This window comes from Streptomyces sp. Je 1-79 (assembly GCF_025195125.1).
Classification (GTDB): domain Bacteria; phylum Actinomycetota; class Actinomycetes; order Streptomycetales; family Streptomycetaceae; genus Streptomyces.
In genome coordinates this window covers 343,482-400,195 of record NZ_JAMGSL010000004.1, presented here as the reverse complement: position 1 = coordinate 400,195, position 56,714 = coordinate 343,482, and the positions used below count along the sequence as shown (strand labels likewise).

Sequence of the window (56,714 nt, the reverse complement as noted above, 5' to 3'; positions counted from 1 at the left end):
GGCCAGCTGGTCGGTTCCAACAACGTCACCACCAACCAGCAGTACGACGGCTACTGGCACGTCGGCGCGGACAACCTCTCCAGCTGGCCGCTGCGGCCGACGAGCAACTTCTTCGCCGGTCAGATCGACGAGGTCGCCGTCTACCCGTCGGCGCTCACCGGGACGCAGGTCTCCCAGCACTACAACCTGGCGTCGGCCCCGGCCGACTCGGTCACCACCGTCACGGCGGCCGAGGACACCTACGCCAACGCGGGCGCGCCGGGCACCAACTACGGCGCGTCCAGCTCGCTGGCCGTGCGCGGCACCTCGCCGTACGCGTCCTACCTCCGGTTCCCGCTGCCGGCCGCTCCGGCCGGGACGGTCCTGAAGAGCGCCCGGCTCGCGGTGAAGACCACCACGATGACCGGCGCGGGCTCGGCCGACTCCCAGTCGGTCGTGCCGGTCACCGGGGCGTGGGCCGAGGACACGCTGACGTACAACAGCCGGCCGGCGCTGGGCACCGACCCGATCGGGACGCTCAGCGGCGCGGTGGACGGCTCGGCGGTCTACTCGGCCGCGCTCGACACCACGACGGTCGCGGCGGCTCTCGGCAGCTCGTACAGCCTGGCGCTGACCAGCACCGGGACGGACCCGCTGTGGCTCTGGTCGTCCGAGGCGTCGGCGGCGGAGGGCACTCCGCAGCTGGTGCTGACCTTCGGCGCTCCGTAACCGGTCGCCGTACCTCCATCACGGATGCGGGGCCCGGCACTCCGGGCCCCGCATCCGACGTACCACGGGAGTTCCCTCATGCGTCGATCTCTTCCCCGGCGCCCGGCAGCGACGGCGGCCGTGCTCGCCGCGCTGCTCGCCCTGTCGGCCTGTTCCTCGGAGAGCGAGGGCGCCGACGGGGCGTCGAAGGCCGCCGCACCCACCCGCTCCGCCGCCGTACCCGACCGGCAGGCCGAGGCGGAGCCGACCGGCCCCACCCCGTCCGCGACCACCAGGGGCCCGGTCGTGCCCGACTCCGCGCTCAAGCCGGTCACCGGCTCGTTCACGGAGAAGGAGAAGAAGTTCCTGAGCGGGCGGGTGCCGCAGAACACCGACCCGGCCGCGGTCCTGCAGACCGGCCAGGAGTCCTGCCAGCGTCTGGAGCGCACCGCCAAGCGGGACAAGGACGCGGCCGTCGGCGCGATCATCGCCGGCGACATCCGTGACGCCGAGGCCGTCGTGAACCATCTCTGCCCGGCGCAGAAGCCGCTGTTCGCCGCGGCGAAGACCGGCTTCCCCGACGGGACGGCGACGAACCCGAAGGCCGGAAGCTACCGCGCCCTCACCACGAACCCCGCCTGCACCTGGCGGGCGGTCGGCGCGGACGGCAAGATCCTCGGGTCGGGACCCACGACCGGCGCCGAAGGACCGGTCCGGGCCAAGATCCCGCCGGGGACACGGGAGTTCACCTCCAGCGCCTGCTACGCCTGGCTGCCCGCCTAGGCCCTGTCGTCGAATGGCCCCCTGCTCCCGACGCCTGGCACGGCACCTCGCCGCGTTGTCGGAGTCGCCCGAGTACGTCCAGTACGAGGGCGATCCTCCGCCTCGCGATGCACCGCGCCAGACGCCGCTCGCGGCCGGGGGCCATTTCGACGACAGGGCCTAGCACCCGCACGGTACGGGAGAGCCCGGTGCGGTCGTCACGACCGCACCGGGCTCTCCCGTGTCTCCCGCCGAACCGGTCAGACCGCGCCCGCCGCCCGCTCGTAGACCCCGAGCAGGGTGTCGAGGACCGCGTCCATCGAGAAGGCCTCCGCGGCGAGCTTCCGGGCCGCCACCGACGCGGCGTCGTTCGTACCGGGGTCCAGGAGCGCGCACACGGCCGGGGCCAGGCCGGCGGCGTCCGCGATCACCCGCCCCGCGCCGGCCTCCTCGACGTCCCGGGCGAGGCCGTTGGAGGTGGTGACGACGGCCGGGGTGCCGACCGAGAGCGACTCCAGGACGGACATCGGGAACGGCTCGTCGACCGACGGCAGGACGTAGACGTGCGCCCGCCGCAGTTCGTCGAGCATCCGCTCGGACGTCAGCGGCCCCGGGAGGCTCACCCGGTCACCGACGCCCAGCTCGGCGACGAGGGCGTCCACGGCGGCCCGTTCGCCCTCGTCCGGTCCGGCGAGGACGAATGTGGCGTCGGGGTGGTGGCGCAGGATCTCCGGGACGGCCGCGACGAAGTCCGTCGGCCGTTTACGGGACTGCAGCCGGGCCGCGTACAGGATGCGGGGCGGGCCGGACGGCGCCGGGCGCGGCTCCTGGGCCGGTACGCCGTTGACCAGGCGTACGGCCCCGGCGAGCGGGCCGCCGACGACCGCGTCCAGATCCCTGCGCTCGTGCTCCGTGAGGTGGAGTACGGCCGAGGCCCCCCGCAGCACGCGGCGGACGGCGACCGCGTCCAGGATCCTGGCGAGCACCTTGTCGCTGGGGTCGACCATGCCGTGCGTCTGGAGCACCAGGGGCCGGCCGGCCCGGAGGGCTGCCAGCGCGACGGGCAGGGTCACCAGATCGCGGGCGAGGTGCACATGGACCACGTCGGCGTCCTTGACGAGCCCACCGGCCCCGGCGAGCAGCGCCGGCGAGGTGATGCCGCTGAACCCGAGCGGAAGGATCGAGCGGGCCTGGTAGAGCCGCGCCGGCACCCCGTCCACCTCGGTCGGCAGCGGGCCCGGGAATCCGTCGCCGAGCGCGGTCAGCCGCACCTGATGGCCGCGTGAGGCGAGCCCCCGGCAGAGGTTGACCGCGACCCTCACCGGGCCGCCGAAGGCGTGGGTGGGGCTGTGCAGCGTCACCGCGTGGAGGATCCTGAGGCCGCTCACGCGGGCACCGGAACCGGCCTGCGGCCGTCGGCCGTGTGGAGCGTCAGCTCGGGCAGGTCCTTGTGGAGCGTCGTTCCGGCGGCGACGACCGCGTGCCGGCCGACGGTGACCCCGGCGAGGACGGTGGCGCGGGCCGCGACCCAGGCGCCGTCCTCCACGGTGATCCGGGCGTTGCGGTAGCGGAAGTCCGCGGCCCTGTGGTCATGGCTGCCGGTGCAGAGCAACGCCTCCTGGGAGACGCAGACATGGGCGCCGAGAGCGATCGGCTCCAGGTTGAGCAGCCAGGCTCCCTCACCGATCCAGGTGTGGTCGCCGACGGTCAGTTTCCACGGCCACAGGATCCTGACCCGGTGCCGTATGAGCACCCCGTCGCCTATGGTCGCGCCGAAGGCCCGCAGCAGCGCGACCCGCAGCCCGGCCGGGCAGAACCAGGCCATGAAGACCGTGTTCATCACCGCGAACCAGAGCGCCTGCACGAGCTTGCCGCGGCCCTTGTCGTATCCGGCCAGCGTGAAGGCCGGTAGATTCCGCATGAGTTCACCCCCACCGGCGCCTCCCCAGGCGCCCGGCGTTCAGACTAACGGTTGACACGAGGTGACAGGGGGGCGTCGGTAGACTGCCGCGAAGTGATGTTCCGGGGTGGGGACTTCGACCTCCAGGGGGCCGCGGCTCCGGGGAGTCCAGGGGGCGGGATGACGACCGATGTACGCGCTGCGGATACCGACGCGCGCCCGGGGCCGGCCGCGCCGGCGCCACTGCTGCTCGCCCCCGCGGTGAAGCCGCGCACGCTGCTCTCGCGGGCCCTGTCGATCCCGCTCGTGCTCGGCTTCACGGTCTTCCTGCCACTGCTCGTGGCGATCCAGCCCGGCGCGGGCGTGCACGACGCCGCGTACTACCTCCAGATCGCGCTGACCATGTACGCCGGGGCCCGGCTGTCGGCGATGATCCTCACCAGCCGGCGCAAGCTGCTCCAGGGCTCGTTCTGGCTCTTCGTCTACATGGCGATGGGGGTGGCGCCGCTCGCGCAGGCCGTCCTGGGCCGGGTGCCGACGCCGGTGGTGGGTCCGCGCTCCGATCTGACGACGGCGGTGGCCCTGGTCCTGGTCGGCTGCGCCGCCTTCGACGTGGGATCGCTGCTGGCCCGGGGACGGTCGGGCACCTCCCGGCGGGCGGAGACCCGGCCGGCGCTCGTGCACCGGCGGCGGCTGTATCTCCTGGTCCTGCTGGCCTTCCTGTGCAGCGGCCTGTTCGTGGTCAAGCTCGGCGGCCCGGCGGTGTTCTTCTCCAGCCGCCAGGAGATCATCGCGGGGATCGAGGAGGCGGGCGTCTCGCAGGCCGACTCTCAGGCCGGGCAGGCGTTCCTGCGCGGCTTCGGCACCGTCCCGGCGCTCTTCGCGCTGCTCGTGTACTGCCGCTGGCTGGTCACCTCGCGGCGGGCCAGGCGCCGGCCGATGGTGCTCGCCGTCTTCCTGGCCCTGGTGCTGCTCAACTGTGTGGTGAACAACCCGATATCGAACCCCCGGTACTGGTTCCTGACGGTGATGTTCTCCCTGCTGTTCACCGTCTTCCCGGTGAGCGCCGCGATGTACCGGTCGGCGCTGAGCCTGGGCGTGGTGATGGCGCTGATCGTCTTCCCGTTCTCCGACCGCTTCCGGTACGACGAGAAGAACTACCGCCCCGTCGAGACGACGTCCGTCCTGGAGCCCCTGGCGCTGAAGGACTACGACCAGGTGGGCATGTTCGCCAACACCATCACGCTGGTGAACTCGGGCAGCCGCCACCGGTACGGCCGTCAGCTGGCCGGGTCCGTGCTCTTCGCCGTGCCGCGCTCGGTGTGGGCGGGCAAGCCGCGGGACACGGGTGTGATGGTCGGCCAGTGGATGGGGACGGTGAACACCAATCTCTCCTCGCCCGTCTGGGCCGAGCTGTGGATCGACTTCGGGGCCGTGGGCATGGGCGCCGGGATGATGGGGCTCGGCTACGCGGCCGCCCGGGTCGACGGGCGCTTCGCCCGCCGGGGCACCCGCAGGGCGCCGCCGGGCAGCCTGATCTCCCTGGTGGTGCCGCTGGTGGCGGGGTACTCCTTCATCCTGCTGCGGGGTCCGCTGCTCCAGGCCTCGGGCCGGGTGGCGATCGCGCTGATCTGCGTCGCCCTGGTGATGACCTGGCGTCAGGACAAGGGCGCGGCGCTGCGCTGATCCTCCGGGCTCGGGACAGCGGCTTCGGGGCGAGTGCGCCGCACCCGGATCCACGCGGCCACGGCCTTGAGCGCGGAGCCGGCCGCAAGGCCCCAGGCCGCGCCGGCGGCGCCGCCGAGGGCGTATCCGCCGAGCATCAGGACGACGGCGAGCAGGGAGAAGACCACCTGCACGGAGAGCGTGGCGCGCGGGCTGAGGACGCGCAGGGTCACCAGGGCGCAGGTGCCCGCGGCCATCACCGCGTACTGGCTGCCGGTGGCGGGCAGCAGCTCGGCGGTGGACTCCCAGGTGGCGCCGAGGAGCCGGCGGCCGACGTGGTCCGGGAGCGCGTACAGGACGGCGGCCCAGCCGAGCGCGACGAGGGCGAGGACGGCGGCGAGCGCGGTGGCGGCCCGGACGGTCGCCCGGCGGCTGCCGGCCCGGCCGAGCAGCGGCGGGCCGAAGGCGTTGACCGAGGTGAACAGCGTGTTGAGCGGGCCGAAGAGGGTGGTGGCGCCGCGCAGCGCCCCGACGACGAGGGGGCTCGCCAGGAGCCCGAGTCCGAGCACGGCGAGCTGGCTGGAGGCGCTGCCGACGGCGAACTCGACGACGAAGCGCCGGCCGAGGTGGTCCTTGCGCAGCTGACGGCGGGCGCTCCCGGGCCTGTTCCGTACGAACGGGTACAGCAGGGCGATTCCGAGGAGGGCCGCGGGCAGCGCCGACAGGCCCCAGACGAGGACGAGGCGGGCCGGTGAGCTGCCGTGCGGCTGGAGCAGCAGCGCCGGTACGGCGCAGGCGAGCCGGAGCAGGTCGGCGGCGAGGGCACGGTGGGGCTGCCGCAGGGCGGAGAAGCCGTAGCGCAGGCCGTCCTGGACGAGGACGACCGGGAGGACCGCGCCGAGGGCGAGCAGGGCGAGGCCGGTGGCGCCTCCGACGGCGGCTCCGGCCGCCAGGAGCAGGGCCCCGGCGGCCGCGGAGGCGGCGGCGGTGAAGGTGACGGCGGACCGGACCGCCGCGCCGGTCTCGTGCTCCTCGCCCTTCTCCAGGACGACGCTCTGCCCGACGAAGGCCGCGCCCAGGCCGAGGAGCACGGTGAAGACGATGTACACCATGGAGAAGGCGGCGAAGCCGTCCGCGGTGGAGGCCCGTGCCGCGATCACCAGGACGGCGATGTTGGTGAGACTGGCCGCCGCCTGGTCGAGGACCGAGGCGGCGACGGTGACGGCACGTCTCAACGGTCGCCCGCGCGGATGTCGCCGGCCCGCAGGTCCTCCGCGCGGAGCGAACGCAGGGCGACGGTGTCGGAGCCGTCGCCCAGCAGGATCTGCTCGGGCTCGGCGGCGAACTCCTCGGCCTCGGGGGGCTCCGGTGCGGGGGCGGGCCGGCCGCCCCGCCCGACACCGGTGCCCCGGCGGCCCGTCTGCTGCTGCTTGGCGGCGCGTCGGCGCCGGCCCGGGGTGTGGACGACGGCGCCGAGGACGGTGCCGCCCGCGCCCGCTATCAGCTCCCGGATGCGCTGGAGGTCCGTACGGTGCACACCGCGCGGGTCGCAGACGATGAGGACGCCGTCGACGCGGTCGACGAGCGCGAGCGCGTCCGCGTAGTTGAGGACGGGCGGGGCGAGGACGACGACGGTGGAGTTGGGCGAGTCGGCCTCGGCGATCAGCCGGGAGACCCGGGGGGCTGTCAGGGCGCGCGCCACGTTCCGTACCCGCTCGCCCGGGACCAGGCCGAAGGAGCCGGACTCCCCCGCGTCGACGGAGAGCTGGCGCCGGCCGGGCCAGCCGCTCTCCTCGCCCTCCACCGGGCTGCTCCAGCGGGGCGCTGCCGCGGCGTGGGCGCGGAGCCGGCCGGCGAGGGTCGGGGCGCGCAGGTCGGCCTCGATGAGCAGGACGTCCTTGCCGGTCTCGGCGAAGGAGGCCGCGAGGTGGGAGGCGACGGCGACGGCGGCCTCGTTGTCGCCGCGCGGGGCGACGACGAGGAGCCGTCGGCGGTCGGCGAAGCGCTGGTCGTAGGCGAGCCGGAAGGCGACGGAGCGGTACTCCTCGGCGACCCGGGCGTCGATGTGGTCGTCGGCGAGGAGGACGTCGGTGGCTCCGCGGGGCAGGGTGCCGAGGACGGGGGCGCGCACCGCGCGGGCCACGTCGCCGGCGGAGCGCGGCGCGGGGTCGAAGACGAGCCGGACCCAGGCGGCGAGCAGGCCGAGCGCCACGCCGACGAGGGCGCCGAGGCCGAGGCTCATGGGGAGTCCGGGGCCGTCGGAGTAGCCGGGGGCGGTGGCGACGCGGATGACGGTGCCGGGCGACATGTCGAGCGACTTGAGCTGGCTGATCCGGGCGTCGAGTTCGTTGATGCGGTTGAGCAGGTTGGTCTTGACGCCGTACTCGGCGTCGCGGGCTGCCCCGTCGGGCATCCGGTCGAGTTCCTTGGTCTTCTGGTCGTGCTTCTTGGCGACCTCGTCGAGCTGTTTCTGCTGCCCTGCGAGCAGGGTGGCCCGCAGGTCGGTCCACTGCTTCTTGCGCAGGTCGAGGTAGGCCGAGGTGACCGCGTTGGCCCGGTCGGCGGCGGCCTGCGGCGTGTCGGCCGTGTAGGTGAACTGGAGGACCTGGCTCTGGGGCGGGTTGGTGACCTGGAGGTCCTTCTGGAGCTTGCCGATGGTGCCGGTCCAGCCGAGCTTCTTCGCGGCCTGCCCGGCGACGCTGCTGCTGAGCGCGGTCTGCCGCTCGGACCCCATGTTGAGCGTCTTGTCCTGCGAGATGCTGGGGTTGAAGGGGTCGTTGACGGGGGCCCGGAGCACGACCTGGCTGGTGGCCACGTAGGTGTCCGCGTTGGACATCCCGAACCAGACGCCGCCCAGCAGGCCGATCCCGATGCCGGCGCCGATGATCGCGCGGTAGCGCAGGAGCTGGCGGAACTGGTCGCGCAGCAGCTCTGGTTCGTCGTCCTCCACCGCGGTGACGTGCGAGTGTGTCACGTGCTCGGACCCCCCAGAGCCTCTTCGATCAGTGCGTCGATCCGGGCGAGCCCGGCCGCTCGGGTCAGGTGGGCCTCGACGTGGCGGGGCCCCTGTGCGCCGAGGGCGTCGGCGGCCGCAGGATCGTCGCCGAGTCTACGTATCTCGGCGAGCAGCGCGTCGGGATCCTCCGGAGGTACGAGCACTCCGGCGCCGGAGCGCAGTACTTCGTGGGCGGTGCCGCCCTCGGCGGCGACGGAGGCGACCACGGGGCGTCCGGCGGCGAAGTACGAGGTCAGCTTGGACGGCACGCTCATGTCGAGGACCGAGGCCCGCTGGGTGACGGCGAGGACGTCCGCCGCGGCGAGGGTGTCGGGGAACTCGTCGTCGCCGACGGGTGCCATGAACTCCAGGTTGGGGATGCCGCTGCCCAGCTCCTCAAGACGGGCCCGCTGGTTACCGTCGCCGAGGAGCACGATCCTGGTCTTCGGGTCGCGCCGGGCGGCTTCGACCAGGACTTCGAGCCCTTGCTTGAGGCCCATGTTGCCGGAGTGCAGGACGACGGTCTCGCCCTCGCCCCAGCCGAGCCGCCGCCGGGTCTCGGCGCGCGGCGTGGAAGGCCCGTTCACATGGGACCAGTTGGGAACGAGCCGGATGCGGCCGCGGTCGACGCCCATGGCGGCGACCTTGTCGACGAAGGTCTCGTGGATGACGCCGACGAGCGTGGCGCGGCGCAGGGCGTACGTCTCGGCCCGTGCGGCGAGCGCGGCGGCGCGGTCCCCGCCGGCGATGCCGCTCTGCGCGGCGGCGGCGCCCATCAGGTCCTGCACGACGGGGACGTACGGAACGCGCCAACGGGCCGCGAGGCGGGCGCCGATGACGCCGCCCGCGAGGCTGGGCATCTGGGCGAGCACGGCGTGGGGCCGGGCCATGGACGGCGGCGCGAGCAGTCCATGGAGGAGCACGCTCGCCTCGAACGCGGCGCGCTTCAGCGCGGTTTGGCGCGGAGGAACGGTGTGGCGTCTGCGGTGGACGACGACCCCGGCCCGCTCCTCGGTGCGGCGCCAGGCCTTGGCGTAGGCCGGGTCCAGGGACCAGGAGGGGTAGTGCGGCATGCCGGCGAGAACGTGGGTCTCGTGGCCGTCGGCCGCCCAGTGCTCGGCGATCTGGGTCGCGTAGGGGCCTATTCCGGCGTGCTCCGGGGCGTAGTTGGTCGACACCATCAGCAGACGCCTGCGCGCTGCGGGTACCCCGGGGCCGCTGTGCTCGCGACCGTCCTTCGTGCCCGATCCGCTGTCCCCCGCCGTCACTTCGCCCACGTGACCGCCCCTCTCCCCCGACGTGAACCGGTCATCACCCTAGTCGTTCACCCACTCTCAACGGAACGTGCACGCTATCGTCGGAAACTCCTTCGCGCTGGGGAGCGCGAACGCACCTGGGGGGATTCGCACATGACCGCAGGAAGGCCGTACCGCGTCGGTTACGCGCCGGGAGCATACGACCTCTTTCACATCGGGCACCTCAACATCCTCCGGCACGCGCGCAGTCAGTGCGACTACCTGGTGGCGGGCGTGGTCTCGGACGAGATGGCGGAGTTCGCCAAGGGACGGCGGCCGGTGATCCCGCTGGTCGAGCGGCTGGAGATCGTGCGCAACGTGAAGTACGTCGACGCGGCCTTCGTGGAGACGGTGCCGGACAAGCTGGAGACCTGGAAGCAGGTCCGGTTCGACGTGCTGTTCAAGGGCGACGACTGGCGCGGCACGCCCAAGGGGGACCGGCTGGAGCGGGACTTCGCTGGGGTGGGGGTGGAGATCGTCTACTTCCCGTACACGATGCACACGTCCAGCACGCAGCTCCGGCGGGCGCTCGACCTCCTGACGCAGGAGGTCGAGCCGGGCCCCGGTGTCGCCGGAATGGGCGGGATCGGGGGCGTCAGCGAGGGGCTGCGCTGAGCTCGCGGAACCACTTGGCGAGGAAGGCGACGAGGAACACCGCGCTCGCGGCGCCGAGCGCGGTGTAGGCCCAGAGGAACACGGATCCGCCGCCGAGGAGCAGGAAGACCAGGCAGAAGACGCCGTGGTCGACGGGGAGCAGGGCCACCGCGCGCAGCGTGGAGGGCTGCGGAGCGGGGGCGCCGGGCGCCGGTCGGGGCTTCAGCTTCTCGGTCAGCAGTCCGCCGAAGAAGGTGACCACGGCGGCGAGTTGGAATCCGAGCGGGACCAGCAGCCAGCCATCGGTCGTCGTGCCGAAGTGCTCGGGGTGGCGGTAGAAGGTGATCAGTACCGCGAGGTGCAGCGCGGTGATCTTCGCGCAGTCCACGACGTGGTCGAGCCACTCCCCCGCCGGGCTGCCGCCGCCGCGCAGCCGCGCGAGCTGCCCGTCCGCGGAGTCGAAGGCGAAACCGACGGCGAGACCGAGCCAGACGAGCAGACCGAGCGTCCAGGACGGGCCGCCGAGAGCCACTGCGGCGACGGCGGCGAAGCTGAACAGGGCGCTGACCAGGGTGACCTGGTTGGGCGTCAGCCCTGCGGCGTACGAGCCGGCCGCGAGGACGCGCCCCACCGGGCGGTTGACGAACCGGGAGTAGAGCGAGACCCCCTTCGCGGACTTCTGGGCCGACTTCAGCTCGGTCAGCGCGGTCCCGATCGTTCCCACGAACCCCCCCGGGTCATGTGACGTACGACTGTTCGCCGCACAACTGTGCGCGATGGCGCACATCATGACAGTTCCGGGGAGGTTTCGGGCGCCGGAAGGTGCGGGTCAGGCCTCCACGGCGTCGGCGAGGCGGTTCTCCTTGATGGTGATCCGGCCCTTGCGGATGGTGGCCAGGCGCGGGGCGCGACGGGCGATGGCGGAGTCGTGGGTGACCATCACGAACGTCAGCCCGTGCTCCTTCCAGAGACCTTCGAGGAGTTCGACGATCTCGTCGCGCATCGACTCGTCGAGGTTGCCGGTCGGCTCGTCGGCGAGGAGCACCTTGGGCCGTTTCACCAGGGCGCGGGCGATCGCGACGCGCTGCTGCTGTCCGCCGGAGAGCTCGGACGGCAGGTGCGCCCGGCGCTCGCCGAGACCGACGGCCTCCAGAGCCTCCGCCGCGAGTCCGCGCCGCTCGCCCGCCTTGAGGCCCATCGGGACGAGTGCGGTCTCCACGTTCTCCTGGGCGGTGAGGGTGGGGATGAGGTTGAAGGACTGGAAGACGAAGCCGATGTTCTGACTGCGTACGGCGGTCAGCCGGCTCTCCGGCAACTTGGCCAGATCGACACCGTCGAGCATCACGCTCCCCGCCGTGGGCCGGTCGAGACCGCCGAGCATCTGCAGCAGGGTGGACTTGCCGCCGCCGGTGGGGCCCTGGATGACGAGCCGGTCGCCCTCCCGGATGGTGAGGTCGATCCCGTCGAGCGCGTCGACTCTCTCCTGGCCCCTGCGGTACTGCTTGGTGACGCCTGTGAGTTCGTACATGGTGCAACTCCTGCGATACGTGAAAGGGGTTCGGGCTACCGGCTACTCGACGCGGCGCAGCGCGTCCGCCGGGCGCAGGCGCGAGGCGCGCCAGGCGCCGAAGCCGCCCGCGACGAGACCGCCGCCGAGGGCGAGGAGGACGGCGAGGCCGACGGTGGTCAGGCTCACGGGCGCGGTGAGGGCGATGTCGAGGGTGCTGCCCGCCCCGCTCCCGTCGCGGGCCGCGGTCATGCCGGGGCCGCCGAGCATCCGGCCGCCGCCGGGGCCGCCGCCCGTCAGCGCGCCCGTGCCGAGCTCGGCGGTGAGGGTCGGACTGACGGCGGTGACGAGGTAGGCGCCGCCGAGGCCCACGGCGATGCCGAGCGCGCCTCCGATCAGGCCGTTGACGAGCGCCTCGCCCATGACCTGCCGGGTGACCCGGCCGCTCTTCCAGCCGAGCGCCTTGAGGGTCCCGAACTCGCGGACCCGGCGGCTGACGGCGGAGGAGGTGAGCAGACCGGCGACGAGGACGGCGGCGACGAGGACGGCGTACGAGAGCCACCTGCCCACGTTGGTGGCGAGGTCGGCGGCGGTGTCGAGGGAGCCGGAGACGGTCTCGGCGAGGTCGGCGGAGGTGGTGACCGTGGTGCCGGAGACGTTCTGCTGGATGGCGGCCTTGACGGCCTCGATCTTCGTCGAGTCGGTCGCCTTCACATAGACGGTGGTGATCTGGTCCTTGGAGCCGGAGAGCGTCTGGGCCTTCTTGAGCGGCAGATAGACCTGGGCCGCGGCCTGGCCGCTGTCGGCGGTGGCAATGCCGACGACGTCGAACTTCACGCCCTTGACCGTGAGCGTCTTGCCGACGTCGAGGCCCTCCTGCTTGGCGTAGGCGCTGTCGAGCACGACGACGGCGGCGTCGGTCTCGGTGGTCTTGAAGGTACGGCCCTTGGTGAGGCTGGAGGTGGTGAGGGGGCCGAGGTCGGGGGCGGTGACGTCGGTGCCGTAGAGGGTGAAGGAGTTGACGTCGAAGGCGGCGCCTCCGCCTTCGACGCGTCCCCCGCCGCCCCCGCCGCCACTCGGGCCGCCGGGCTGGGCGGGCTGCGCCTGCCGGATCTCGCCGCGCTTGAACTCTCCGTCGATCTTGAGGTTGGTGAGGCTGAGCCCGCCGACGGCCTGGGCGACGCCGTCCTGCTTCCCGACGGTGGTGACGGTGGAGGCGGCGAGGGTCTGGAACCCCTGGACCATCAGCCGGTCGCTGCTCTGCTCCTCGCCGTCCTCGCTCGCGTCGAACTCGAACCGCGGCCGCCGCACCTGCCCACCGGCCTCGGGCTCCTCGCGGGCCTTGGTGACGGTCAGATCGGTACCGAGCCCGTAGAGGGACTCCAGGACCTGGGTCTGGGCCTGCTTCATCCCGGAGGCCACGGAGTTGACGACGATGACCAACGCGATACCGAGCGCGAGCCCGGAGGCGACGACGAGCGCCGCCTTTCTGCGACGGCGCAGCTCGCGCCGGAGGTAGGTGAAGAACATGGGCGCGAAGCTAGGCGCGCGCGGTGATGGCTGGATAAGGCCTGCGTGAGAGTGGGATGAGAGTGGCGGGGGGCGGGGCCGCGGTGGGCGCGTCGGCGGGGGTGGCGGGGGATGGGTGCGCTGGCGGGGGGCCGGTGGGGTGTCCGCTGGCGGGGGCCGGTCGTAGGTCGGGGTTGGTGCGGTGGGGGGGTGGGGAGCGGGGGCTCAGGTGGCGTACGGAGCGGGGCGGCCGGAGCGGGGTGGCGGGGGGTCAGGTGGTGTACGGGGCGGGGTGGCGGGGGCTCAGGTGGTGTAGGAGAGCGGGTCCGTCAGGACCTGGCGGATGACGAACGCGGCCGCGCCGCGGGACGCGGGGCTGGCGGCGGAGGCGGTGCGCAGGCGGCCCGCCGGGCTCGCCGCGGAGGCGGCGCGGAGGCGGCCCGCCGTCGGCTTCCAGAGGCCGGAGACGACCCGGCGGGCGAGTTCGGCGTCGACGGACGGGCCCAGCCGGGGCATCAGCCTCGGGTAGATCCCGCCGAGCACCACGGCCTCGGGGTCGAGCAGGTTCACCGCGCCGGAGAGCGCGAGCCCGAGCATCCGCCCCGCCTCCTCGACGGCGGCCACCGCCCGTGGCTCCCCGGCGTCGGCGCGGCGCGCCAGCTCCTCGACATCGGCCGCCCCCGCCGACCGCAGGAGCGCCGCCTGGCCCGCGTACTGCTCCAGGCAGCCCCGTGAGCCGCACCGGCACAGAGGGCCGTTCGCGTCCACGGGCAGGTGGCCGATCTCTCCCGCGAAGCCGTGCGCGCCGCGCAGCAGCTCGCCGCCCACGACGATCGCGCCGCCCACGCCGATCTCACCCGTGAGGTACAGGAAGCTCCGTACGTCGCCCAGCGCGCCGAACCACAGCTCGGCCGACGCCGCGGCGTTCGCCTCGTTGTCCGAGGCGACCGGCAGCTCCGGACGTCCGGGCCGCAGCGCGGCGAGCGCGGCGCCGAACAGCCGGTCGGCCGCCACACGGTTCCAGCCGAGGTTCGGGGCCTGGTGGACGGTGCCGGACGAGACGAGGCCCGGCAGGGCGAGCCGTACCCCCGCCGGACGGAGCTCCCGTTCCGCCGCGTGCCGCAGGGCGTCCGCCGCGATCCCGGCGGCGCGCGCGAGGACCGCGTCCGGCTCGGCGGCGCGGTTGTCGAGGGGTTCGGTGACCCTCACCCGGTCGGCGCCCGCGAGGTCGACGACGCAGACGGACACGTAGTCGACGTTGATCTCGACCCCGAGTCCGGCCGGACCGGTACCGGCGGCCTTCAGGACCGTGCCCGGCCGCCCTGCCTGTCCGCTGAAGGTCTTGCCCGACTCGACCAGGAAGCCCTGCTCCAGGAGCTGTTCGACCAGCGAGGAGACGGCCGCACGGGTGAGGCCCACGCGCGCCGCGACGGCCGCGCGGGTGGTCTCGCCGGCCTCGTGGACGGTCCGCAGGACGAGGCTGAGGTTGTGCCGCCGCACGCTCGCCTTGTCGGCCTTGGGCTCGGAGGGCCGCGGTTCCACGGGCGTCCGGCCGTCCTCCGGCGCCGCTTCCGCCCGCACGCCTTCCGCCTGCCCGCGTCGCACCGGCCGGTGTTCCACGGGGCGCTCATCCCCCGTCCGCGGAGTCCTGTTCATCGTGCGTCGAGCCTAATCCCACCACGCCGCCGACGACGCCCAGGTCACCGGGGACGGCCGCTGTACGGGCTGCGGGACCGCGGTCCCGGTCGGCGACCTCCTCGTGGCTCCCGGCCCCGGGGCCTGTGACGCTACCGGCCGAGCCAGCCTCGCAGGAGCCTGCTCACGGCCGGCATCGCCACGTACGTCATCAGGACGTTGAAGACCGCGGCGACGACCGCGCTGCTGAGGACGAGGGGCAGCGCGGTCAGGCGGGGTACGAGGAGGACGCTGCCGAGCAGGGAGATCGGATAGATCGCCAGGGTCGCGCTGATCGCCATCTTCCACCGCGGCGGCGCCGGCCGCGTCGAGCCCGGCTTGGCGAACCAGGTCTCCATGCCGGTCAGTTTCCGGCGGGCGACCTCGGTGTGGTGGTGCCCCTCGCAGTCGGCGAACCACGCCGCACGCTCCGGGGACTCCTGCCAGGCCCGGCAGGCCTCCGCGTCCCTGAACCGGTGGACGAGGAACCACGGGGCGTCGCCGCCGGACGAGCGGAAGAGGCCGTATCCGAGATGGCCGGGGAAGGCGGCCGCGCTGTCGAGGATGCCCTTCGCCCACTGTTCGAAGGCGGTTTCGTAGCCGGGCTCCACCCGGCGGGCTATCAGCAGGGTCACCTCGCCCGTATCGGCGGGGACGGTGGCGTGTTCGAGACTCACCGCGGTCACACAGACTCCTCGTGATCACACCGCGCCCGCGCCCACTCTACGCGGCGCCCGGCGGGGGCTGCGGGGCGGCCCGAGGGCCCACCTGCTCCCGATGCGCCGCCGGTATGATCACCGCACTGCCCGGACGTAGCGCAGAGGCAGGCGCACCGACTTGGCAAGTCGGGCACGTCGGTTCGACTCCGACCGTCCGGGCAGCCCGGTCCCGTAGCGCAGAGGCAGTCGCACCCTCCTGCTCGGAGGGAACACGCCGGTTCGAATCCGGCGGGGACCACGGGAACGACGACGGCGGGGCGGAACGGACATGGGGCGGATCGGCGAGGAACGGCGGGCCGACGGGGAGTCGACCGGCGGGGCAGAGTCGACCGGCGGAGACTCGAACGGCGGCGAGCAGCCGATCGGTGACGAGGAGCTGGCCGCCTTCCACCGTACGGTCGGCAGGCTGCGCGCCCTGCCCGTCGACGATCCGGTCCGGCTCCGCGCCGAGCAGGTCGCCGAGTCCTTCTCCCGTGACGGCCGCACCCGGCGCCGCAAGGCCCGCAACGACGCCCGTGGCGAGGCCGACGCCACGGTCGTGGCCGCCACGGCGACCGGCGCGGTCGCCCGGCGCGAGGACGCCCCGCTGGGCCGCGAGCACGCGGGCGGCGGCGGGGTCTTCCACCGGCCCCGGCGCTGCTACGTCTGCAAGTCGCGCTACCAACGGGTCGACGCGTTCTACCACGCGCTCTGTCCGGAGTGCGCCGCCGACAACTCCGCCCGTCGCGCCCTCTCGACCGACCTCACCGGCCGCCGTGCCCTGCTCACCGGCGGCCGGGTCAAGATCGGCTTCCAGCTGGCGCTGATGATGCTCAGGGACGGCGTCGAACTCCTCGTCACCTCCCGCTTCCCGCACGACACGCTCCGCCGGTTCCAGGCCGTCCCCGGGAGCGACGCGTGGCTCGACCGGCTGACCGTCGTCGCCGTCGACCTGCGCGACCCGCGCCAGGTCCTCGGGGTCTGCGAGCGGCTCCACGAGGCCGGCGAACCGCTCGACATCCTCGTCAACAACGCCGCCCAGACCGTCCGCCGCCCGCCCGAGTCGTACGCGCTGCTCGCCGCGGGCGAGTCCGCGGCGCTCCCCGGCGGTGCCTGGGCAGCCCCCGGTTACGCCCCGTTGAGGGCCCTGGAGGCGCCCTCCGCCGGGGGCGCGCTGGCGCTGGTCCTGGCGGAGGCCGACGAGGCGGGCCTGCTGCCCGACCACGCCCCGGTGAACTCCTGGTCGGCCAGGATCGGCGAGCTCGACCCGGCGGAGCTCCTGGAGACCCAGCTCGTCAACGCCCTCGCGCCCGCGCTGCTGGTGGACCGGCTCCTGCCGCTGCTGCTCGCCTCGCCGCGGCCGAACCGGTACGTCGTCAACGTGACCGCCGTGGAGGGCCGCTTCGCCGTACGGAACAAGACCGCCGGGCACCCGCACACGAACATGGCCAAGGCCGCGCTCAACATGCTGACCCGCACCAGCGGACCCGAACTCGCCGCCCAGGGTGTCCACATGTGCAGCGTCGACACCGGCTGGATCACCGACGAGAACCCGATGCCGAAGAAGAACCGTATCGCCGCCCAGGGGTTCCGTACGCCGCTGGACATCGTGGACGGGGCCGCCCGGGTCTACGACCCGATCGTGCGCGGAGAGGCCGGCGCGCCCGTGTCCGGCGTCTTCCTCAAGGACTACCAGGAGGCGGAGTGGTGACCGGGCCGCCGGAGAAGCCGGCGGGCGACGAGGGCGGCGGCCCCTTCGCGGGGGTGCCGCACGTCCTGCCCCGTTCGGTCGCCGACCTCGGTCCGCTGATCGCCTGGCTGCGCGGCGGCCGCGCCGCCGACGGCCGGATCGACTTCCCGGCCGGGACCGCGATGCCCGACGGCCGGCTCGACCTGTGCAAGCAGGCACTCGGCCCCGCGGGCGCCGCGCTGATCGCCGAGGCCCTCGGCGACGCCGCGGGCCCGGCGCGGGTCCGGCATCTGCTCCTGGGGACCGACGGGCTCGGCGACGACGGCGCGGCGGACGTCGCCGAGAAGACCGTCGGCGCCGGGGTCGAGACGCTCTATCTGGGCTGCAACGGCATCACCGCGGGGGGCGCCTGCCGGATCGCCGACGGCCTGCGCGCCTCCGAGCACGTCGTCAGCGGGGTCTGGCTCAAGCGCAACCCGCTGGGGACGGACGGCGGCCGGGCGGCCGCCGATCTCGTGGCCGCCGCCTCCGGCCTTCGTACCCTCGACCTGGTGCAGACCGGCCTCGACCCGGCGGGCCTCGCCGTCCTCGCCGAGACCCTGCTCGCGGCCGCCGCCTCCGGCCGCCGGATCGAACGGCTCTTCGTCGGCGGCAATCCGCTCGGCCGCTCCGGCGCCGCGCCGCTCGCCGCTCTGCTCGCCGCCGGAGCGGTCGACGAGCTGTACGCGTCGGCGGCCCGGCTGGGTGACGCCGGGGCGCTGCTGCTCGCGGACGCGCTGGAGCGCGCGCCGTACGGGCGTACCGCCCGGCTCTCCGTGGCCAGCAACGGCATCGGCCCCGAGGCCGCCGCCCGGCTCGTCGCCGCGGCGGCCGGTGCGGGCGTCGCACTGCTCGACCTCGGCCGGGTCCGGGCCGCGGGCACGCTCGGCGCGGCGGACAACCACGTCGACCTCGCGGCCGCGACCGCGATCGGCGAGACCCTGGCGGCGCGCGAGCACCGCCTGACGCATCTCGTCCTCGCCCACACGGGCCTGCGCAGCCGCGAAGCCCACCGGATCCTCGACGCCGCGCCCCGGGCGGTCACCCCGACGCGCTACGTCCTCGGCAAGGGCGTCGCGACCAGCGTCCGACGCCGGCTCGACGAGTTCAGCGCGCACCTGCCGAAACCCACGGTCTCCGCCGACATCAAGGCGGTCCGCAGCGTCCACCGCACACCCCCGGCGGGGCCGGGGAACCCTGCGGACCCGGGGACCGAGTGAACCCCGGGGCCCCGTGGACCCGGCGGGGCCGGAGGCCCTGAGGGTCTCGGGGGCCCGGCGGGTCTCGGGGGCCCGGCGGGGCCGGGGGGCCTGAGGGTCTCGGGGGCCCTGGCGGCCTCGGGGGGCCGAGTGGGCCCCGGCGGCCCCGGCGGACGACGGCTGAGTTCCGGCTCGACGGCGGACGGGCGGCCGCGGGTCCGTCACGGGGCGGCGCGTGAGCGACGGGCCGCGGGGCCCGTCATGGGCCGGCGCGGTGGGCGTCCCCCGCGGCGCGGGTCAGGAGCCCCGAGAGTTCGACGCGGGAGCGGACGCCGAGCCGGGCGAACACGTTCCGCAGGTGGTGGTCGATCGTGCGGGGGCTCAGCGACAGCCGGTCGGCGATCTCGCGGTTCGTCGCCCCCGCCGCCACCAGGCCCGCGATGCGCTGCTGCTGGGGTGTCAGCTCCCGGGCGGCCTCCTGTGAGGCCGCGGCGGAACCACCGACCGCGCCGCCGGTCGCCCGCAGTTCCGCCCTGGCCTGGTCCGCCCAGACACCGGCCGCCGCCCGTTCGAAGGTGACGAGCGCGTCGCTGAGGGGCCCCCGGGCCTCCACCGGGCGTCGGCGCCGGCGCAGCCACTTGCCGTACGCGAGCAGGGTCCGCGCCCGCTCGAAGTCGTTGCCGGTCTCCTCGTGATGCCGCACCGCCTCTCCGTACCAGTGCGCCGAGTCGTCCGCACCGGCCAGCAGCGCACGGCAGCGGGCCAGTTGGGCGGGCGCCTGGGGATCGGCCCCCAGACCGGCCCAGACGGCGAACTCCTCCGTCGCGACCCGCGCGTCCGCCGCACGGCCCGCCGCGCAGGCGGCCTCGACGAAGCAGGGCACGGCCAGCATCCTGAGGGCGAAGTGGCCGCTGCGGGGCCCCTGGCCGACGAGAGGAGCGAGGCGCGCCGCGGCCTGGGCGGCGAGCCCGTCGGCCAATTCGGCCCGGGCCAGGGACCACTCGGCGAGGGTCGTCGCCTGGACGAGCCCGTGCGGCCGGGCGGTCCCGAGCGCCCGCCCGGCGTGCTCCTCGACGGCACGCGTGTCGCCCGAGACGGAGGCCGCGAGTGCGAGCACGGCATGCTGGTGGGCGGCGGCGTTGCGCTGGCCGGTGAGTTCCGCCGTCCGCAGGCCCTCCCTCGCGTGGGCGGCGGCGCGTTCGTGACGTCCTGCCCTCAGTTCGGCGTATGCCAGGTGTTCGAGGACCCGCGGGAGCAGGGCGGTACGGCCCTCGGCCCGTACCTTGGCCAGTGCACGGGCGTGGATGCGTACGGCGGTGGGCGCGTCCCCGAGTACCAGGGCGGCGGCCCCCGCGCGCAGCAGGTGGCGCGGTTCCTCGGCCGCTCCGTCACGGGCCACGACACGGACCAGTGGCGCGTGGGCCTCGTGCAGCCGGACGGCCAGTGCCGCGCACATCCCGTCGCGGAAGTCCCGTTCGGCCGCGTCGGCGAAGTCGCCCGCCCCGCCCGGCCGGTCCCTCCCGAGCGAACGGTCCGGCCCGTCGGCCCCGTCGGCCCCGTCCGCCCCGTCCGCCCCGTCCGCCCCGACCGACAAGTCCGGCCCGTCCGCTCGTTCGCCACCGCCCCTGAGCGCGGTCGCGCAGGCTTCCGGGTCGCCGGCGGCCCAGGCCGCCTCCATGGCGAGGAAGCGCGCGTCGGCCGCCTCGTCGGGAGCGCCTTCCCGCAGCAGGGAGGCGGCGAGGAGGAGCACCTGATAAGCGTCCCCGACGGGGCCGTCGGCCAGTGCCGCGAGACCGCGCACCAGCTCGGCCCGCCCCCGCACCACGCCGGGCAGCGCCCGTACGTCCTCCGCGGCCCGGAGCCGGTCGGCCCGGTGACCGGCGCCCCGGGCCAGTGCGGAGTCCGTCGGGGCGGTCGGCGCCCCGGCTCCCGCCCCTGTGACGGTCCGGGTACCGGCCCGAGCACCCTCCCCGGCGGGCGGAGCGAAGAGGGCACGCAGGTCCCGGCGCCGTGACGGCGGTACGGTGCCCAGGACGGCACGCCGCAGGAACGGGTCCTCGAACCAGAGCGCCTCGCGGGTCCCCCGCAGCAGCCCGTCGGCGACCAGCCGGTCGAGCGCTTCGGGCGACGCCCGCACGGCGCGTGTCACCGCCAGGACCGCATCGGCGCCGACGGGGCGCGCCGCCGACGGCCCGGTCGCTGCCGGCTCCGGCTCGCCCGCGATCGCCACGAGCGTCAACACCCGTCCGGATTCCGCCGGCAGGGACTCCAGCAGTCCTCGGTACACCTCGGACAGCACCGCGTCGTCCGTCACGGCGTCCGGCGGCTCGCCGCCCCCGCCGTCCGGAGGGGCGGCGGGGTGGCCTGCGGCGGAGAGGCGTGCGGCCATCGCGGTCAGGACCCCAGGGTGCCCGGCGGCCTCGTCGAGCAGCCGGGCCCGTACGGAGGCCGTCAGCGGCGCCCGGCACACGTCGTCGAGGAGGGCGCCCGCACCCTGCCGGCCCAGCCGCCCCAGGCGCAGCACCCGGGCGCCCGGCACGTCGGGCGGCCGGTGATGGCCCGCGAACGAGACGACCCACGCCCAGGGGACGGGGCCCTCGCGCCACGCGGCGTCCAGTGCGGTGCGCGAGTGCGCGTCCCAGAGATGGTGGTCGTCCACGCAGAGCAGGAGGGGTTCACCGGGGCGCAGGGCGGTCAGCGCCCCCGCCACGCCCTCCGGTCCGCGGGCCGCCCGCACGGCGCGGCGCGCGGCAGAGGGCGTCGGGGCGAGAGCGGACACCAGGGCCCGCACCCCGCTCCAGGGCACCCGGTTGCCGCTCGGCGCGGCCACCCGGTGCGCCCGGATCGCGCAGTCCCGCACCGCCCGGTCGAGCAGTGCCGTCCGGCCCATCCCGGGGCCCGCGGTGACCAGCAGAACTCCGCCCGAACCGTCGGCGGCCCGCGCCGACAGCGCCGCCACCGCGGCGAGTTCGGGCGTACGGTCGTACAGCCGCGGAGCAGCGGCGGCCCTCGTCGCTCCACTCACGCCGCAACGGTACTGGCGGGTAAGGACGTGGGGAAAGAGCTGGGTGTTGGGCCTGGGCCCACACCTGCGGGACACCCGCTGTGCACGGGGACAAGCGTCGCCGCCGTCAGGAGCCGAGCGGGCAGCTTCCCCGGTACTCCTCGATCGTCAGGCTCGGCCGGGGCACCGGGCAGAGGAACTGGTCGTAGCGGGTGTCGTCGTCGATGAACCGCTTCAGCCAGGAGATGCTGTACTTCGCGATCGTCGTGTTCGAGCTGTTCGGCGTGAAGTGGGTGGCGCCGTTGAGCTCCAGGTACGCCTTGTCCAGGGACGCCGGCAGGCTCTCGTAGAACGGCTCCGAGTGGCTGCCGACGGGTGCGACGGTGTCGCCGTCGGCGCCCACGACCAGGGTCGGCGTGCTGATCTCCGGCCAGGTCTTGTCCGTGTTCCAGCCGGTGAGCGGGATGGCGGCCTTCAGCGAGGGCCGGCTCTTGGCCGCCTCAAGGGTGCCGCCGCCGCCCATCGAGTGGCCCATGACGCCCAGGCGCGAGGCGTCGACGCGGCCGCGCACCGAACTGCGCTGGGTCAGGTAGTCGAGGGCCGCCAGGAGTTGGCGGCCCCGGCTGTCCGGCTGGTCGAGCGTGGTGAGGGTGTCGATGGTGAAGACGACGAAGCCCTGCGAGGCCAGTCGCGGTCCCAGCCAGGCGATCGACGACTCGTACGCGGTGAAGCCGGGGGAGATCACCACCGCGCCGAACGTCCCGTCGCTCGTCGACGTCGGGTAGTACACGGTGCCGCCGCCGAAGCCGGTGACGGCGAGGGAGGAGACGCTGGTCTGGGAGACCGCGTAGGAGCCGCGCGCCGCCTCGATGGAGGCCACGGACGGTGCCGGCCCGCGCTGGTAGGGGTTGTCCGCGGCGGTGGCGGCGGGGGCGGGACCAGCCAGGAAGGCCAGGGATGACAGGGCTGCGGCGGCGGCGAGGTGTCGTTTCACGACGGAGTCGTCCTCTCGTGTCGTGTTGCGTCATGTCGGGGGTGTGCGGCGTCGGCCTGGGGATCGGCCGGCGCCCCGGTATCGACCGGCTCGGCCACTGTCGGGGCAGCGGCGGACGAAGGCATCGGTGAAACGACCGGTCACCCGGGTGCGGCCCCGACAGGGGCAGGACGCGCCACAGCGGAACGCCGCGTCACCGCCGCGCGCAGGGGCGGGTGACACGGCGCCGGGGCGGCCGAGGGAAGGTGCCGGGCGGCACGCACGGGAACAGCCACGGGGCGCGATTTCAGGGGCTCGGGCGCCGGGCGGGACTCACCCTGTGGGATCGGTGTCAGCGTGGCAGCGCCGCGAACACCTCGATCCAGAAGCGCTGGTGCTGTTCCGCGGCGCCGACCAGGTACGTCGAGCGCAGCTTCGGCGGCAGCAGAGCCACCAGGCGGGTCACCGCCTTGCGGTGCTTCTTCAGCTGTGACAGCTCGGCGTTGGCGATGATCTGGTGCACGACATCGCTGTCGTCACCGCCTTCCGAGGACCCGTCCGCCGCCCTCCGCAGCCGGGTCTCCCATGCGTCCACCTGCCGGGCCAGCTCCCGGAGTCCGGTCACCGGCCGGTTGTTCAGCCGGTCGACGAGGCTCGTGAGCTGTACCGGGGCGTACTCCCCGTCGCCCAGGTAGACCGTTCCCATCTCCAGGGGCAGCCCCCGCTGGTGGAGCTTGACCAGCCGCTCGATGGTCCGCTTCGTGATCCAGGCGCGGCCGTCGTCGTCGATGTCGTGCTTCCACCAGTCGAGCACGGTCTCGGCGACCGGCCCGTACTTCTCGATCAGCCACTCGTTGGCCGGGATGTCCCCGGGCTCCACGGTCAGTGAGGCCGTGAACCGCGTCGCCTGGGCGATGTTGTTCCGCGCCACGAGCAGTTTGCGGCCGAGATGGTACGGCGGGTTCTGGACGGCGATCTGTGCCCTCAGCCCCTCGATCGGGCGGCCGGCGAGGGACCACTCCTGGGTGATCTCCATCAGCTTGGCGAAGGCGGCCTTGTCCTTGGGGCGGTTGTACTCGTCCCAGACGATCGCCTTGGGCTCCGTGCCGGTGAACACGGCTGCCAGCAGATGGTCCAGCGACCCGTCGGGGGTGGGGATCGGGGCGCACAGGTCCTCGACGTTGGTGACCGGCAGCGAGAAGTACAGCGGCTCCCGTCCGCCGAGGCCTTCCCTGACCGTCTGCCGGACGAGCTCGGTCTTGCCGCACCCGGGCGGGCCCTGGAGCAGCACGGTCCACCGGTTGCGCAGGGCCGCCCGCACCACGCTGCGCACGGGGTCGGCGATCCGCGCCGGGTTCGGCACGCCGAGCTCCTGTGCGATCCGGTCCAGGATCTCCTGGGTCCGGTTGGGCCCGGGGCGGCCGTCGGGGCGCGGCTCGGCGAGCCGCAGCCGCTCCCCGTTGACCAGGGGGAGCCCCCAGCTCAGCGGAAAGCCCTCCTGGGCGTTGGCGAGGATGTGGTCCAGGGTGCGTGGCGAGAGCAGCTCGCGCAGACCGGGGCCCAGCGACGCCCACAGGGAGTACACCCCGCCGAGGTCCCAGCCGCGGTACTTCGCCGCCAGCTTGAACCGCCAGGCCGTGTCGTTGGCGGTGATCCGGATGGTGACCATCCGGTCCAGGATGGCGAGGTCGCTCCGGCGGGCGGCGGTCTCGGCGAGGGACTCGTTGTCGGTGAGGAAGACGCCGACGCAGCCGAGCGCCCTCAGGTCGTAGCCGCCGAGCGTCCAGTTGCAGGCGATCTGCATGAGCTGCGACTGGATCGACTCGCCCGCCTGCAGCGAGTCGTCGATGAGCAGGACGAACGGCCTGCCCGGCCTCAGCCGGCTCAGCACCAGCTGGCGCAGCACGAGCCGTCCGCTCTCCTCGTCCCGTACGGGAGCGTTGGCGAGCAGGTCGTCGGGGGTCAGGTTGGCGGCCGGGACGAAGACCAGCTCGGTGTCCGGGTAGGCCTCGGCGATGTGCGAGAAGAACGTCGCCGTCTTGCCCACGCCGTGCTCGCCGAAGATCTGGCCGGTCTGGCCCATGTCGATCATCGCGTCGACGAAGGCCTCCAGCCGCGACACCCCGGCCCAGCCCTCGGGCGGCTGCGGATAGGTGGCGTTGGGACGCCACGGAAGGGTGCGGGGCGTGGTCATCTCGATCCTGTCGTGACGCGATGGCAGGCCATCGGGGGTGTGTGGGAGTCGGGCCAGTCGTGGCCGCCCTCGGTGATCAGCCAGATCCATTTGTCGGGCTCGGCCGGGGTGATCGGGGGTGCGTACCCGTCGGTGAGCACCACCACGGCGTCCGGGATCTCGTCGAAGGGCCGGCCGTCGACGAGCGTCCGTCCCTCCACGTGGTCGGCGACGGCCTGGAAGCTCGTACCGCCGCCGCCGTAGACCCGCTCGCCCGGGCGGAAGGGCATCACCTCGGAGTCGAAGGAGAGCCAGTGGGCCTCCACCCCGTCGATTGCGCCGACCAGTTCGGTCAGCCAGTCGACGACGTGGTCCGGCATGGATCCGGAGGTGTCGTACGCGATGACGAGCACCTTGTCCCGCACGGGTCCGCGCCGCGAGAGCATCGGGTCGAGGCCGAGCGCCGCGAGGAGGGCGCCCCGCTTCTTCGGGTACACCAGCCGCTCCCCTTCGCGCAGTCTCGACGCGACGACGTCCACGAGCCAGCGCTGCCACCAGTCCACCTGCCCGGTCCGGGGCGTCTGCCCGCGCAGCAGTCCCGCGCCGAGCCGGCCCCACATCCGGGTGACCCGGTCCGAGGCACCGTCCGTGCGGTCCATCAGCTCGCCGATCTCCGCCTCGGCCGCCGCGTGGCCCCGGCGCGCCGCGAGCAGCGCGTTGAGCAGCACGGAGGAGGCGAGGGTGTCGACGGTCTCCTGGTCGGTGGGGGTCCCGGAGTGGGACAGCCGGACGCACAGCGCGGGCGCCGGCGCCGGGGGGTGCGCCATGCGCTTCAGCTCCCCGTACACCGACATGTCGGTGTCGATGAACTCCCGGTACTCCACCGGCTCCAGGCCGTGTGCCAGCAGGTCCGCGCGGTAGGCGGCGTGGATCTCGCGCGGGTCCACGCCCACCGGTGCGCCGTCGCGTGCCGGCAGTTCGCTCACACCGAGGCGCACCATCGCCACGTGGTTGATGGAGACCTCGGCGGCCAGGGTGAACACCGGGTCGCTCCGCAGCTCCTCCTCGACGAAGAGGTGCCGGTGGATCAGGTGCCGCGCCTCGTGGAAGAGGACGAACTTGACCCCGTCGAGACCGAGGGAGACGAAGAACTCCGGGTTGTAGACGAGCAGGCAGGTCCCGTCGCCGCTCGCCACGACCGCGGCCGTGTCCACCGCCGTGGTCGGTATCTGGTGACGGCACTTGGCGTACAGCCAGGAGGCCACTGCCGAACCGGAGAGCCCGAAGTCCAGCAGCGCGGCCTCCTTCAGCCGCAGCGCCTCGGCGATCACCGCGTCGTCGGCGGGCCGCCACCTCTCCAGTGCACGCCGGTCCGTCAGATCGACCACATGGCGCGGCCGTCCCCCGCGCTCCCCGTACGCCATCTCTCCCCCGTCACCCCCCTGGTGCCCACTCATTGCTATCAGGCGCCACCGACAACGGGCGAAGGTGTTTCCGCCAGGGCACGTCCTCTAGGATCGGCGGCAAGGCGGGGCCGTAGCGCAGAGGCAGACGCACCGGTCTCCAGAACCGGGACACGCTGGTTCGACTCCAGCCGCCCCGCCCCCTGTCCACCCCCCGCCCCTGCCCCTGGCGGGCGTCTCAGGCGATCGCGCCCGCCGTCACGATCAGCTCCGGAACGGTGCCGGTGAAGGTCGGCAGCAGCTGCGCCAGGACGGCCCAGGCCTCCAGGTCGGTCCCCAACGAGCCGCGCACCAGGGGCCGCAGTACGTCCTCGGCCTCCCGCGCCCGGGTGGGGAAGGCCCAGCGGCCGGTGTCCAGAGTGGTGAGGACCGTGCGGGCGGGGCGCCACTGGGCCACGAACGCGGCCGGGCCCTCGACGATGCCGGCGGTCCGCATCCGGTGGGCATGGCTCGGGTGGTCGGAGAACCGCTCCCGCAGGACCGAGGGGCAGTCGGGCCGCAGCGCGAGCGCCCACCGCGCGTACCCGGGCAGCGGCTCCTCGGCGTCCGCCTCCACGACGCGCGCCCAGTCCTCGCGGGCCACCGAGTTCGCGGCCCGGCGGCCTGCCCGCATGGTCGTCACCGCTCGGAACGCGGGGACCAGCTCCTCCGCCGGGAGACGGTTCACCCCTGTCCGGAGGGGTCGCTCACGCATCTGCCTGGTCAGCGGGACCGTGGCGTGCCGGTCGGGCCCGAAGGGCTCGCCGTTGACGACGGCCAGCTCCAGCGCACCGGGCAGACCGCCCGCGTAGAAGACGATGAGTTCGTTGATCTCCGGCCGGTCCTCCTCCAGCATCCAGAGCCGTGCGGAGGCCGGGGGGACGGCGGACGACAGCTGCGACACGGCGGTCCAGCGCGGAGGGATGACGCCGGTAGGACGCTCCGCGACCCCGATCCGCTCCCGTATCCGACCCGTGCCGTCCGGGTCCGCCAAGGAGACGAGCACGTCCAGCGCGCCGTCCGCCGTGCTGTCATGCTGCATGGCCCCGCCCCTCTCGTGTTCCTCGGGCCGCGTCCGCCCCGATCGTGCCAAGACCGGGAAAGAGTACGGGAATCGCCGCCCCCACCAGCCGGGATTCCCTGTGCGCCGGGGCGGCCCACGGCCGGGGAGGGCGCCGCCCACTCACAATTCACCGACGCTTCGTACACACTCCGGTCCGAGCCGGTCACGGTTCGCGGTGCGATCATCTAGTGTTCCCACGACCACACCGGTGGCTCGCGCGATCCGCTCACCGCCACCGTGGAGCAGCTATGGGGGGCGATGCGCACGTGGCTGAGAACGCGATGGCCGTGTTCGGGGTGTCGGCTCTGGAGGAGGAGCTCTACCGGCATTTCCTCCGCAATCCCGACACCCCCGCCGACGACGTCCATCTGTTGCTGCACACCGACCCCGACGAGACCCGCGTGGGCCTCGAACGGCTTCGGGCGCTGGAGCTGGTCCACCCGGAGCGGCCCGACGGCCGGGTCTCCCCCGCCGACCCCGAGACCGCCCTGACCCGGCTGACCGACCGCCGACTGGGCGAACTGCACCGGGAGTTGCAGCGGGTCACCCGATCCCGGCACGTCATCGACGGGTTACGCGCGGAGACCGCGGCCCGCACGGAGCCCGCGGTCGGCATCGAGCAGGTGGAGGGGCTCGCCAACATCCGCAACCGGATCGACGATCTCGCCTTCTTCGCCCGCGACGAGATCCTGGCCGTGGAGACGTACCCGCGGCTCTCCCCCGAGAACATCGCCCGGTCCCGGCCGCTCGACCTGCGCTGTCTGCGGCGGGGGGTGCGGATCCGCAACGTCGTCGTCCGTGCTGCCCTCGACGACCTGCCCACCGCCGACTACCTGCGCGAACTGGCCGCCCACGGCGCGGAGATCCGGGTCACCGGCGAGACCGCCGAGCGGATGATCGTGTACGACCGCAGCACCGCGCTCGTACCGCTGGATCCCCGCAACACCGCGCGGGGCGCGCTGCTCGCCCACCGGAGCGGACTGGTCAGCAACATCATCGCCCTGTTCGAGAAGATCTGGGAGTCCGCCGACGACCTCGCGTCGCCGGAGGGCCGGGACGGCTCCGTGCCGGGCCACGGGCTGACCGAGCGGGAGCGGCGCGTGCTGTCGTTCATGTGCACGGGCGGCAAGGACGAGGCGGGCGCCCGGGAGCTGGAGGTGTCGGTCCGCACGTACCGGCGCTACGTGGCCGAGCTGCTCCAGACGCTCGGCGCCAACAGCAGGGCCCAGGCGGCGCTGCTCGCGCGCGACCGGGGCTGGATCTGATCCAACCGCCCTCTCAGCACGGCACCGACCAGCCGCGCAGGGCGGCGTCCGCCAGCACGGTGGCCACGGTGCCGCGCACGGCAGGGGGGTCGGTCTCCCCGTCCAGGGCGATCCGCAGCAGGATGCGGTCGGCGGCCACGACGGGGGCACAGGCCCAGTGCGCCGGCAGCAGGCCCAGCAGACGGATCACGGTCGTCTGGCCCGCGGGGGCCGTGGCGTCGTGGCGTACGGCCACGACGTCGACGTACCGGGTCGCGCGGTCGGTCATGATCACGCCGCCTCTCCAGCCGTGAGGACGTGCAGGGCGGCGGCAACCAGGGCCGTGATGCCGGTCGGCAGGGCGGTCCGCACGTCGGGGGCGAACTCCGGTGCGTGGTTGGCCGGTACCGGTTCCCCCGCCTCCACCGCCCGGCGCCACCGCGCCGCTCCGGTGGTGCCGAGCAGCCAGTAGGCCAGGGGTACGCCGTCCGTGCCGAAGGCGGCGAAGTCCTCCGTGGCGGTGAGGGGTGGCGTGAGGGTCACACGGTGTGCGCCGAGCACCTTCTCGTGGACCTCGCGCAGGGCGGCGGTGGCCGCCGCGTCCGGTACGAGGACGGGTGAGCGGGCGGTGACGGTGAACTCCGGTTCGGCCGGGCACGCGGAGGCCGCGCACTCGGCGCGGACGATCCGCTCGACCGCCGCGTCGACCCGGGCCAGCGTCGCGGCGTCGAACGCCCTTGTGGACAGACTCAGTTGCGCCCGGTCGGGGATGACGTTCGCGCGGTCCCCGGCCCGCAGGGCACCGACGGTGAGGACCACCGGAACGGCGGGCGCGGTCTCCCGCGCGACCACCGACTGGAGCCGTACGACGGTGGAGGCGGCGGTCAGCACCGGGTCGACGGACAGGTGCGGGGCGCCGCCGTGGCCGCCCCGCCCGTGGATGACCACCTCCAGAGCCGTGCTCGCCGGCATCAGCGGCCCCGGTCCGCCGTGGGCGACCGTCCCGGCCGGCAGCGAGGAGGCGTGCTGGGCCAGGACCAGGTCGGGTCTGCCGAACCGTTCGTACAGTCCGTCCGCGACCATCGCCCGCGCCCCTTCCAGGGTCTCCTCGGCGGGCTGGCCGACGACCAGGAGCGTGCCCCGCCAGGCGGTCCGGGTACGGGCGAGCCGGGCGAGTGCCCCGGCCGCGGCGGCCAGGTGGAGATCGTGCCCGCAGGCGTGCATCACGCCGGGGACGGTGCTGGCGTACCGCAGTCCGGTCCGCTCGGTGACCGGCAGGGCGTCGAGTTCGGCGCGGAGCATCACGGTGGGTCCGGGGCCGTTGCGCAGGACCCCGACGACGCCCGCGCCGCCGCCCACGCCCCGGGTGACCGTGCAGCCGTGCTCCTCCAGCAGGGCGGCGAAGCGGCCGGCCGTACGTGTCTCGTGGCCGGACAGCTCGGGGTGGGTGTGGAGATCGAGGTAGAGCTCCAGCGCGGACCGCAGCTCCTCCATGGGGACGTCGGTGGCTGTCGTGTCCATGTGTGCCTCCTGCCGGGGGTTCGGACGGCCCGCCCCCGCTGACGGACGGCCGTCCCGCTTCTTCGCGAGGGTGGGCCACGGGCCGGTCAGCGCGGCCCTCGGGGCGCTGTCACCGGGTGACAGCGAACTGACAGGGGCACGACGGCCGATCTGACAGCGGGCCCGGCTGGAATGGGGCACCGCAAGGGAGAGCCGCCGGATCGGCCGGCGGACCCCGGTGACGCGAAGGAGAACACCATGGCGCCCAAGACCGAGCTCGCGACCCTCGCCGACGAGATCCTGGAGCTGGAGTCGGAGACCTTCGAGATCTCGGACTACTCGGACGCGGTCGAGGTCGTCCTCGCCGGGTGCACGTCCTCCTCCTCGACCTCCACCTGCTCCAGCACGACCAGCACCACCTCCTGCAGCGCCTGATCCCCGGGCGGTCGCGGTCGGCAGCCCCCTCCCGGCGGTACGTCCCGCCCGGGCGGGGGCTGCGCCGCTCACGGGAACGGGTGCGGCACGGCCTTGATCTCCTCCTCGCGCAGATCGGTCGTGCGTCTGCCCGACGCCCGCAGGGCGGTCCGCAGCCGGGGCATCAGCAGGGCGCGCTGGCGGGTCCAGCCGAAGTCCAGGGGCAGCAGCCCCGGCACGATCGTGGCCACCGTGTGCAGCCCCATCCGCCGCTGCTCGGGCGTGGTCTGGTCGACGGCGATCACGTCGTGCCCGTTGCGGGCCAGGCCGTCGCGGAGCAGCCGGAGGTCGTCCATCAGGTCGCCGGTGCGGGGGCGCAGCGGCTCCCAGTCGCGGAAGGCCTCGTCGAGGGAGCGGACCTCGGCCGGCTCCAGGTACTCGCGCGCGTGCCGGGTCATCCCGGGCAGCCCGTAGAGCTGGGCGTGGTCCTTGAGGTGCCGTACCCGGGTGAAGTCCCGCGCCATTTCCTCCAGTTCACCGAGCCGTTCGGCGACCTGGTAGGGCAGGTGCGGGATGTAGGTGAGGACCTCGGAGAGCGCCGCGTCGACGGTTCCCTCGGGGTCGAACCCGGCCGCGGCGCTGAAGGAGAGCGCGCCCGGACCGCCGTCGCGGCGGACGGCGAGGGCGGTGACGACGGGTACGGCGAGGTCCATGCGGGTGTCGTAGGCGTGCACGTCGTAGCCGTGCATCGCGGCCCGGTCGATCATGGAGCGGATGGCGGGGGCCCGGCAGGTGGCGAGGTCGATCCGGGTGAGCCGGGCTCGGCCGTACCAGGCGAGCAGGAAGGCGTCCCGCTCGATCAGTTCGAGGAGTCCGAAGAGGATCGCCTCCTCCAGACTGCCGCCGGTGGCACAGCCGTTGGAGCACTCGAAGACGAAGTTGTCGGCGTCGACCCCGGCGCTGTAGTGCGCCAGGCGGGCCGGTACGAGGACGGGGCGCTCGTCGCGCAGCGAGTGGCCCCACACCCACGGGATCGCGCGCTCGGGATCGAACGGGCTGACGAGGTGGTCCCGCGCGTACGTCTCCGGGGCGTAGAGGCCGCACTCGGCGGGGTCGAGGACGGGGGCGCCGGCGGCGACCAGCTCGCGGTGGGAGGCGGAGACGGCGGAGGTGCCGCGTCGCCGGTGGGTGCCCGCGTAGCGCTCCAGGCCCTCCAGATGGGCCAGCGTGCGGCTGGTGCCGTAGCTGTTGGCCTGGCCGCTCCAGGTGACGTCGTTGAGGCCCGCGTAACCGCGGACGAAGTGGGTGCCCGCCACCGGGGCGGTGGTGGTGGAGACCGGGTTGATCCAGACGTCCGAACCGAGGGCGCCGCAGACCGGGTTGGCCAGCGCCGTGGTCGGCAGCCGGTACGAGCCGAGGGAGCGCAGCCGGTAGCCGTCCGGGTCCGGTTTGGGGGCGGGACCGAGCGTCATCCGGGCCGACTCGGCGGTGTCCGGGCGCTCGCGCACACAGGACGGGCAGAGCGGTTCGGGGAGCAGCGGGAAGGTCGCGGTGGCGAGGGTGACGAGGTCGACCCGGGTGACCTGGGGCAGTTCCCCGTCGGGCGCGGACGCGGTGGAGGGGGTGGGGCGGTCACCGGTGAGGGTCGCCCGGTACGCCGCCCAGACGGCGTCGAGGGCGTAGTCGGTGAACACCGGCCAGGCGGCGGCGCCCTGGGAGACGTAACCGAGTTCCAGGGCCTCCCGCTCGGAGCGGCTGCGCAGCCGCTGCCAGCGCATGGCGAGGCACTGGCCGCAGGCCCGCGCGTCGGCCCGGCCGCCCCAGGGGCCGAGCAGCACCGCCCGCGAGGTGAGGTGGACGGTGGCGTCGGCGCGGACCGGGGCGTACGCGTCGGGGTGGCCGAACCCCAGGGTGTCGGCGGCGCCGAGGGGGACCACCAGCGGTCCGGGCAGCCGGTCAGCCCCGGGCTCCCGGGCCGTGACGGCGGCCCGGTGGCGGGCGGACAGTTCACGCTGGAGGCGCCCTCGGGCGGCCTCGAACGGCGCGCCCTCGGGTGCCCGGGCCGCCGCGGCGGGCGGTGCCTCGGTCGTCATGACTTGTCGCTCCAGCGGAAGGTCTTCAGCGCGACCGCGCCGAGGACGACGGCGACTCCGGCGAGGACTCCGCACGCCACGGCGATGTCGCCGCCCGATCCGTTGCCGGTGAGCGCGGCGGAGACGCCGTCGTTGAGGTAGTAGAGCGGCAGGGCGTGGGCGAGGCTCTGCATCCAGTCCGGCATCGCGTCCAGCGGGAAGAACGAGCCGGACAGGAAGGCCATCGGGATCATCAGGCAGTTCGCGACCGCCGCCACCGCCTCGGGCGTCTTCGCGAACGAGCCGACGATGACGCCGAGCGCGAGGAAGGCCGTGATGCCGAGGACGAGCACGGGCAGGACGAGCGGCCAGGAGCCGGCCGGGCTCAGCCCGAACCAGGGCAGGATCGCCACCCCGACGAAGAGCGCGGTCTGGACGACACCGATGGCGATGGCGAGCCCGTAGCGGGAGGCGAGCACGGAGGGCAGCCGGACGGGCGTCATCCGGATGAGCCGCAGGATGTCGTCGCGGCGCCACTGCATGAGGACGAAGCCCACGCCGAAGACGGCCGCGTTGGCGACGCCCCAGGAGAGCACGCCGGGGGCGATGTAGTTGATGTACGGCTCGCCGCTCTGCTCCACCTCCTTGCCGTGGAAGATCAGCCCGAAGACGACCAGGAAGAGCAGGGGGAAGGCGAAGGTGAAGAAGAGGGTGGTCTTGTCGCGGGTGTAGGCCCGGTAGCCCGCGCGGGTCAGTGCGGCGTATGCGCTCATGCGGTGTGTCTCCGTGTCCGTTCTCTGGTCTCTGTCCACGTCCGGTGGGCGCGGGGCTACGACTGCGGTGCGTCGCCGGTCAGTTGGAGGTAGACGTCCTCCAGGCTGGCGGTACGGGTACGGATGCCCTGGAGACCGGCGATCTCGCCGACCGCCGCGAGGACCGGGCCCGCGTCGACGGTCTCCAGGACGACCGTGTCCGCCTCCTCGGTGACGCCGAGGACGCCCGGGATGGCCCGCGCGGCCTCCGGCGAGAGCCTTCCCGCGGGGACCACCAGGCGGGTGGTGGGGCTGCCGGCGGAGACCAGCCGGGCCGGGGTGTCCAGGGCGCGCACCCGCCCGTCCACGATGATGGCGACCCGGTCGCAGAGCGCCTCGGCCTCGTCGAGGTGGTGGGTGGTGTAGACGATGGTGCGGCCCGCGCCCTTGAGGTCGCGGAGGACCTGCCACAGCGCCCGCCTGGCCTGCGGGTCGAGGGCCGCGGTCGGCTCGTCGAGGAAGATCAGCTCCGGCTCGTGGACCAGCGCCGAGGCGATGGCGAGCCGCTGGCGCTGGCCGCCGGACAGGTCCTCGACCCGGACCGCGCCCTGCTCGGTCAGGCCGACGGAGGCGAGGGCCCGCTCGACGGCGTCCCGCCCGGCGCCGTAGAGCGCGGCGACGGTCTCCAGGTGCTCGCGGGCGGTGAGCCGGACGAAGAACGCGGAGGTCTGCGTCTGCACGCCGATCCGGGGCAGCAGCCCGACGTTGCGGGGCCAGGGGCTCTCCCCGAACACGGTGACCGTTCCGGAGTCGGCCTGCCGCTGCCCCTCCACGATCTCGATCAGGGTGGTCTTGCCGGCGCCGTTGGGGCCGAGCAGACCGAAGAACTCGCCGCGTGCCACGGTCAGCGAGATGCCGTCCACGGCCGCCTTGGTGCCGTACCGCTTGTGTACGGAGTCGAGCACGATCGCCGCGTCCCGGCGCTCGTCCCCCCGGCCCTGCTCGGTGGTCTCTCGGGTCGCCGCGCTCTCCCGCGCGGAGGACGGGGTGGTGGGGGGCATGGTGCGCTCCTTGTTCACGCGGCTCGGGCCGCCGTCAGCAGGTGGTGGATCAGTGCCGCTGCCGAGGCGGCGAGAACACCGAGGACGAGCAGGCTGCCCAGTCCGTAGACGGTGTAGACGGTTCGGGCCCGGCGCGGATAGCCGGCGGCCGCCGGGTCGCGCCGGAGGGCGAGCCGGAGGAAGTCGCGGCTGGAGGCGGCGAGTTCGGTGGCTCCGGCCCACTGGCTGACGATCTTGTAGCCGTCGAGCGGGGGCAGGGGCACCAGCATGGCGTACGCCTGCGCGCTGCCGAGCAGCAGCAGGCCGGTCAGGGCGTCGTGCGTGGCCGTGTCCAGCGGCGCCCACAGCCACAGGGCGCAGAAGGGCAGCAGAAAGAGGAGGTTCATCACGGCGCCCGCGACGGCGGTCGCGATGCGGTGCCAACGGGTCCGGAGATAGAGGTAGTTGTCCACGGTGCAATACATGATCACCACTGGGAGCCGCCAGCGCAGCCCGATCTCGCCGACTCGGCCACCGAAATGGCGCGCGACCACCCCGTGCGCCAGTTCGTGCAGGGCGGTGCTGAGCCACAGGAGCACGGCAGTGGCGGTCAGCAGGACGGGGTTGAGGAAGAGGTCCCGGGCGGCCAGCAGCGCCTCACCCGCGCGCAGGGCGAGGACGGTCTGCATGGCGAGGACCGCGCCCAGCAGCGGCACCAGACAGACGGGGCGCAGCAGGAAGCCCACGGCGCGGTGCAGGCGGGCTGCGGTCGCGTCGGCGTCCGCGACGAGCCGGAGACTGCCGCTCATGAGGCGCCGCGCGGGCTTCGCCGCGGGGTGGGCGGGCTTCGCTTCGGGTACGGCTCCGGGCCCGGCGGGCTTCGCTTCGGGTACGGCCCCGGACACGGCAGGCTTGGCTGCCCGTACGGCCCCGGGCCCGGCGGCCGGCGCTTCGGGGACGGGGCCGGGCGGGGGCGTGCGGGGGCCCGCCAGGAGGCCGCGCGTGCCCAGCATGCCCAGCAGCTGGAGCCAGTTGGCGTCGCCCAGACGGCGCCCGTACTCGCTCGCGTACGCCTCCCCGAGCTGCGCGAGCGTACGGCTGCCGTCCATCCGGGAGATCAGGAAGGACTCCTTGACGCCGACCTGGAAGGACTGGCCGCCGGCGGTGTCCTTGATCAGGTGCACCGTCCTCGGCCCGTGCAGGAACGCGTCGCTCACGAGCACGCCCTCGCGGAGCGCCGGCCGGTGGTCGGCGAGGGCCCCGGCGGAGGCGGCCGCCGGCCCGGCCGTCACGCGGACTCCCGTAGGCAGCGGCCGAGGACGTGGGAGAGGTAGGCCTCGTCGCGGATGGTCACGTGCAGCCGGTTGTTGGTCATGTGCATGTACGGGGAGAGGAGGAGCGGCAGGGCGACGGCCGGGTCGGTGACCCGCTCGTCGCGCTCGCCGTCCCAGGAGCGGAAGACGAGCTCCCCGGCGCGTGCCAACCGCTCCGCGCGCTCGCGCAGTTCGAGACAGTGCTCGGCCCAGCCGCCCAGGAACGCGGGCAGCCTGACCGGCCCGCCGCCGTCCGCCACGGCGGACCGGACGGCGGCGAAGCGGGCGGCCAGGTCCGGGGCCATGGCCGCGTAGTTGCGGTCGTACTCCTCGCTCCCGATGAAGCCGGTGCCGGGGAACGCCTTGTGCCAGAACGCGTAGTAGCTGTCCAGGTAGTCGGCCAGCTCCTGCTCGCCCGGCAGGAAGGCCGCCGACATGACCATCATCAGCTGGGCCGAGGTGCCGAGCAGGACCGTCCGCAGATGCAGGTTCTTGGTGCGGAAGGCGTCCACGACCAGCTCGCTTGAGTACCGGAAGTGCCACTCGGCGAGCTCGACCCCGGCCGGGCCGCCGTACTTGCCGTACTCGGGTTCGTAGGGTTCGGCGCTGCGCGAGTTGTTCGGGCGCAGTCGCATCCGGCCGTCGTCGTCGACGAAGGGCGCGCGCTCGGCACCGGGGAACTCGATCTCGAACAGGGTGTTGTAGAAGTCGTGCAGGAAGCCGGAGTCCACCTCGTACAGGGCGGGCCGCTCGGCGAGGAAGGCGTCGATCGCCCGCTCGGTGCGGCGGCGCACCTCGGGTTCGGCCTCGGGCGTGGACGGCCGGATCCGCAGCCGGACGTGCGGGCCCTCCAGCCAGTAGTTGATGAAGAACCAGTCGGCAAGCAGGCCTTCCTCGGCCAGTTCCGCCACGAGCGGGCGGACGCACTGGAGGAGGAAGGGGCGCGGGTTGGCCGCGTAGAAGACGTGGGTGGCCTGCCAGGCGCCCCGGGCCGCCGCCGTCACGGAAGGCGAGGCCGTCACGGAGGGCGAGGCCGTCACGGAGGGCGAGGCCGCCGAGGGCGAGGTCGCGGGTGGGACGGCGGTCATCGGGGGTTCCCCTTCCGGGTCTGCGGGCTCTGGGCGCTCCGCGGGGTCGCGGCGGCGGGCGCGAGGGTCTCCACGGCCAGTTCGGCCACATGGCGCCCGCGCCCGGTGGTGACGTGCAGCGCGTCCTCGTCCGGCAGCGCCTCACGGAACACCACGCGGGCCTCCGCGCTCTTCAGCAGCGCCTCGAACGCGGCCAGCGACAGGGCGCTGTCGAAGTCCAGGTACTGCGGCTTGGCGCCGGTCGCCCCGCGAGCGCCGCTGTCCGAGACGGTGGCGAAGACCCGGTCGGGCAGTCCGTGCGCGCGCCGGAAGCGGTGCCAGCCGAGGAACCACTCCGCGTCCGCGGCGGAGCCGTCGCGGCCGTCCCCACCGCCCGCCGCGCGCAGCGGGAGCACGGAGGCAGGGGCACTCCAGCTGCGGCGGGCGAGCACCAGAGCGCCGTGGCGGACCCGGGGCCGTGAGGTCACGCCGGCCACCGGCTCGCCCTCCGGCACCCCGCCCCAGACGTTCAGCGGCGCCATCGAGGTCGGCGAGAGCAGCAGCAGCGTGCGGGCCAGCTCGGGCAGGGCGAGCGGTACGAGGTAGCCGAGGTAGACGGGCACCACGTCGCGGCCGAGCCGGGCCGAGCGCAGCACCAGCCGGTCCGTACGCTCGTCGTGCACGACGGACAGGTCGTCCAGACCGATGCGGTACTCCGGTTCCAGGGTGCCCGTCTCGCCGGGGCAGACGATCTCGTACGGAGTGAGCCGGCCGTGCAGGTTGAGGTTGCTGGTCACCGGGCCGCCGGTCACCTCGGCGAGGACCGCGCCCGGCGGAACCACGGAGTCGGATCCTTCGAGCAGGCGCTCGGCGAGCCCCTCGAAGCAGTGCGTGAAGCGGCTGAACGGGAAGGACAGCCCGCCGTAGGAGCGGTTGAGGACGAGGAGCGGCGGTCCGCCGGTCCGGTCGGCGAGCTGGATGTGGTGGCTCATCGGCGCGAAGTGCGGTGCGAGGCCGTCCAGTTCGTTCGCGACCTCGGCCATGAAGGCGTCGTCCAGGACGATCTCGTCCGTCCCGCCGGACGTCGACTCCCGCCACAGGGAGCGCATCCGCTCCACGAAGGACATCCGGGCCGTGTCGAGGGCCTTCAGCTCCGGTTGCCCGAGCCAGTTCTCCTCGGGCACGTAGCGGCCGTCCGTGTCGAAGGTGGTGCGCTTCGCCGTGAACGACATGTACTGCTCGAAGAAGTCCTCGTGGAAGTCGTGGACCAGCTTGAGCAGGTCGTCGCAGCGCCCGCCCCGACCGTGGCGCGCGAGGAAGAAGCCCTTCAGGATCAGCCGCTGAGGGAGCGTCAGGTCGAAGGCGGGCAGCACGCGTTCCACCCTCGCCAGCGGACCGGCGGCCAGCCGCGCCCACGCGTCGGCGTCGAGACCGGTCGCCGTGCCCGCCGCCGCGTCCTCGTACAGCACGGTCTGCGGGACACGCCCCTCGTCGGCCCCGAGCGACAGCTGGATCTCCCGCAGCCCGTCGCGCAGCGCGGCGAGCAGGGCCGGCCGGTCGGCCGGGGCGGCGTGGGCGAACCGGTCCACGAGGGAGACCGGTCCGTCCAGCGCGGCGACCAGTTCGTCGGCCCAGGGCCGCTCGACGGCCCTCAGGGACGCCTGGAAGGCCCGCAGCGGATCGGTGTCGTGGACCTCCGTGCGCAGTCCCGGCACCTGGAGCATGCCGACGTCCAGGAGCGCGCCGAGGTACCGCTCGACGTCGTCGGAGTCCGTGCCGTGCTCGGCGGCCAGCCAGTCGGCGACCTCGCCGTGGCGCAGCGTGCCCCGCTCCTCGAAGAGGCCGAGCAGCCGTTCCAGTGTGCCGCTGCGCCGCAGGAAGAAGAGCCGGTCCCGTACGGCGTCGAAGGTGACGGCCGTGTCGTCGTCGCCCGCGGTGACCCAGCGGCGGACGTACCGGACCCGGTCGTCGTCCCTGCCCCAGCCGCTGGCGAGCGAGACGGGCAGGTCGGCGCGGCGGACGGGGTCGGCGGCGATGGTCTCGGCGATCCGGCCGAGGGCGACGACGTTCAGCCGCGCGTGGCCGGTCCACTCGTCGTCGACCCGGACGGCGAGGCCGCCGGATTCCGCGCCCTCGGCGAACTCACCCAGAGCGACACCGGTGAACGTGGAGAACGGGCTGGTCTTGCACACGGTCCGGTACAGATACGACAGCAGCGAGCGCTCGATCTTGCGCTGCTTCTTGCCCGAGACGGCAGCGGCGGCTTCGGCGACCGTCGGCGCGGCCTCCACCGCTCGTACGTATGTGTCGAGTTGGGCGTGCAGAGCTGGCGAGGCGAGCAGCAGAGCCCTGCGCAGCCGCTCCTCTCCGGCGCGTCGGCCGAGGGCGGTACGGGCGCGTCCGGTCTCCTCTGCGAGCAGGGCCGCGCCCACCGCGCGCCGCTCGGTGAGCGCGCGGTGATCGGCCAGCCAGGCGGCGAGGGCCCGGCCGGCCTCCGCGTCCAGACCGGCGACCAACTCCCGTGCCCCGTCCGGGTCCTGGGGTGGCCGGCCGTTGAACACGGCGCGGCGCAGGGCGAGCAGTCGGCGCCGGACGCCCTCGTCACCCTCTCCGGTGCGGCCGATCAGGTCGTGCAGGAGGTCACCGACGGCCTCGCCCGCACGCCCGAGCGCGTCGGCCGCTTCGGCGACCTCGTCGGCCCAGCGGCGGCTGTCGGGACAGCGGAGCTCCCGTACGGTCTCCACGGGCAGCCCGGCCACCCGGAGCACGAACGGCGTCATGGTTCTCCCTCTGTCGTCGCCCATGAGCGCGGCTCAGGCGATCTCGTGGCGGAAGTCGGCCGGACCGGGCCGTTCGTGGCCGACGAGCATGATCAGCAGCGGGGCCTCACCGGTCCCGTCGAGGCCGAGTTCCTCGATGTACGAGATGTTGTCGAAGCCCAGCGCCACACCGCACCCCAGCTCCATCGCGGCGGAGGCGGTGTACACGGCCTGGGACACGGCGCCGATCGTCGCACCGACCAGCCGGTAGCCCCGGTCGCCCACGGCGTCCAGGACCGCCGAGGTCCGCATGGCGGGCACCAGGACGGCCCCGGCCTGCTCCAGGTTGTAGTTCGCCAGGAAGTAGTTCTTCTGCAGGAAGGCGCCGGGGCGCCCCTCCTTGATGAGCCGCAGGGCGCCCGCGTCGGGGTCGTAGGCGTAGCTGCCCGTGGCGAGACCCTCGACGTGGTTGACGAAGACGTACAGCCGCGCGGGCCATGCGTCGCCGGCGCCACCCGCGTCGCCCATGGCCCCGGTGCCGCCCCCGGTGCCGCCCGAGCCCCCTGCGCCCCCTGTGTCGCCGCCCAGCCTGGACGCGGCCGTGGCGGCGGCGAGGCAGGCGGCCAACTGGTCGGCGCCGATCGGGCGTTGGGCGTCGAACCGGCCGAAGCTGCTGCGTCGGCGGCGCAGCGCGGTGCGGACGTCCGCCTCCAGGGAACGGGGGACGGGCAGCGGGACCTCGGGCCGGTCCGTGTGCGGAGGTGCCACGGCGGCCGGGGCGAGCGCACCGGCGGTGGGCCTGTCGGCGGCGCCCCGGGAGGTGGCGGCCTGCATCCCGGTCACCGCCTCGAACGTGAGGACCGTACGGGACCGCTCGACGTCCGTACGGCGCACCGAGGCGCGGGCGGCGGGCGCGCCGGCCTTGGAGGCGCCCGCCCAGCGCAGCGGGACCACCGCGAAGACGCCCTCCTCGTCGGACCGCACCCCGAGGAGCCGGGCGAGCCGTTCCTCGTCGAACCAGAGGGCCGGCTCGATCTCCAGGCCCCGGGCCCGTGCCCACATCCGCCAGGTCTGGAGCACGGTCCCGATGTCCATGCTCACGGCATGGAAGGAGAAGCTGTTGTACTTGAAGGCGTTCTGCCAGTACTTGACGCCCAGGACCAGGTACTGGTCGGTCGGGGCGGGACCCGGCGCCCCCTCCCCCAGCGCCTCGCGCACCTCGCCGGTCACCTCACCGGTGAGCAGGCGCTGCATGGCGTGGTGGCGGGTCGCGTAGTAGTGCACGCCGGGCGGGACGGGGCCGCTCGCGCCGGACACCCAGTAGACGCTCACCGGGTAGAGACCGCCTCCCGATGCGGTGCCGCGGGACCAGTTGGCGAGCGGGTACGAGGGCAGGGCGCTCAGGTCGGTGTTGGCCTGGACGCCGAGCCGGCGGCCGGTGAGCCCGTAGGAGTCGCGCAGCATCCCGGAGAGCAGGGCGAGGTCGAACCCGGCTCCCCCGCCCGGGTGTCCGGCGAGCCCGCGGTCGAGGCTCGCGTCGGCCGGGTAGGCGCAGTCGGGCAGCGGGAGGCTGTCCACGCCGGGGTAGTACTTGGTCTTGCGCGGGGCGTCGGCCCAGTTCGGGACGTGGTCGGCCGGGGGCATCGGGACCCGGCCGCGCCGCATGATGGCGGCGGCGTAGTCGTGGGCGTACCCCATGGGGAACTCCTTGGTCGCAGTCTCGGACGCGGACGGTCGGGGAAGCGGCGATGACCGGCGCCCGCTCATGGGAAGGGGTGGGGAGCGGGGTTGAACTCGGTGGGATCCAGGTCGTGGGCGCGCAGGCCCGCCTCCCGGAGGGCGGTGCGCATCCGGGGCATCCCGAGCGCGCGCTGGCGCGTGTGGCCGAAGTCGATGGGCAGCAGGCCCGGGACGAGGACGCTGACGGTGGTGAGGCCGAGGCGCCGCTGCTCGGGCATGGTCTGGTCGACGACGATCGTGTCGAACCCGGCACGCGCGACCGCGTCCACGCACGCCTCCAGGTCGTCGCGCAGGTCGTCGGAGACGGGCAGCACACGGCCGTCCCCGTACACCTCGGCGAAGGACCGTTTCGGCGGGCGGGGCGCGCCGGGCTCCCCGAGCAGGAAGTGGGCGTGGTCGCCCATCTCGGGTATGCCGTACGCCAGCGGGTGGTCGTGCAGGGCCGCCACCTTGTCGAAGTCGCCGGCCATCGCCCGCAGCCGTTCCTCGTCACGTTCGGTGCGGCTCTGGAGGTTGACGGAGTCGGTGGCGATCTCGCAGAGGGCTCCCGCGAGCGCGGCCTCCGGGTCGAGGCCGGCGCCGGCGCCGAAGCACATCCGGCCGAGGCCGCCGTCGGGACGGACGGCGACGCCGGTGACGACCGGGACCGGGAAGGTGATCCGGGTGTCGAAGAACCGGGCCTCGTAGCCGTACATCGCCAGCCGGTCGACCATGTGCCGGGTCGCGCGACGGGTGCTGGTGCGCGGATCGATCTCGGGGAGCGCGACCCGTCCGTACCAGGCGAGGAGGAAGGCGTCCCGTTCGACGACCTCCATCAGGCCGAAGTAGGCGGCCTCCTCCAGACTCCCGCCGGAGGCACAGCCGTTGGAGGACTCCTGCACGAAGCGGTTCTCCAGACCGGGCGAGTGATAGTACGTCAGGACCTCGGGGACGAGAACGGGTTCGCGGTCACGGAGCGAGTAGCCCCACACCCAGGGAAGTTCGCGGTCGGGGGTGAAGGGCCGCACACGCGGGTTGGCCCGGTGGAACGCCTCCGAGTACAGGCCGCAGCGGCGCGGGTCGAGGGCCGGCAGGCCCTGCGCCGTGAGCCCGTCGAGGGAGTCGCGCACCCCGGCGTGCTTGGACCGGGCGCGCATGCCGGCGTACCGCTCGAGGCCCTCCAGGACGCCGATGCGGACGCTCCCGGCGAAGGTGTCGGCGTGACCGCCCCAGAAGGTCTCCCGGAGGTACTCCCCGGAGCGCATGGAGAAGCAGCCGATGGTGGCGGAGGTGGAGAGCGAGGCGACGTCCTGGACCACGGAGGGGCCGAGCGACCCGCAGACGGGGTTGGCGTACGGCTCGACGGGCAGCTCGTAGTCGCCGATGTCCCGGACCCGGAAACCGCCGGGGCGGTGCTTGGGGGCGGGGCGCAGATCGAGGACGGCGGCGCGCGCGGTGTCCTCCTCGGCGGTGCCGCAGTCGGGGCACTCGGGGTCCGGCACGAGGGGGTAGTGGCGGATCCGCAGGGTCGTCAGGTCGACCAGGTGGACGGTGGGGAAGACCCGTTCGGCGGGGCCGCCGCCCGCGAGCCGGGTGGCGATCAGCCCGGCGAGCGCGTCGGCGGCGAAGGGGGTGGTGTACGGGGATCCGCCGGCCGCGCGGGTGCCGGAGCCGAGCTCCAGCGCCTCGCGCAGCGCGACGGAGCGGACGGCCTGCCAGCGGCGCTCCAGGCAGGTGACGCAGACCGGCTGCCCGCTCGCGCCGCCGGGGAAGGGCCCGACGACGGCCTGCCGTCCGTAGAAGCGCACGGGCACGCGGTCGCCCGGGGCGCCTTCCGCTCTCGCGCCGTCGGCCGCCCCGCCCCCCGGCGTAGCCTCCGCACGCCGTTCGGTCCGGAACGCGTCCCGTACGCCGATCGGCGCGACGTCCACGGCCGCGTCCGGGGCGCCGTGGGCGCGGAGCGTGCGACGGACGAGCCGCGACAGCGCACGGGCGGACGGCGCCCACACCTCCTCGGGTCCGGCGCCGGAGGCCGCGGGGGTCGGGGGTGCGGTCGTGTCAGCGGTGGGCATCGGAGGCGTCCCCGTTGGGCAGGGTGAGCAGGACGCGGGCCGTGCTCACGCCGCAGGCGGCGAGGTCGGCGGGGGTGGTCGCGACGTACAGCACGTCCCGGCCGGTCGCCCGCAGCCGCTCCAGTACGGCGTCGAAGGTGGCGGTCTCGCCCGTCACGGGCCGCTCCGTTCCGTCGCCGACGGCGATCGTCCCGGCGGCGAGGTCGGTGACGAGCGGCAGGCCGAGGTCGACCTCCTCGGACGGTTCCTCCGCCGCGAGCTGCACCTGGCCGAGGAGGTCGCGCAGCGCGTCGCAGGCCGCGTCCCGGCGGGAGAGCCCCGCGCCCACCGACCAGCGGCCGCCGCCGTGGTCCGTCGTCTCGCGGGCCAGGACGGCGTACGCCGACGAGCGCTCCTCCTCGCCGAGGTCGAGCAGCTCCACGGCGACGCCGAGGTTGGCGGCGGACCGGATCAGGAACACCAGTTCCGGGTCGCCGTCCGCGTCGACGGAGGCCCCGTCCACGACCGGGACCGCCACCGGCGCCACCCGGGTCTCCCCGCGCAGGGCGCGCAGCAGGGCCTCGTGTGCCAGCGCCGACAGCAGCCCCCGGCCCGCGGCCTCCTGTGCCGTGGCGCCCGCGCCCGCCCCCGCGCCGGTCGCCAGGACCGACCGGTCGCGGTTGGCGGGCCCGAGGGTGCGCACGGCGGCCTCGGGGACGGCCACGGACTCCTTGGTGAGCAGCGAGGTCGCGGTCGTCCACGCCGTGACGGCGTCGGAGCCGGTGCCCGTGCCGCCGCCGGTGGTCAGGGCGTCGGGCAGGACGTGGACGCTCGGTGCGCCGCCGTCCGACCCGGCGGGGGCGGGGAGGGTGACGTGCTCCACGTAGGCCTCCGCCGCCGCGTACAGGGCCCGGGTCCGAGCGCCCGCCAGGTGGTGCACGTCGAAGGCGGCGATACGGCGGCGCTCCCCGTGCCCGAGCGCGAGTTCGAGACGGCTGATCTTCAGCGGCGTCTGGGTGAGGTCCTCGTCCTCGTAGCGGCTGAAGATCCCGGTGTGGGGCCGGACGAGCGCGGCGCTCAGCGTGTTCAGCCGGTCGACCGCGTCCTCGGCCTCGCGCGCGGTCCGCACGCTCGGGGTCTCGGGCAGCGCCAGGGTGGCAGGCGCGGCCCTCCGCTCCTCGGCGGCGAGGTCGACGAGGGCGGCGCAGCGGCGGCAGCGCGGGTGGGGGTGGACGGGTTCGGCGACGACGTCCAGCGACGCCAGGTCCTGGAGCAGCGCCTGGCCCGCGGTCTCGGCGGGCAGCGCGCCGGTCGTGAGGCGGAACACCTCGTACCCGAGCAGGTTGCCCGTCATCGCCGCGACCGGTCCGGTGAGCGGCGCGCCGTGGCCGGCGGTGGAGGAGCCGGGGGACGGGACCGAGCCACCCGCCACCTCCGCCCAGAGCTCGGCGGCGGCCGCGGCGTCGGTGTTCGTGCCGAGCCGGAGCACGGCGCAGGACCAGCAGCCGGTGGCTGAGTCGGTGGAGAGCGGACCGACGACGGACCGTTCGCCGAACGTCCAGGCGGGGATCAGGGTCCGGCCCTTGGGCACTCCCGAGGTCAGCAGCCGGTGGACACGGACCGCCGCCCCCGGCCCGGTGACGACCACGATGTCGTAGCCCGCGAGGTCCGCCCAGCCGGCGTCGGCCTCGATCGGCTCGATCCGCACGGGGCAGCCTCGCGCCCCGACCTCGGCCGCCTCCTCGCCCGCCTCCGGGAGGACGGCGGTGACGCCGATGTGGGCGCAGCCGTTCCGTATCAGGCTCAGCGCGCACCAGCGGGCGGTCTCGTCCGCGCCGAGGACGGCGACGCGGGTGCGGCGGAACCGGTCGAAACGGGCGGGCGCGCCTTCGGCGTAGTGGTCGACGTAGGCGATCTGCGCGGCGAACTCCCGCTGGACCGCTTCGTGTTCCGGGTCGTGGTGCGCGTCCTTCGGGTCGGCGGGCAACGCGTCGGCCTCGGGTACGTCGCGGGCGAAGGAGCGTGCGTAGAGGGTGCCCACCAGCGCGGCGGCCATGGCCCGTTGGGCGGGGCCGAAGCCGGCACAGAGCTCGGAGAGCGTGTGACCCCCCGTCAGATGCGGGACCACGAGCGAGGCGAAGCGGTACGCCGTGCGTCCGGTGAGGTGGAAGCCGCCGTCGGCGTTGTGGAAGAGGACCCCGCCGGGCGTCTCGGTGAAGAGCACGTCGCGGCGGATGCGGGGACGGGTTCCGGCGAGCGCGTCGAACGCCGCCTCGGGGTCCGGTGCGGCGCCCGGAGCGGACGCCGTGCCAGCCATGTCAGCCTCAGCCATGTGCGTCATACCTTCTCTGTCGGTCGCGTACGTTCGGCGTTGCGCCGCGCGTATCTGCGCAGCAGGTCGTGCATCCGGTACGGGCCGGGCGGCCCCGCCTCCAGGAAGCCGGAGTCCGCGAGCCGCTCCAACGTCCCCTCGGCCTCCTCGACGCCTCCGCAGTCCTCGGCGTGGAACTCCCGGGGCAGCGAGCCCAGCCGCCCGAAGACCTCGACGAGGCGCGGGTCGAGCCGGTCGAGCGCGGTGGCCAGCACCCGGTCCACGGACATGCCCGGGGAGTCCGGCAGCGCCAGCCGGGCGACGGGGTCGCCCGCGAGCCACTCCGCGCCCTCGCCGAGCTTCAGCTCGGGCCTGGTGAGCAGGCGGGCCGCGGCGATCCGCAGCGCCAGGGGGAAGTGCCCGCACAGCTCGGCCAGTCGGCGTACGGCCTCCGGTTCGGCCTCGGCGCGCTCGGCGCCCAGGACCGCGTGGAGCAGCCCGTGGGACTCCTCGGGGTCGAACACGGACAGCCGGTGCACCCAGCCGCCGTGGGTGGCGACCAGTCCGGCGAGCCCCATGCGGCTGGTGACGACGGCCGCCCCGCCGGGGCCGACGGGGAGGAGCGGGCGGACCTGTTCGGCGTCGGCCACGTCGTCGAGGACGAGCAGCGCGCGTTCCTCCGGCCGCCGGTCGCGCAGGACCTCCGCCACCTCGGCCGCAACCTCGCCCGGTGGGCGGGACGCTCCGTGCGGGTCGGTCATGCGCACCAGGAGCCGGCCCCCGGGAAAGGCGTCCCGGACCAGGTGGGCGACGTGGGCGGCGAGCGCGGTCTTGCCGATGCCGGGGGCTCCGGTGACGAGTACGGTCACCGCCTCCTCGCGTGGTGCGGCGAGCCGGGCGGTCATGGCGGCGACCTCGCCGGCGCGGCCGGTGAAGGAGGGCACGACCGGCACGGGCGCGACGAGCGGCGGCCCCGTCGCGGTCGCGGCTGCCGGGGCGGGGAGCGCGGCCCGTACGGGCACGGCCGTGCCGGAGCGCGCGGGGCCCAGGTCCTCGCCGCGCAGGATGGCCAGTTCCAGCCGGCGCAGGGCCGGCGACGGGTCCACGCCCAGTTCGTCGAGGAGGTACTCCTTGATCCGCCGGTACTCGGCCAGCGCCTCCGCCTGCCGTCCCGTCCGGTAGAGCGCCTCGATCAGCTGCTCGTGGAACCGCTCGTATCCCGGGTGGGCGCGGGTGACGTCCCAGAGGTCCACGAGCGCGTCGCCGCAGCGGTCGAGGGAGAGGAGCAGGTCGCAGACACGTTCCACCGTGCGCAGCCGTTCCTCGACCAGCCGGGGCACCGCGTCCCGGTGGAGGACGTCGGAGCGCACGTTGGTGAGGGGGGCGCCCTGCCAGAGCGACAACGCGTCCTTGAGGAGGTGCAGTTCGGCGAGGGGGTCGTGGTCGGCGGTGGCCCGCCGGACCTGGTCGCGGAAGCCGATGAGGTCGAGGGTGCGCGGACCGGCGCTGATGCGGTAGCCCCCGGGGACCGCCTCGATGGGGGCCTCGGTCACCCCGTGTTTGACGAAGAGCCGGCGCAGGCGCATGACGCAGGTCTGAAGGGCCGCCTTGGCGGTGGCCGGCTGGTCCTCGCCCCAGATGGCCTGCTGGAGGTAGTCGGCCGAGACCACGCCGTTCGCATGGAGCAGCAGCGTGGCCAGCAGGTTGGTGGGCCGGGACGGAGCGAGGACGACGGTCTCGGGCCCGTCCGCGAGGCTCAGCGGCCCGAGCAGCTGGAACCGCATCGGAGCTGCCTAGTCCCAGCCGTTGACCAGCTTGCACACCGGCGGGGGTTCGACAGGGAACGGCAGCCCGGCGGAGAAGGCCTCCCACTCGGCGCAGAGGGCGGCCAGGGCCTCGCGCGGGGTGTGCGGCGACGGGTCCCACGGCGCGTCGGCGGTCCCCGCGGACAGCCCCGTCACGGCGGTCGACGCGTCGGCGGTCGTGGCCTCGGCCTGCCCCGCGGCGGCGGTCCCGGCCGACAGGGTGAGCGCGATGAGCGTCAGGGCGAGCGCGGCAGCGGCACGCGCCGCCCAAGCGCCGGGCTTCTTCGAACACGGATGTGCGTCCATGCGTCCCCCTGTGCCTGTGGGTGGATTCCTCCGCCTCGCCGGAACCGGCCCGGCCGCATCGAACGATGCCAGCGGACGCGGCTCGTCGGTGCTCCCCCTCGTGACAACAACCTGACGTGCCCTGTCAGGTTGGTGCCACGATGTCGTCGAACCGCACCCACCCCGGCCCAGGTCCGTACCTTTCCCCCTCCGGCGAGCGCGGTCCGAGGGTTCAGCGCAGGTCCGCCGCCGGGGTGTCCGCGGGGGTGTCGTCGAGGAAGCCGCCCGACTGGTGCCGCCAGAGCTTCGCGTAGGCACCGTCCACGGTGAGCAGCTCCTGGTGCGTGCCCTGTTCGACGATCCGTCCGCGGTCGAGGACGACGAGCCGGTCCATGGTGGCGACCGTGCTCAGCCGGTGCGCCACCACGAGCGCCGTCCGCCCGGCCATGAGCTTCCACAGCGCGTCCTGGACCAGGATCTCGCTCTCGGAGTCCAGGGCGCTGGTCGCCTCGTCGAGCAGCAGGATCGGCGCGTCGCGCAGGATCGCCCGGGCGAGGGCGACCCGCTGACGCTGGCCGCCGGACAGCTTCACCCCGCGCTCGCCCACCATGGTGTCGAAGCCGTCGGGGAGCGCGTCGGCGAACTCCGTGACGTGCGCGGCCTCGGCGGCGCGACGGATCTCCGCTTCGGTGGCGTCCGGCCGGGCGAAGGCGATGTTGTCGCGCAGCGTGCGGTGGAACATGGCCGGGTCCTGCGGAACGTACGCGATCAGACTGCGCAGTTCGGCCTGTCGCAGGCGGCTGATGTCCTGGCCCCCGATCAGGATCCGGCCGCCGTCGATGTCCGACATCCGCAGCAGCAGCCGGGTGAGTGTGGTCTTGCCTCCGCCGGACCGGCCCACGAAGCCGATCTTCGCCCCGTCCCGCACGGCCAGGTCGAGGCCCTCGAAGAGCGGCTGGGCGCCCGCGTGGGCGAAGGTCACCCGCTCGAAGCGCACGTCGGCGCCCTGGGTGAGGAGCGGTTCGGGCGAGGCGGGGTCGCGGACGGTCGGGGGTGCGAGGAGCAGTTCGGTGAACTGCGCGGCCTCCGTCATCGAGCTTTCCAGACGGCGGTAGATCTGGTTGAACTCGAACATGATCCGCGTGGCGTTGGCGTAGTACGTGAAGACGACGACGACCGCCTCCACGCCGAGCTCTCCCGCGCCCAGCCCGAGCGCGAGCACCAGGCCCAGCACGTTGGTCAGCACGGACATCGGCGCGACCAGCGTGTCGATGCGCAGGTTGCCGTAGTCCCAGGAACGCAGGGTGAGCCGGCGCGACTCGGCGACGCGGGCCCGGTGTTCGGCGGCCTCGCGCTCCTCGGCGGCGAAGGACCGGACCGTGTCCATGTTCATCAGGCTGTCGGCGACATGGCCCGCCACCCGGGCGATCGCCTGTTCGCGCCGGGCGACGAGCAGCTGGCGGCGCCGGATCAGGGGTGTCACGCACACCGCCGTGAACGTGATCAGGGCCAGGAGACCGACGACGAGCATCGGGTCGTACTGCCACAGCACCACCGACGCGAACAGCAGGGGCACGAAGCTGCCCATGACGGAGAAGGTGAGCGTGTCGACGAACTCCTCGAAGCGGGAGGCGAAGCTCAGGACCCGCTTGGTCAGCGACCCGGCGAAGTTGTCGTGGAAGAACGCGGCGTCCTTGGCGTACAGCTCGTCCATGCCGGTGACGTACAGGTGCTCGATGCCGCGGGCGTCGAGGCGGTTCAGGCAGTGCAGTCCGACGCGCCACAGCCCCTCGGCGAGCAGGAGGACGCCGGCGAAGCCGAGGACGTACGGCAGCGCCGAGCCGAGGCTGTCCGCGGTACCGCTCTCGCCGGCGATCCCGCCGACGAGCTTGGCGACGACCAGCGGCGCGACGTAGAAGATGCCGATGTTGCCGAGGGCCGGCAGCAGCATGGCCGGCACGGTCAGCCGTCTGAGCCGGGACAGTTCCCTTCCGTAGTAGCGGAGTGCGAGGAGTACGGAGCCCTTGCTCGGTAACCCTTCGGACGATTCAGGTGATCCCATGGCGAACCCTGTGCTCTCGGATCGTCGGGTGACAAAACGGAGTCTCCCGTGAGAGCGGCCGCACGGTCCACGTGTTTTCGCGGTGACGGATTGGTTCAGGCCCTGACGTCCCGTACGGGATGCCTGCTCAGGATCGAGACGCGGTTGAACGCGTTGATGGTGATCGCCACCCAGAGGACCGCGGATATCTCGTCGTCGTTCAGGACCTCGCGGGCCTGGCCGTAGGCCCGCTCCTGCGCGAGGGCGTCCGCGGGGTCGGTAGTGGTCTCCGCGAGGGCGAGGGCCGCACGCTCCCGGGCGGTGAAGAGCTCGGTGTCCCGCCAGGCGGCGAGCACGCCGAGACGCCGGGTCGTCTCCCCTGCCCTCAGCGCGGCCCTCGTGTGGACGTCCAGGCAGGAGGCGCAGCCGTTGATCTGCGACACGCGGAGGTTGACCAGCTCCACCAGGACGCGGTCGAGGCCCGCCTCGGCGGCCGTCGTGCGGACGGCATCGGCCGTCCGCACGAGCGCCTGATAGGCCGTGGGGCTCTGCTTGTCGAGGTAGACCCGCCCGCCCGTGCGGACCTGTGCCATGTCGCTCACCGCTCGCTCCTTCGTCGGCCCGTATCCGTGCGTGTCACGGGCGCGGGCGCTATCATCACCATGATTGTTGAAAACGAAACTACACGAGAGGGGTCGGGCATGGGTGACACGGAGGTCGAGGTCCTCTCCGCCCGGGACGTCCCGCTGGGCGGTCCGCGCGCCATGACCGTACGGCGCACACTCCCGCAGCGGGCCAGGACGCTGATCGGAGCGTGGTGCTTCGCCGACCACTACGGCCCCGACGAGGTCGCCGTGTCCGGCGGAATGGACGTCGCTCCCCACCCGCACACCGGTCTGCAGACGGTGAGTTGGCTCTTCAGCGGGGAGATAGAGCACCGCGACAGCCTGGGCAGCCACGCGCTCGTACGGCCCGGGGAGCTGAACCTCATGACCGGCGGCCACGGCATCAGCCACACCGAGGTCTCCACACCCGGCACCACCGTCCTGCACGGAGTGCAGCTGTGGGTGGCGCTGCCCGACGAACACCGCCACGCCGACCGCGACTTCCGGCACCACGCCCCGAAGCCGGTACGGCTGGAGGGCGCAGAACTCCGGGTGTTCCTGGGCACACTCGCCGGCGAGACCTCTCCGGTCCCCACCTTCACCCCGCTCCTCGGCGCCGAACTCCTCCTCGACGCCGGCGCCACGGTCACCCTCACCGTCGATCCGGCCTTCGAGCACGGCCTGCTCGTCGACGAAGGAGCCGTCCGCCTCGCCGGGACGCTCCTGGGCCCGGCCGAACTCGGGTACGCCGGCCCCGGACACGCCACGCTGACCCTGACGAACGAGTCCGGCGGCCGCGCGCGGACGGTCCTCCTCGGCGGTACGCCCTTCGACGAGGAGATCGTCATGTGGTGGAACTTCATAGGCCGCAGCCACCAGGACATCGTCGAGGCCAGGGAGGAGTGGGAGCGGGCGTCCGAGCGCTTCGGTCACGTGGACGGCTACCCCGGCGACCGCCTCCCCGCCCCTGCCCTGCCGAACGCCGCGCTCTCCCCGCGCGGGAACCCGCCCCGCGCCTGACGCCCGCCCCCTGACCTCTTCACCACCCCTTGCACGTCCCACCGCCCCTTGCACGTCGACTCGAAAGGCACACCATGAGCGAGCAGGAAGCCGCCCCCGTCGTCCGGCACGTGGAGCCCCGGCACCGTTACGAGATCCTCGTCGACGACCGGCACGCCGGCCTCACCGCGTACCGCGACCGCGACGGCCGGCGGGTCTTCTTCCACACCGAGATCGACGACGCCTACGCCGGCCGGGGGCTCGCCTCGATCCTCGTCGAGCAGGCCCTGACCGATGTGCGCGCCTCCGGGCTGCGGATCGTGCCGGTCTGCCCGTACGTGGCGAAGTTCCTGAAGAAGCATGAGGAGTTCGCCGACCTCGCCGACCCGGTGACACCGGAGATCCTCCAGTGGCTGGACGGCGAACTGGCCCGCTGACCCGGCCGGCCGCCGGGGCGGCGGAGCCCGGCACGGGCCCGGGGGCGGGCCGGAGCTGACGTGCACGGGAGTGTGTGGGGTGCTGAAATGGGGGTGTCGGCCGGAATCGCGGAACTGTGCGGTCCCGGGTCTTCCGCGGCCCCCGCACCACGCACCGCACCAGGTCAGGAGCGATCATGAGCGCACCCGAAGACCTCGAGTTGGGCCCTGTCGACTACGTGGTCATCGAGTTCCCAGGCAACCGGATGACGGGCGAGGGCCTGGCTCTCCTGCTCGACCTGGTCGAGCGCCGGATCATCCGGGTCCTCGACCTGAGATTCGTCAGGAAGGATCGCGACGGCTCGGTCACCGCCGTGGAGATCGCGGACTTCGACGGCGACGGACAGCTCGACCTCGCGCTCTTCGAGGGCGCCACGTCGGGGCTGCTCGACGACGAGGACCTGCGCGACGCGGCCGAGGTTCTCGCGCCGGACTCGTCCGCCGGGGTCATCGTCTACGAGAACACCTGGGCCGGGCCCCTCGCCGCCGCCCTGCGGCGCGGCGGTGCCCAGATCGTGGCCGGTGGCCGGATTCCCGTACCGGCGCTCCTGGCGTCGATCGAGGCCTCCGAGGAAACCTGAGTCCGGCTCCGACCAGTCGTAGCGGCTGCTCGGCGAGGCAAGGAAGAAGCACATGCCTGGTCTACTGCGTGGAATCGCCCGTACCGCCGCGATCGCCGGGACGGCGACCGCCGTCTCCAACCGCGTGTCGCGCCGGCAGGCGGGCCGCTGGGCCCAGCAGGAAGAGTCGCAGGCCGCCCCGGCCCAGGGTGCCTACGCGGCGCCCGCGCCCCCGGCCGCCGCTGCCCCGCCGCCGCCCGCCGCGTCCTCGATGGACGACAAGATCTCCCAGCTGAAGGAGCTCGGCGAGCTGAAGGCGCAGGGCGTCCTGACCGAGTCCGAGTTCGAGGCCCAGAAGACCCGGATCCTGAACTCCTGAGCGCCCGCCTTCAGAGGTCCCACCGCGAGGGCGGGCTCCCGAGGCGATGGGCCAGGCCGGTCTCCTGGGCCAGCACGGCGCCCACGGTGATGGCGACGGCGACCACCGCGCAGACCACGATGAGCCAGGAGAGCATGGTGAAGACCGGGCCCAGCGACCCGTACTCGGCGAGGGTGCGGTTGAGCGCCATCGGCATGTAGAAGTGCGCGCCGAGCGACAGGGCGGTCACCGCGGCGCCGGTGAGCACCGCGCCGGGGAGCAGCGGCAGCCAGCCGATGCGACCGCCCAGCAGCAGGTGCTGGCTCCACCACCACAGGGCCGTCTGGCACACCACCGTGACGGGGATGCCGAGCCACAGTCCGGCGCCGAACCCGTTGCGCAGCGGAGCCTGGACGACCAGCACGACCAGCCAGACGACGATCCAGACGAGCCAGCGCCAGGGGGCGACCTTCGTACCGCCCTTGGGGATCGCCCACGCACGCATGCACAACCGCTGCATCGCCCGGCTCACCGCCGTGGCGGAGAGCAGCACCATCAGCGTTCCGACGAAGCCGGTGACCTGCTCCAGGGACTCCGTGTGGCTCGTGTAGAGCTTCTGCAGCTGGTCGTCCGCGGCGCCGGTGAGTCCGAAGACGGCGCGTACGGACTCGATGAGCTGGTTCTTCACCCCCTCCGGCGCGAACGAGGCGACGACGAAGAGCAGCGGGATCGCGGTCAGGAAGCACTGGGCCGCCAACCGGGTGGCGGCGTCCAGGATGTTCACCGCCAGCATGCGGGCGGTCAGGTGCGAGACGACGGGGAAGCGGATCTCGGCGGCGCTCCGCAGCCGAAGCGCGGTGACCTTCACGTGCTGGGCCTTCGCGCGCCACCACGACGGTCGGAAGACACCCCTCCGGTGGTTCGCGGCCCCCTTGTCAGCCATGAGGGGTGCTCCTTCCCTGCGTACAGGGTGCGGGACGGCGCCCGGCACGGCACCTCGGCGGCCGCGACCGTACACCCGGTGGGCGCACGGTCCGTCACGGACCGCCCCACCCGGCCCGGGGGCCCCTCACGCGTCGCCGAAGGTGATCTCCCGCTTGCCGAGGGTGGCGTGGAGCAGGCCGATCACCGCGGCCTCGGCGACGTCGGGGTGTTCGCGACCACGGCGTCCAGCACCGCGCGGGTGACCCGCTCCTCCCGGGGCCGCCCAGGACCGCGCCCGCTCCCCCGCCCCACCTGCTCGTCGACCATGCCCCGGCGCTACGCGGGGACGACGATGATCATCCACTCCGGCCAGGCCTCGCGACCGCCCCGCCTCTGGCGCCAAGGTCTGAACGGTGATTCACTGCTTCCATGGCATACCGCAAGACCCCGGCCGAGCTGGCTCGGCTCAGCAGCGCACGGGACCACCTCGTCCAGCAGGCCACCGACGTCGTGGCCGAGGTGGGCTGGGCGCAGGCCTCGGTGAACGCCGTCGCCGCGGCGGCAGGCATCGCGGCGGGCTCGGTCTACCAGCACTTCCCGTCCAAGGCGGCGCTGGCCGTCGAGGTCTTCCGGCGCGCCTCCGGCCGCGAGGTCGAGGTCCTGGGCGAGGTCCTGCGCAGCCCTGGCGACCCGGTGGAACGGCTCGCCCACGGCGTCGAGGTGTTCGCCCGGCGGTCCCTCGAACGCCGGGGCCTGGCCTACGCCCTGCTGGCGGCGCCCGCCGAGCCCGCGGTGGGCGCCGAGCGCCTGGAGTTCAGGCGCCGGTACCGGGCGCTGTTCGCGGAGGTCGTGAGCGAGGGCGTCGCCGCGGGCGTGCTGCCGCCGCAGAACGCCGAGGTCACCGCCGCGGCCTTGACCGGAGCCATCGGCGAGGTGCTGGTGGACCCGCTCGGCGCGCCCGACGGGGACTCCGCCGAACAGCTCGTCACCGAACTCACCACGCTGTCCCTGCGCTGCCTGGGCGCCGGGCCGGGCCCGGCGGGCTGACCGGGCGTACCGACGCGTACGGATCACGACCGCACCATGCTCCCGACGACCGCGCCACTCCTTCCCCACGACTCCGAAGGACACGACCATGACCACGACCCCGGTCACCCGGCCCGTCAGCGACCCCACGGCCCGCACCCATGACGTGACCAACCAGACGCCCCCGCTGGTCGGCCACGACGTCGCCGAGGACCCGGTCCTGCTGGAGGGCGTACGCCGTGAGGGCGCCGAGTGGTACCTGGACGACCTGCACCGGATCGGCCGTCGCGCCGGCAGCGAGGAGGTCCAGCGCTGGGCCGAGGAGGCCAATCGGTACGAGCCCGAACTGCGCACCCACGACCGCTACGGCAACCGGATCGACGAGGTGGACTTCCACCCCTCGTACCACTCCCTGATGGACGTCGCGATCAGCGAGGGTCTGGCCGGGGCGCCCTGGGCCGACGAGCGGCCCGGTGTCCATGTGGCGCGCGCGGCGGGCTTCATGGTGTGGAGCTCGGCCGAGGCGGGACACGGCTGTCCGGTGTCCATGACGTACGCCGCGGTGCCGGCGCTGCGCCGCTCCCCGGAGCTGGCCAAGGGGTACGAGCCGCTGCTGACCAGCCGGGTGTACGACCCGGGGCTGCGGGCGCCGGGCGTCAAGCGCGGTCTGCTGGCCGGGATGGGCATGACGGAGAAGCAGGGCGGCACCGACGTCCGCGCCAACACCACGACGGCGGTACGCACGGCCGACGGGAGCTGGCGGCTGCGCGGTCACAAGTGGTTCACCAGTGCCCCGATGAACGACGTCTTCCTCGTCCTCGCCCAGGCCCCGAGCGGTCTGTCGTGCTTCCTCGTCCCGCGAGTGCTGCCCGACGGCAGCCGCAACACCTTCCGTATCCAGCGGCTGAAGGACAAGCTCGGCAACCGCTCCAACGCCAGCAGCGAGCCCGAGTTCGACGACACCGTGGCCTGGCTGGTCGGCGACGAGGGCAAGGGCGTGCGGACCATCATCGACATGGTCACCATGACCCGCCTGGACTGCGTCCTCGGCTCCGCGTCCGGCACCCGCGCCGCTCTCGCGCAGGCCGCCCACCACGCCCGCCACCGCTCGGTGTTCGGCGCCAGGCTCATCGAACAGCCGCTGATGCGCAACGTCCTGGCCGACCTGGCCCTGGAGTCCGAGGCCGCCACCACCCTGGCGCTGCGGATCGCGGGCGCGACGGATCGCGCCCAGCGCGGCGACGCCGGCGAGCGGGCGTTCCTCCGACTGGCCACGGCGGTCGGCAAGTACTGGGTGTGCAAGCGCCAGCCGGCGGCCGTGGCCGAGGCCCTGGAGTGCCTGGGCGGCAACGGGTACGACGAGGCGTCGGGCATGCCCCGGCTGTACCGGGAGGCACCCCTCAACGGCATCTGGGAGGGCTCCGGCAACGTCAACGCCCTCGACGTACTGCGCGCCCTGTCCCGCGAACCGGAGTCCCTGGAGGCCTTCCGCGCCGAGGTGGAGGCCGCGGCGGGCGCGGACGCCCGGCTGGACTCCGCGTGGCGGGAGGTTCTGGGCGAGCTGGCGCGCCCGGAGGACGCCGAGCTGCGCGCCCGACGCCTGGTGGAACGCCTGGCGCTCGTCCTGCAGGGCTCCCTGCTCGTACGGCACGCCCCGGCCGCGGTGGCGGACGCCTTCTGCGCCTCGCGGCTGGCCGGCGACCGGGGCCTGGCCTTCGGCACGCTGCCGACGGGCATGGACCTCACGGCGATCCTCGAACGGCTCCCTGCCGGACTCGGGTGAGCGGCCGGCCGTGACGGCGCGGGGCCCGGCCGAGGGCCCGACCAGCCCCTTTGCGACGATCAGGACAGTCGGGGGTGGACGGGGAATACTTGAGGTTGCAGGGAGGTGAGACCCTCGCCTCCCGCCGGGTCTCGAGGCGGTCGTCATGAGCCAACCCACGGATGACCAGCGCATTCTTGCCGAGATCGAACGTGGCCTCAGCCACGACGATCCCGCGCTCGCCGCACGGGTGGACGCTCTGCACCAGCAGTTCCCCGACCGGCCGGCGGGTCTCGGCGAGGTCCGGGCCACGCGACGCAGCCCCCGGGTCGTGGCAGCGGTCGTGCTGACCGTCATCGCGGTGCTGGGCCTGATCCTCACGGCCGTCCTGAGCGCCCCGGCCACGCCGCCCGAAGTGAACGACGGCACCCCCCGGGGCGTCTCCATCGGCGTGACCTCGGACCGCGCTAGGTGACCGCGGGCGTCGAACACGTGTGAAGAATGCCGTCGTCGGGCAGTGAAACCGCGGTGTGGTCCGGTGGACGATGCGCCGGACGGCACCACCACCGCCATGGCGAGGTTCCGGGTCAGCGTCCCAGGCTGGAGAGAACCGCCTTTGCCGCGTTCTCGCCCGACATCGCCGCGTCGGCGAGCGACGGCATGTCGAGCTGGTAGTCGCCGGCCAGGTGGATCGGTCCGAGGGGGTCCCGCAGCGTCGGCAACGACGCGCGTCCGCCGGGCGCCCAGAACGGCACCACGCGA

At 73.9% G+C, this 56,714-nt stretch carries 47 protein-coding genes and 3 tRNA genes (2 of these 50 cut by a window edge); 18 read left to right on the top strand and 32 right to left on the bottom strand.

Annotated elements, in window-relative coordinates; genetic code table 11:
* Nucleotides 1–708 carry the final stretch of a LamG-like jellyroll fold domain-containing protein gene (locus M5362_RS09725; RefSeq protein WP_260226974.1) on the top strand. The gene continues 2,016 nt to the left of window position 1, outside the view, so 708 of the gene's 2,724 nt are visible here — the last part of the coding sequence; its start codon lies off the left edge, out of view; the stop codon is at nt 706–708.
* 78 nt (nt 709–786) lie between these two features.
* Complete coding sequence (locus M5362_RS09720; protein WP_260226973.1) at nt 787–1,470, top strand: hypothetical protein; 684 nt, start codon at nt 787–789, stop codon at nt 1,468–1,470.
* A gap of 239 nt (nt 1,471–1,709) precedes the next feature.
* On the opposite strand, the gene M5362_RS09715 is transcribed toward M5362_RS09720, so the two are convergent.
* Complete coding sequence (locus M5362_RS09715; RefSeq protein ID WP_260226972.1) at nt 1,710–2,837, bottom strand: glycosyltransferase; 1,128 nt, start codon at nt 2,835–2,837, stop codon at nt 1,710–1,712.
* Entirely contained in the window at nt 2,834–3,370 is a 537-nt protein-coding gene (locus M5362_RS09710; RefSeq protein WP_260226971.1) for a WcaF family extracellular polysaccharide biosynthesis acetyltransferase, read from the bottom strand. Before M5362_RS09710 ends, M5362_RS09715 begins: the two co-directional genes overlap by 4 nt.
* A 159-nt stretch (nt 3,371–3,529) precedes the next feature.
* Between M5362_RS09710 and M5362_RS09705 the strand changes: the two genes are divergently transcribed.
* The gene (locus tag M5362_RS09705) at nt 3,530–5,035 is read left to right on the top strand and encodes a hypothetical protein (RefSeq protein ID WP_260226970.1); all 1,506 of its coding nucleotides are present in this window, start codon (nt 3,530–3,532) and stop codon (nt 5,033–5,035) included.
* On the opposite strand, the gene M5362_RS09700 is transcribed toward M5362_RS09705, so the two are convergent.
* From M5362_RS09700 to M5362_RS09690, 3 genes are read right to left on the bottom strand one after another with little or no spacing between them, the layout of a single operon-like run.
* Nucleotides 5,008–6,249: a hypothetical protein gene (locus M5362_RS09700; RefSeq protein WP_260226969.1), complete on the bottom strand. Its 1,242-nt coding sequence runs from the start codon at nt 6,247–6,249 to the stop codon at nt 5,008–5,010. The genes M5362_RS09705 and M5362_RS09700 overlap by 28 nt on opposite strands.
* The gene (locus tag M5362_RS09695) at nt 6,246–7,988 is read right to left on the bottom strand and encodes a polysaccharide biosynthesis tyrosine autokinase (protein WP_260226968.1); all 1,743 of its coding nucleotides are present in this window, start codon (nt 7,986–7,988) and stop codon (nt 6,246–6,248) included. Before M5362_RS09695 ends, M5362_RS09700 begins: the two co-directional genes overlap by 4 nt.
* Nucleotides 7,985–9,190 carry a glycosyltransferase family 4 protein gene (locus tag M5362_RS09690; RefSeq protein ID WP_260227167.1) on the bottom strand — a complete coding sequence of 402 codons (1,206 nt, stop codon included), beginning with the start codon at nt 9,188–9,190 and terminating at the stop codon, nt 7,985–7,987. The genes M5362_RS09695 and M5362_RS09690 overlap by 4 nt, the downstream gene beginning before the upstream one ends.
* A 228-nt stretch (nt 9,191–9,418) precedes the next feature.
* On the opposite strand from M5362_RS09690, the gene M5362_RS09685 reads away from it, so the two are divergent.
* Nucleotides 9,419–9,919 (top strand): adenylyltransferase/cytidyltransferase family protein, encoded by a 501-nt coding sequence (locus M5362_RS09685; RefSeq protein ID WP_260226967.1) that lies wholly within the window; start codon nt 9,419–9,421, stop codon nt 9,917–9,919.
* Here the strand turns inward: M5362_RS09685 and M5362_RS09680 are convergent.
* From M5362_RS09680 to M5362_RS09660, 5 genes are all read right to left on the bottom strand, one after another.
* Nucleotides 9,900–10,622 (bottom strand): CDP-alcohol phosphatidyltransferase family protein, encoded by a 723-nt coding sequence (locus M5362_RS09680; protein WP_260226966.1) that lies wholly within the window; start codon nt 10,620–10,622, stop codon nt 9,900–9,902. The genes M5362_RS09685 and M5362_RS09680 overlap by 20 nt on opposite strands.
* 105 nt (nt 10,623–10,727) lie before the next feature.
* The gene (locus tag M5362_RS09675) at nt 10,728–11,426 is read right to left on the bottom strand and encodes an ABC transporter ATP-binding protein (protein ID WP_260226965.1); all 699 of its coding nucleotides are present in this window, start codon (nt 11,424–11,426) and stop codon (nt 10,728–10,730) included.
* 42 nt (nt 11,427–11,468) lie between these two features.
* Nucleotides 11,469–12,935: an ABC transporter permease gene (locus M5362_RS09670; RefSeq protein ID WP_260226964.1), complete on the bottom strand. Its 1,467-nt coding sequence runs from the start codon at nt 12,933–12,935 to the stop codon at nt 11,469–11,471.
* A 282-nt stretch (nt 12,936–13,217) separates the two neighbouring features.
* Nucleotides 13,218–14,456, bottom strand: a complete 1,239-nt coding sequence (locus tag M5362_RS09665) for an ROK family protein (RefSeq protein ID WP_260226963.1) — start codon at nt 14,454–14,456, stop codon at nt 13,218–13,220.
* A gap of 245 nt (nt 14,457–14,701) precedes the next feature.
* Complete coding sequence (locus M5362_RS09660; protein WP_260226962.1) at nt 14,702–15,274, bottom strand: antibiotic biosynthesis monooxygenase; 573 nt, start codon at nt 15,272–15,274, stop codon at nt 14,702–14,704.
* 120 nt (nt 15,275–15,394) lie between these two features.
* Between M5362_RS09660 and M5362_RS09655 the strand changes: the two genes are divergently transcribed.
* The 4 genes from M5362_RS09655 (at nt 15,395) to M5362_RS09640 (ending at nt 18,235) form a co-directional block, all read left to right on the top strand.
* Nucleotides 15,395–15,466 (top strand) — tRNA-Ala (locus tag M5362_RS09655).
* A 6-nt stretch (nt 15,467–15,472) separates the two neighbouring features.
* A tRNA-Ser gene (locus M5362_RS09650) sits at nt 15,473–15,545 on the top strand.
* Nucleotides 15,546–15,575: 30 nt separating this feature from the next.
* Nucleotides 15,576–16,997 carry an SDR family NAD(P)-dependent oxidoreductase gene (locus M5362_RS09645; RefSeq protein ID WP_260226961.1) on the top strand — a complete coding sequence of 474 codons (1,422 nt, stop codon included), beginning with the start codon at nt 15,576–15,578 and terminating at the stop codon, nt 16,995–16,997.
* Nucleotides 16,994–18,235 carry a ribonuclease inhibitor gene (locus tag M5362_RS09640; RefSeq protein WP_260226960.1) on the top strand — a complete coding sequence of 414 codons (1,242 nt, stop codon included), beginning with the start codon at nt 16,994–16,996 and terminating at the stop codon, nt 18,233–18,235. Before M5362_RS09645 ends, M5362_RS09640 begins: the two co-directional genes overlap by 4 nt.
* A gap of 238 nt (nt 18,236–18,473) precedes the next feature.
* Here the strand turns inward: M5362_RS09640 and M5362_RS09635 are convergent, their stop codons facing one another.
* The 4 genes from M5362_RS09635 to M5362_RS09620 form a co-directional block, all read right to left on the bottom strand.
* The gene (locus M5362_RS09635; RefSeq protein ID WP_260226959.1) at nt 18,474–21,239 is read right to left on the bottom strand and encodes a helix-turn-helix transcriptional regulator; all 2,766 of its coding nucleotides are present in this window, start codon (nt 21,237–21,239) and stop codon (nt 18,474–18,476) included.
* 106 nt (nt 21,240–21,345) lie between these two features.
* On the bottom strand, nt 21,346–22,212 hold the full coding sequence (locus tag M5362_RS09630) for an alpha/beta hydrolase family protein (RefSeq protein WP_374214435.1): 867 nt from the start codon (nt 22,210–22,212) through the stop codon (nt 21,346–21,348).
* Between the two features lie 331 nt (nt 22,213–22,543).
* The gene (locus M5362_RS09625) at nt 22,544–24,385 is read right to left on the bottom strand and encodes an AAA family ATPase (RefSeq protein WP_260226958.1); all 1,842 of its coding nucleotides are present in this window, start codon (nt 24,383–24,385) and stop codon (nt 22,544–22,546) included.
* Nucleotides 24,382–25,788 (bottom strand): hypothetical protein, encoded by a 1,407-nt coding sequence (locus M5362_RS09620; protein ID WP_260227165.1) that lies wholly within the window; start codon nt 25,786–25,788, stop codon nt 24,382–24,384. Before M5362_RS09620 ends, M5362_RS09625 begins: the two co-directional genes overlap by 4 nt.
* Nucleotides 25,789–25,892: 104 nt before the next feature.
* Here M5362_RS09620 and M5362_RS09615 point away from each other — a divergent pair.
* Nucleotides 25,893–25,968: transfer RNA gene (locus M5362_RS09615), tRNA-Trp, on the top strand.
* Between the two features lie 37 nt (nt 25,969–26,005).
* Here M5362_RS09615 and M5362_RS09610 read toward each other — a convergent pair.
* A complete protein-coding gene (locus M5362_RS09610) occupies nt 26,006–26,848 on the bottom strand; it encodes a hypothetical protein (protein ID WP_260226957.1) in 843 nt (280 codons plus the stop codon).
* Between the two features lie 287 nt (nt 26,849–27,135).
* On the opposite strand from M5362_RS09610, the gene M5362_RS09605 reads away from it, so the two are divergent.
* The gene (locus M5362_RS09605; protein WP_260226956.1) at nt 27,136–28,134 is read left to right on the top strand and encodes a helix-turn-helix transcriptional regulator; all 999 of its coding nucleotides are present in this window, start codon (nt 27,136–27,138) and stop codon (nt 28,132–28,134) included.
* 13 nt (nt 28,135–28,147) lie between these two features.
* On the opposite strand, the gene M5362_RS09600 is transcribed toward M5362_RS09605, so the two are convergent.
* Nucleotides 28,148–28,402, bottom strand: a complete 255-nt coding sequence (locus M5362_RS09600; protein ID WP_260226955.1) for a hypothetical protein — start codon at nt 28,400–28,402, stop codon at nt 28,148–28,150.
* A 2-nt stretch (nt 28,403–28,404) separates the two neighbouring features.
* The gene (locus M5362_RS09595) at nt 28,405–29,634 is read right to left on the bottom strand and encodes an amidohydrolase (protein WP_260226954.1); all 1,230 of its coding nucleotides are present in this window, start codon (nt 29,632–29,634) and stop codon (nt 28,405–28,407) included.
* Nucleotides 29,635–29,871: 237 nt separating this feature from the next.
* On the opposite strand from M5362_RS09595, the gene M5362_RS09590 reads away from it, so the two are divergent.
* Entirely contained in the window at nt 29,872–30,048 is a 177-nt protein-coding gene (locus M5362_RS09590; protein ID WP_015609023.1) for a thiazolylpeptide-type bacteriocin, read from the top strand.
* A 68-nt stretch (nt 30,049–30,116) separates the two neighbouring features.
* On the opposite strand, the gene M5362_RS09585 is transcribed toward M5362_RS09590, so the two are convergent.
* From M5362_RS09585 to M5362_RS09525, 13 genes are all read right to left on the bottom strand, one after another.
* The gene (locus M5362_RS09585; RefSeq protein ID WP_260226953.1) at nt 30,117–32,120 is read right to left on the bottom strand and encodes a TOMM precursor leader peptide-binding protein; all 2,004 of its coding nucleotides are present in this window, start codon (nt 32,118–32,120) and stop codon (nt 30,117–30,119) included.
* Complete coding sequence (locus M5362_RS09580; RefSeq protein ID WP_260226952.1) at nt 32,117–32,872, bottom strand: ABC transporter permease; 756 nt, start codon at nt 32,870–32,872, stop codon at nt 32,117–32,119. The genes M5362_RS09585 and M5362_RS09580 overlap by 4 nt, the downstream gene beginning before the upstream one ends.
* Before the next feature lie 56 nt (nt 32,873–32,928).
* Nucleotides 32,929–33,912, bottom strand: a complete 984-nt coding sequence (locus tag M5362_RS09575) for an ABC transporter ATP-binding protein (RefSeq protein ID WP_260226951.1) — start codon at nt 33,910–33,912, stop codon at nt 32,929–32,931.
* A 14-nt stretch (nt 33,913–33,926) separates the two neighbouring features.
* Nucleotides 33,927–35,183 carry a metalloprotease gene (locus M5362_RS09570; RefSeq protein ID WP_260226950.1) on the bottom strand — a complete coding sequence of 419 codons (1,257 nt, stop codon included), beginning with the start codon at nt 35,181–35,183 and terminating at the stop codon, nt 33,927–33,929.
* The gene (locus tag M5362_RS09565) at nt 35,180–36,226 is read right to left on the bottom strand and encodes a lantibiotic dehydratase C-terminal domain-containing protein (RefSeq protein WP_260227164.1); all 1,047 of its coding nucleotides are present in this window, start codon (nt 36,224–36,226) and stop codon (nt 35,180–35,182) included. Before M5362_RS09565 ends, M5362_RS09570 begins: the two co-directional genes overlap by 4 nt.
* Before the next feature lie 62 nt (nt 36,227–36,288).
* Nucleotides 36,289–39,051, bottom strand: coding sequence for a lantibiotic dehydratase family protein (locus M5362_RS09560; protein ID WP_260226949.1), 2,763 nt, complete (start codon nt 39,049–39,051; stop codon nt 36,289–36,291).
* 33 nt (nt 39,052–39,084) lie between these two features.
* Nucleotides 39,085–40,728: a nitroreductase family protein gene (locus M5362_RS09555; RefSeq protein ID WP_260226948.1), complete on the bottom strand. Its 1,644-nt coding sequence runs from the start codon at nt 40,726–40,728 to the stop codon at nt 39,085–39,087.
* A 65-nt stretch (nt 40,729–40,793) separates the two neighbouring features.
* Nucleotides 40,794–42,821, bottom strand: a complete 2,028-nt coding sequence (locus tag M5362_RS09550; RefSeq protein WP_260226947.1) for a TOMM precursor leader peptide-binding protein — start codon at nt 42,819–42,821, stop codon at nt 40,794–40,796.
* Nucleotides 42,808–45,132 (bottom strand): TOMM precursor leader peptide-binding protein, encoded by a 2,325-nt coding sequence (locus M5362_RS09545; protein ID WP_374214434.1) that lies wholly within the window; start codon nt 45,130–45,132, stop codon nt 42,808–42,810. Before M5362_RS09545 ends, M5362_RS09550 begins: the two co-directional genes overlap by 14 nt.
* A 5-nt stretch (nt 45,133–45,137) precedes the next feature.
* Nucleotides 45,138–46,895: an AfsR/SARP family transcriptional regulator gene (locus M5362_RS09540; protein ID WP_260226945.1), complete on the bottom strand. Its 1,758-nt coding sequence runs from the start codon at nt 46,893–46,895 to the stop codon at nt 45,138–45,140.
* Nucleotides 46,896–46,904: 9 nt separating this feature from the next.
* On the bottom strand, nt 46,905–47,222 hold the full coding sequence (locus M5362_RS09535) for a hypothetical protein (RefSeq protein WP_260226944.1): 318 nt from the start codon (nt 47,220–47,222) through the stop codon (nt 46,905–46,907).
* A 211-nt stretch (nt 47,223–47,433) separates the two neighbouring features.
* Nucleotides 47,434–49,263, bottom strand: a complete 1,830-nt coding sequence (locus M5362_RS09530) for an ABC transporter ATP-binding protein (protein WP_260226943.1) — start codon at nt 49,261–49,263, stop codon at nt 47,434–47,436.
* Nucleotides 49,264–49,358: 95 nt separating this feature from the next.
* Complete coding sequence (locus M5362_RS09525) at nt 49,359–49,835, bottom strand: carboxymuconolactone decarboxylase family protein (RefSeq protein WP_260227162.1); 477 nt, start codon at nt 49,833–49,835, stop codon at nt 49,359–49,361.
* A gap of 108 nt (nt 49,836–49,943) precedes the next feature.
* Here M5362_RS09525 and M5362_RS09520 point away from each other — a divergent pair, with 108 nt between their 5' ends.
* The 4 genes from M5362_RS09520 to M5362_RS09505 all read left to right on the top strand — a co-directional run bounded on the left by M5362_RS09520 (nt 49,944) and on the right by M5362_RS09505 (nt 52,261).
* Nucleotides 49,944–50,867 carry a pirin family protein gene (locus M5362_RS09520; protein WP_260226942.1) on the top strand — a complete coding sequence of 308 codons (924 nt, stop codon included), beginning with the start codon at nt 49,944–49,946 and terminating at the stop codon, nt 50,865–50,867.
* Nucleotides 50,868–50,941: 74 nt separating this feature from the next.
* Nucleotides 50,942–51,283 carry a GNAT family N-acetyltransferase gene (locus M5362_RS09515; protein ID WP_260226941.1) on the top strand — a complete coding sequence of 114 codons (342 nt, stop codon included), beginning with the start codon at nt 50,942–50,944 and terminating at the stop codon, nt 51,281–51,283.
* Between the two features lie 176 nt (nt 51,284–51,459).
* Nucleotides 51,460–51,903, top strand: a complete 444-nt coding sequence (locus M5362_RS09510) for a DUF6325 family protein (protein WP_260226940.1) — start codon at nt 51,460–51,462, stop codon at nt 51,901–51,903.
* 52 nt (nt 51,904–51,955) lie between these two features.
* Nucleotides 51,956–52,261, top strand: coding sequence for an SHOCT domain-containing protein (locus tag M5362_RS09505; RefSeq protein WP_260226939.1), 306 nt, complete (start codon nt 51,956–51,958; stop codon nt 52,259–52,261).
* 10 nt (nt 52,262–52,271) lie between these two features.
* Here M5362_RS09505 and M5362_RS09500 read toward each other — a convergent pair whose 3' ends face one another.
* The gene (locus M5362_RS09500; RefSeq protein WP_260226938.1) at nt 52,272–53,183 is read right to left on the bottom strand and encodes a YhjD/YihY/BrkB family envelope integrity protein; all 912 of its coding nucleotides are present in this window, start codon (nt 53,181–53,183) and stop codon (nt 52,272–52,274) included.
* 410 nt (nt 53,184–53,593) lie between these two features.
* Between M5362_RS09500 and M5362_RS09495 the strand changes: the two genes are divergently transcribed.
* From M5362_RS09495 to M5362_RS09485, 3 genes are all read left to right on the top strand, one after another.
* Nucleotides 53,594–54,211, top strand: coding sequence for a TetR/AcrR family transcriptional regulator (locus tag M5362_RS09495; protein ID WP_260226937.1), 618 nt, complete (start codon nt 53,594–53,596; stop codon nt 54,209–54,211).
* Nucleotides 54,212–54,299: 88 nt separating this feature from the next.
* Nucleotides 54,300–55,973, top strand: coding sequence for an acyl-CoA dehydrogenase family protein (locus M5362_RS09490; protein WP_260226936.1), 1,674 nt, complete (start codon nt 54,300–54,302; stop codon nt 55,971–55,973).
* A 145-nt stretch (nt 55,974–56,118) separates the two neighbouring features.
* Nucleotides 56,119–56,427, top strand: a complete 309-nt coding sequence (locus tag M5362_RS09485) for a DUF3040 domain-containing protein (RefSeq protein WP_260226935.1) — start codon at nt 56,119–56,121, stop codon at nt 56,425–56,427.
* Nucleotides 56,428–56,539: 112 nt separating this feature from the next.
* Here the strand turns inward: M5362_RS09485 and M5362_RS09480 are convergent, their stop codons facing one another.
* Nucleotides 56,540–56,714, bottom strand: partial view of an NAD(P)/FAD-dependent oxidoreductase gene (locus M5362_RS09480; protein WP_260226934.1) — the 3' end only. 1,181 nt of this gene lie beyond the right edge of the window; only the last 175 of its 1,356 coding nucleotides appear in the window; its start codon lies beyond the right edge, outside the window; the stop codon is at nt 56,540–56,542.

Bases quoted from the DNA above. Each gene is read 5' to 3' on its own strand.
- M5362_RS09500 (WP_260226938.1), bottom strand. From the start codon at position 53,183: ATGGCTGACAAGGGGGCCGCGAACCACCGGAGGGGTGTCTTCCGACCG.
- M5362_RS09585 (WP_260226953.1), bottom strand. From the start codon at position 32,120: ATGACGACCGAGGCACCGCCCGCCGCGGCGGCCCGGGCACCCGAGGGC.
- M5362_RS09530 (WP_260226943.1), bottom strand. From the start codon at position 49,263: ATGGGATCACCTGAATCGTCCGAAGGGTTACCGAGCAAGGGCTCCGTA.
- M5362_RS09495 (WP_260226937.1), top strand. From the start codon at position 53,594: ATGGCATACCGCAAGACCCCGGCCGAGCTGGCTCGGCTCAGCAGCGCA.
- M5362_RS09520 (WP_260226942.1), top strand. From the start codon at position 49,944: ATGGGTGACACGGAGGTCGAGGTCCTCTCCGCCCGGGACGTCCCGCTG.
- M5362_RS09675 (WP_260226965.1), bottom strand. From the start codon at position 11,426: ATGTACGAACTCACAGGCGTCACCAAGCAGTACCGCAGGGGCCAGGAG.
- M5362_RS09560 (WP_260226949.1), bottom strand. From the start codon at position 39,051: ATGACGCCGTTCGTGCTCCGGGTGGCCGGGCTGCCCGTGGAGACCGTA.
- M5362_RS09555 (WP_260226948.1), bottom strand. From the start codon at position 40,728: ATGGGGTACGCCCACGACTACGCCGCCGCCATCATGCGGCGCGGCCGG.
- M5362_RS09505 (WP_260226939.1), top strand. From the start codon at position 51,956: ATGCCTGGTCTACTGCGTGGAATCGCCCGTACCGCCGCGATCGCCGGG.
- M5362_RS09590 (WP_015609023.1), top strand. From the start codon at position 29,872: ATGGCGCCCAAGACCGAGCTCGCGACCCTCGCCGACGAGATCCTGGAG.
- M5362_RS09625 (WP_260226958.1), bottom strand. From the start codon at position 24,385: ATGACCACGCCCCGCACCCTTCCGTGGCGTCCCAACGCCACCTATCCG.
- M5362_RS09600 (WP_260226955.1), bottom strand. From the start codon at position 28,402: ATGACCGACCGCGCGACCCGGTACGTCGACGTCGTGGCCGTACGCCAC.
- M5362_RS09535 (WP_260226944.1), bottom strand. From the start codon at position 47,222: ATGGACGCACATCCGTGTTCGAAGAAGCCCGGCGCTTGGGCGGCGCGT.
- M5362_RS09670 (WP_260226964.1), bottom strand. From the start codon at position 12,935: ATGTTCTTCACCTACCTCCGGCGCGAGCTGCGCCGTCGCAGAAAGGCG.
- M5362_RS09575 (WP_260226951.1), bottom strand. From the start codon at position 33,912: ATGCCCCCCACCACCCCGTCCTCCGCGCGGGAGAGCGCGGCGACCCGA.
- M5362_RS09620 (WP_260227165.1), bottom strand. From the start codon at position 25,788: ATGGCGTACGGGGAGCGCGGGGGACGGCCGCGCCATGTGGTCGATCTG.
- M5362_RS09510 (WP_260226940.1), top strand. From the start codon at position 51,460: ATGAGCGCACCCGAAGACCTCGAGTTGGGCCCTGTCGACTACGTGGTC.
- M5362_RS09690 (WP_260227167.1), bottom strand. From the start codon at position 9,190: ATGGTGTCGACCAACTACGCCCCGGAGCACGCCGGAATAGGCCCCTAC.
- M5362_RS09540 (WP_260226945.1), bottom strand. From the start codon at position 46,895: ATGCGGTTCCAGCTGCTCGGGCCGCTGAGCCTCGCGGACGGGCCCGAG.
- M5362_RS09710 (WP_260226971.1), bottom strand. From the start codon at position 3,370: ATGCGGAATCTACCGGCCTTCACGCTGGCCGGATACGACAAGGGCCGC.
- M5362_RS09645 (WP_260226961.1), top strand. From the start codon at position 15,576: ATGGGGCGGATCGGCGAGGAACGGCGGGCCGACGGGGAGTCGACCGGC.
- M5362_RS09705 (WP_260226970.1), top strand. From the start codon at position 3,530: ATGACGACCGATGTACGCGCTGCGGATACCGACGCGCGCCCGGGGCCG.
- M5362_RS09485 (WP_260226935.1), top strand. From the start codon at position 56,119: ATGAGCCAACCCACGGATGACCAGCGCATTCTTGCCGAGATCGAACGT.
- M5362_RS09545 (WP_374214434.1), bottom strand. From the start codon at position 45,132: ATGGCTGAGGCTGACATGGCTGGCACGGCGTCCGCTCCGGGCGCCGCA.
- M5362_RS09610 (WP_260226957.1), bottom strand. From the start codon at position 26,848: ATGCAGCATGACAGCACGGCGGACGGCGCGCTGGACGTGCTCGTCTCC.
- M5362_RS09580 (WP_260226952.1), bottom strand. From the start codon at position 32,872: ATGAGCGCATACGCCGCACTGACCCGCGCGGGCTACCGGGCCTACACC.
- M5362_RS09515 (WP_260226941.1), top strand. From the start codon at position 50,942: ATGAGCGAGCAGGAAGCCGCCCCCGTCGTCCGGCACGTGGAGCCCCGG.
- M5362_RS09490 (WP_260226936.1), top strand. From the start codon at position 54,300: ATGACCACGACCCCGGTCACCCGGCCCGTCAGCGACCCCACGGCCCGC.
- M5362_RS09525 (WP_260227162.1), bottom strand. From the start codon at position 49,835: ATGGCACAGGTCCGCACGGGCGGGCGGGTCTACCTCGACAAGCAGAGC.
- M5362_RS09685 (WP_260226967.1), top strand. From the start codon at position 9,419: ATGACCGCAGGAAGGCCGTACCGCGTCGGTTACGCGCCGGGAGCATAC.
- M5362_RS09550 (WP_260226947.1), bottom strand. From the start codon at position 42,821: ATGCCCACCGCTGACACGACCGCACCCCCGACCCCCGCGGCCTCCGGC.
- M5362_RS09720 (WP_260226973.1), top strand. From the start codon at position 787: ATGCGTCGATCTCTTCCCCGGCGCCCGGCAGCGACGGCGGCCGTGCTC.
- M5362_RS09595 (WP_260226954.1), bottom strand. From the start codon at position 29,634: ATGGACACGACAGCCACCGACGTCCCCATGGAGGAGCTGCGGTCCGCG.